At 65.2% G+C, this 57,671-nt stretch carries 47 protein-coding genes, 1 tRNA gene and 1 riboswitch (2 of these 49 only partly in view); of the genes, 32 read left to right on the plus strand and 16 right to left on the minus strand.

The annotated features are described in order from the left end of the window. The 7 genes from AC1MLZ_RS01990 to cobJ all read left to right on the plus strand — a co-directional run. Positions 1 to 958 carry the 3' portion of a HoxN/HupN/NixA family nickel/cobalt transporter gene (locus tag AC1MLZ_RS01990; RefSeq protein WP_480961445.1) on the plus strand. Its footprint begins 32 nt before the window's first position, so the window shows 958 of its 990 coding nt (coding positions 33–990); its start codon lies off the left edge, out of view; its stop codon occupies positions 956 to 958. Positions 959 to 1,013: 55 nt separating this feature from the next. After that, positions 1,014 to 1,227, plus strand: a riboswitch (cobalamin riboswitch). Positions 1,228 to 1,335: 108 nt separating this feature from the next. Further along, complete coding sequence (cobW, locus tag AC1MLZ_RS01995) at positions 1,336 to 2,373, plus strand: cobalamin biosynthesis protein CobW (RefSeq protein WP_480960210.1); 1,038 nt, start codon at positions 1,336 to 1,338, stop codon at positions 2,371 to 2,373. 6 nt (positions 2,374 to 2,379) lie between these two features. Then, entirely contained in the window at positions 2,380 to 5,625 is a 3,246-nt protein-coding gene (cobN, locus tag AC1MLZ_RS02000; protein WP_480960211.1) for a cobaltochelatase subunit CobN, read from the plus strand. After that, entirely contained in the window at positions 5,622 to 6,767 is a 1,146-nt protein-coding gene (locus tag AC1MLZ_RS02005; RefSeq protein ID WP_480960212.1) for a cobalamin biosynthesis protein CobG, read from the plus strand. Before cobN ends, AC1MLZ_RS02005 begins: the two co-directional genes overlap by 4 nt. After that, positions 6,768 to 7,397, plus strand: a complete 630-nt coding sequence (locus tag AC1MLZ_RS02010) for a precorrin-8X methylmutase (protein WP_480960213.1) — start codon at positions 6,768 to 6,770, stop codon at positions 7,395 to 7,397. After that, the gene (cobI, locus tag AC1MLZ_RS02015) at positions 7,394 to 8,119 is read left to right on the plus strand and encodes a precorrin-2 C(20)-methyltransferase (RefSeq protein ID WP_480960214.1); all 726 of its coding nucleotides are present in this window, start codon (positions 7,394 to 7,396) and stop codon (positions 8,117 to 8,119) included. The genes AC1MLZ_RS02010 and cobI overlap by 4 nt, the downstream gene beginning before the upstream one ends. Beyond that, entirely contained in the window at positions 8,116 to 8,865 is a 750-nt protein-coding gene (cobJ, locus tag AC1MLZ_RS02020) for a precorrin-3B C(17)-methyltransferase (RefSeq protein ID WP_480960215.1), read from the plus strand. The genes cobI and cobJ overlap by 4 nt, the downstream gene beginning before the upstream one ends. On the opposite strand, the gene AC1MLZ_RS02025 is transcribed toward cobJ, so the two are convergent. Beyond that, positions 8,841 to 9,590 (minus strand): cobalt-precorrin-6A reductase, encoded by a 750-nt coding sequence (locus AC1MLZ_RS02025; protein WP_480961446.1) that lies wholly within the window; start codon positions 9,588 to 9,590, stop codon positions 8,841 to 8,843. The genes cobJ and AC1MLZ_RS02025 overlap by 25 nt on opposite strands. Here AC1MLZ_RS02025 and cbiE point away from each other — a divergent pair. From cbiE to AC1MLZ_RS02060, 7 genes are all read left to right on the plus strand, one after another. Continuing rightward, positions 9,580 to 10,782, plus strand: a complete 1,203-nt coding sequence (gene cbiE, locus AC1MLZ_RS02030) for a precorrin-6y C5,15-methyltransferase (decarboxylating) subunit CbiE (RefSeq protein ID WP_480960216.1) — start codon at positions 9,580 to 9,582, stop codon at positions 10,780 to 10,782. The two genes, AC1MLZ_RS02025 and cbiE, sit on opposite strands and share 11 nt — an antisense overlap. Further along, on the plus strand, positions 10,779 to 11,156 hold the full coding sequence (locus AC1MLZ_RS02035) for a cobalamin biosynthesis protein (protein WP_480960217.1): 378 nt from the start codon (positions 10,779 to 10,781) through the stop codon (positions 11,154 to 11,156). The genes cbiE and AC1MLZ_RS02035 overlap by 4 nt, the downstream gene beginning before the upstream one ends. Then, a complete protein-coding gene (gene cobM, locus AC1MLZ_RS02040; protein WP_480960218.1) occupies positions 11,153 to 11,938 on the plus strand; it encodes a precorrin-4 C(11)-methyltransferase in 786 nt (261 codons plus the stop codon). The genes AC1MLZ_RS02035 and cobM overlap by 4 nt, the downstream gene beginning before the upstream one ends. Further along, positions 11,935 to 13,242 carry a cobyrinic acid a,c-diamide synthase CobB gene (locus tag AC1MLZ_RS02045; RefSeq protein WP_480960219.1) on the plus strand — a complete coding sequence of 436 codons (1,308 nt, stop codon included), beginning with the start codon at positions 11,935 to 11,937 and terminating at the stop codon, positions 13,240 to 13,242. Before cobM ends, AC1MLZ_RS02045 begins: the two co-directional genes overlap by 4 nt. Continuing rightward, positions 13,239 to 13,958, plus strand: coding sequence for a uroporphyrinogen-III C-methyltransferase (gene cobA / locus AC1MLZ_RS02050; RefSeq protein ID WP_480960220.1), 720 nt, complete (start codon positions 13,239 to 13,241; stop codon positions 13,956 to 13,958). Before AC1MLZ_RS02045 ends, cobA begins: the two co-directional genes overlap by 4 nt. Next, a complete protein-coding gene (gene cobF / locus AC1MLZ_RS02055) occupies positions 13,955 to 14,713 on the plus strand; it encodes a precorrin-6A synthase (deacetylating) (RefSeq protein WP_480960221.1) in 759 nt (252 codons plus the stop codon). Before cobA ends, cobF begins: the two co-directional genes overlap by 4 nt. Before the next feature lie 119 nt (positions 14,714 to 14,832). Next, complete coding sequence (locus AC1MLZ_RS02060) at positions 14,833 to 14,955, plus strand: hypothetical protein (RefSeq protein WP_480960222.1); 123 nt, start codon at positions 14,833 to 14,835, stop codon at positions 14,953 to 14,955. A gap of 77 nt (positions 14,956 to 15,032) precedes the next feature. On the opposite strand, the gene AC1MLZ_RS02065 is transcribed toward AC1MLZ_RS02060, so the two are convergent. Next, positions 15,033 to 15,302, minus strand: a complete 270-nt coding sequence (locus AC1MLZ_RS02065; RefSeq protein WP_107962382.1) for a DUF1488 family protein — start codon at positions 15,300 to 15,302, stop codon at positions 15,033 to 15,035. 175 nt (positions 15,303 to 15,477) lie between these two features. Here AC1MLZ_RS02065 and AC1MLZ_RS02070 point away from each other — a divergent pair, with 175 nt between their 5' ends. Beyond that, on the plus strand, positions 15,478 to 16,098 hold the full coding sequence (locus AC1MLZ_RS02070) for a DUF1826 domain-containing protein (protein ID WP_480960223.1): 621 nt from the start codon (positions 15,478 to 15,480) through the stop codon (positions 16,096 to 16,098). A 68-nt stretch (positions 16,099 to 16,166) separates the two neighbouring features. Next, the gene (locus tag AC1MLZ_RS02075) at positions 16,167 to 18,314 is read left to right on the plus strand and encodes a M3 family metallopeptidase (RefSeq protein WP_480960224.1); all 2,148 of its coding nucleotides are present in this window, start codon (positions 16,167 to 16,169) and stop codon (positions 18,312 to 18,314) included. A gap of 65 nt (positions 18,315 to 18,379) precedes the next feature. Here AC1MLZ_RS02075 and AC1MLZ_RS02080 read toward each other — a convergent pair whose 3' ends face one another. The 8 genes from AC1MLZ_RS02080 to AC1MLZ_RS02115 form a co-directional block, all read right to left on the minus strand. Next, a complete protein-coding gene (locus tag AC1MLZ_RS02080) occupies positions 18,380 to 20,044 on the minus strand; it encodes a glycoside hydrolase family 43 protein (RefSeq protein ID WP_480960225.1) in 1,665 nt (554 codons plus the stop codon). Positions 20,045 to 20,159: 115 nt separating this feature from the next. Continuing rightward, the gene (locus tag AC1MLZ_RS02085; protein ID WP_480960226.1) at positions 20,160 to 20,999 is read right to left on the minus strand and encodes a glutathione S-transferase N-terminal domain-containing protein; all 840 of its coding nucleotides are present in this window, start codon (positions 20,997 to 20,999) and stop codon (positions 20,160 to 20,162) included. A gap of 540 nt (positions 21,000 to 21,539) precedes the next feature. Further along, a complete protein-coding gene (locus tag AC1MLZ_RS02090; protein ID WP_480960227.1) occupies positions 21,540 to 23,192 on the minus strand; it encodes a Na+/H+ antiporter in 1,653 nt (550 codons plus the stop codon). A 75-nt stretch (positions 23,193 to 23,267) separates the two neighbouring features. Beyond that, positions 23,268 to 24,866 carry a family 43 glycosylhydrolase gene (locus tag AC1MLZ_RS02095; RefSeq protein WP_480960228.1) on the minus strand — a complete coding sequence of 533 codons (1,599 nt, stop codon included), beginning with the start codon at positions 24,864 to 24,866 and terminating at the stop codon, positions 23,268 to 23,270. After that, on the minus strand, positions 24,863 to 26,314 hold the full coding sequence (locus AC1MLZ_RS02100; RefSeq protein ID WP_480960229.1) for a DUF885 family protein: 1,452 nt from the start codon (positions 26,312 to 26,314) through the stop codon (positions 24,863 to 24,865). Before AC1MLZ_RS02100 ends, AC1MLZ_RS02095 begins: the two co-directional genes overlap by 4 nt. Positions 26,315 to 27,305: 991 nt before the next feature. After that, positions 27,306 to 30,473 carry a LamG-like jellyroll fold domain-containing protein gene (locus tag AC1MLZ_RS02105; RefSeq protein ID WP_480960230.1) on the minus strand — a complete coding sequence of 1,056 codons (3,168 nt, stop codon included), beginning with the start codon at positions 30,471 to 30,473 and terminating at the stop codon, positions 27,306 to 27,308. Between the two features lie 165 nt (positions 30,474 to 30,638). Beyond that, positions 30,639 to 31,982, minus strand: a complete 1,344-nt coding sequence (locus AC1MLZ_RS02110) for an MFS transporter (protein WP_480960231.1) — start codon at positions 31,980 to 31,982, stop codon at positions 30,639 to 30,641. A gap of 24 nt (positions 31,983 to 32,006) precedes the next feature. Beyond that, positions 32,007 to 32,804: a 2-keto-4-pentenoate hydratase gene (locus AC1MLZ_RS02115; protein ID WP_480960232.1), complete on the minus strand. Its 798-nt coding sequence runs from the start codon at positions 32,802 to 32,804 to the stop codon at positions 32,007 to 32,009. A 151-nt stretch (positions 32,805 to 32,955) separates the two neighbouring features. Between AC1MLZ_RS02115 and AC1MLZ_RS02120 the strand changes: the two genes are divergently transcribed. The 7 genes from AC1MLZ_RS02120 (at position 32,956) to AC1MLZ_RS02150 (ending at position 43,617) form a co-directional block, all read left to right on the plus strand. Further along, positions 32,956 to 33,996: a LacI family DNA-binding transcriptional regulator gene (locus tag AC1MLZ_RS02120; RefSeq protein ID WP_480960233.1), complete on the plus strand. Its 1,041-nt coding sequence runs from the start codon at positions 32,956 to 32,958 to the stop codon at positions 33,994 to 33,996. A 101-nt stretch (positions 33,997 to 34,097) separates the two neighbouring features. Then, complete coding sequence (uxaC, locus tag AC1MLZ_RS02125) at positions 34,098 to 35,540, plus strand: glucuronate isomerase (RefSeq protein ID WP_480960234.1); 1,443 nt, start codon at positions 34,098 to 34,100, stop codon at positions 35,538 to 35,540. 11 nt (positions 35,541 to 35,551) lie between these two features. Then, on the plus strand, positions 35,552 to 36,394 hold the full coding sequence (gene kduI, locus AC1MLZ_RS02130) for a 5-dehydro-4-deoxy-D-glucuronate isomerase (RefSeq protein ID WP_480960235.1): 843 nt from the start codon (positions 35,552 to 35,554) through the stop codon (positions 36,392 to 36,394). A gap of 130 nt (positions 36,395 to 36,524) precedes the next feature. Continuing rightward, positions 36,525 to 37,295 carry a 2-dehydro-3-deoxy-D-gluconate 5-dehydrogenase KduD gene (gene kduD, locus AC1MLZ_RS02135; RefSeq protein ID WP_480960236.1) on the plus strand — a complete coding sequence of 257 codons (771 nt, stop codon included), beginning with the start codon at positions 36,525 to 36,527 and terminating at the stop codon, positions 37,293 to 37,295. A gap of 37 nt (positions 37,296 to 37,332) precedes the next feature. Beyond that, positions 37,333 to 38,340 (plus strand): sugar kinase, encoded by a 1,008-nt coding sequence (locus AC1MLZ_RS02140; protein ID WP_480960237.1) that lies wholly within the window; start codon positions 37,333 to 37,335, stop codon positions 38,338 to 38,340. Beyond that, positions 38,327 to 39,886, plus strand: coding sequence for a carboxylesterase/lipase family protein (locus tag AC1MLZ_RS02145; RefSeq protein WP_480961447.1), 1,560 nt, complete (start codon positions 38,327 to 38,329; stop codon positions 39,884 to 39,886). Before AC1MLZ_RS02140 ends, AC1MLZ_RS02145 begins: the two co-directional genes overlap by 14 nt. Before the next feature lie 725 nt (positions 39,887 to 40,611). After that, complete coding sequence (locus tag AC1MLZ_RS02150) at positions 40,612 to 43,617, plus strand: TonB-dependent receptor (RefSeq protein ID WP_480960238.1); 3,006 nt, start codon at positions 40,612 to 40,614, stop codon at positions 43,615 to 43,617. Positions 43,618 to 43,702: 85 nt separating this feature from the next. Here AC1MLZ_RS02150 and AC1MLZ_RS02155 read toward each other — a convergent pair whose 3' ends face one another. Next, a complete protein-coding gene (locus tag AC1MLZ_RS02155) occupies positions 43,703 to 44,992 on the minus strand; it encodes an N-succinylarginine dihydrolase (protein ID WP_480960239.1) in 1,290 nt (429 codons plus the stop codon). A 184-nt stretch (positions 44,993 to 45,176) separates the two neighbouring features. After that, positions 45,177 to 45,253, minus strand: a tRNA-Pro gene (locus tag AC1MLZ_RS02160). Positions 45,254 to 45,468: 215 nt separating this feature from the next. Here AC1MLZ_RS02160 and AC1MLZ_RS02165 point away from each other — a divergent pair. The 9 genes from AC1MLZ_RS02165 to mazG all read left to right on the plus strand — a co-directional run bounded on the left by AC1MLZ_RS02165 (position 45,469) and on the right by mazG (position 53,909). Further along, entirely contained in the window at positions 45,469 to 46,458 is a 990-nt protein-coding gene (locus tag AC1MLZ_RS02165; RefSeq protein WP_480961448.1) for a lytic murein transglycosylase, read from the plus strand. A gap of 52 nt (positions 46,459 to 46,510) precedes the next feature. Next, positions 46,511 to 47,176, plus strand: a complete 666-nt coding sequence (locus AC1MLZ_RS02170; RefSeq protein WP_480960240.1) for a septal ring lytic transglycosylase RlpA family protein — start codon at positions 46,511 to 46,513, stop codon at positions 47,174 to 47,176. Between the two features lie 26 nt (positions 47,177 to 47,202). Beyond that, positions 47,203 to 48,366, plus strand: a complete 1,164-nt coding sequence (locus AC1MLZ_RS02175; protein ID WP_480960241.1) for a D-alanyl-D-alanine carboxypeptidase family protein — start codon at positions 47,203 to 47,205, stop codon at positions 48,364 to 48,366. A 28-nt stretch (positions 48,367 to 48,394) separates the two neighbouring features. Further along, positions 48,395 to 49,372 carry an AAA family ATPase gene (locus tag AC1MLZ_RS02180; protein ID WP_480960242.1) on the plus strand — a complete coding sequence of 326 codons (978 nt, stop codon included), beginning with the start codon at positions 48,395 to 48,397 and terminating at the stop codon, positions 49,370 to 49,372. Positions 49,373 to 49,422: 50 nt separating this feature from the next. Beyond that, a complete protein-coding gene (metG, locus tag AC1MLZ_RS02185; protein WP_480960243.1) occupies positions 49,423 to 50,970 on the plus strand; it encodes a methionine--tRNA ligase in 1,548 nt (515 codons plus the stop codon). Then, a complete protein-coding gene (locus tag AC1MLZ_RS02190; protein WP_480960244.1) occupies positions 50,970 to 51,761 on the plus strand; it encodes a TatD family hydrolase in 792 nt (263 codons plus the stop codon). Before metG ends, AC1MLZ_RS02190 begins: the two co-directional genes overlap by 1 nt. Further along, positions 51,758 to 52,522, plus strand: a complete 765-nt coding sequence (locus AC1MLZ_RS02195) for an MBL fold metallo-hydrolase (RefSeq protein WP_480960245.1) — start codon at positions 51,758 to 51,760, stop codon at positions 52,520 to 52,522. The genes AC1MLZ_RS02190 and AC1MLZ_RS02195 overlap by 4 nt, the downstream gene beginning before the upstream one ends. Then, entirely contained in the window at positions 52,519 to 53,106 is a 588-nt protein-coding gene (locus tag AC1MLZ_RS02200) for a retropepsin-like aspartic protease family protein (protein WP_480960246.1), read from the plus strand. The genes AC1MLZ_RS02195 and AC1MLZ_RS02200 overlap by 4 nt, the downstream gene beginning before the upstream one ends. A 68-nt stretch (positions 53,107 to 53,174) precedes the next feature. After that, complete coding sequence (mazG, locus tag AC1MLZ_RS02205; protein WP_480960247.1) at positions 53,175 to 53,909, plus strand: nucleoside triphosphate pyrophosphohydrolase; 735 nt, start codon at positions 53,175 to 53,177, stop codon at positions 53,907 to 53,909. Here the strand turns inward: mazG and hflX are convergent. From hflX to AC1MLZ_RS02225, 4 genes are all read right to left on the minus strand, one after another. After that, positions 53,890 to 55,182, minus strand: coding sequence for a GTPase HflX (gene hflX, locus AC1MLZ_RS02210; RefSeq protein WP_480960248.1), 1,293 nt, complete (start codon positions 55,180 to 55,182; stop codon positions 53,890 to 53,892). The genes mazG and hflX overlap by 20 nt on opposite strands. Beyond that, positions 55,179 to 55,682, minus strand: coding sequence for an RNA chaperone Hfq (gene hfq, locus AC1MLZ_RS02215; RefSeq protein WP_480960249.1), 504 nt, complete (start codon positions 55,680 to 55,682; stop codon positions 55,179 to 55,181). Before hfq ends, hflX begins: the two co-directional genes overlap by 4 nt. A gap of 140 nt (positions 55,683 to 55,822) precedes the next feature. Then, complete coding sequence (ntrX, locus tag AC1MLZ_RS02220; RefSeq protein WP_480960250.1) at positions 55,823 to 57,199, minus strand: nitrogen assimilation response regulator NtrX; 1,377 nt, start codon at positions 57,197 to 57,199, stop codon at positions 55,823 to 55,825. Between the two features lie 4 nt (positions 57,200 to 57,203). Beyond that, a protein-coding gene (locus tag AC1MLZ_RS02225; protein ID WP_480960251.1) for a sensor histidine kinase crosses the window boundary here: on the minus strand, positions 57,204 to 57,671 show its 3' end. Its footprint extends 1,776 nt past the window's final position; 468 of the gene's 2,244 nt are visible here — the last part of the coding sequence; the start codon falls outside the window, past its right edge; the stop codon is at positions 57,204 to 57,206.

Here is a 57,671-nt window from a genome sequence, read left to right on the forward strand (position 1 = left end):
CGCATGGGCCTGGGCCTTCTCGCTGTTCCACGCGCAACCGCTGATGCTGGGCACGGCGCTGCTCGCCTGGGGCCTCGGCCTGCGCCACGCGGTCGATGCGGACCACATCGCCGCGATCGACAATGTCACGCGCAAGCTCATGCAGGACGGCCAGCGCCCGATCGCGGTCGGTTTCTGGTTCGCGATCGGCCATTCGGGCATCGTACTGATCGCGGCCGTCGCGATCGCGCTCACCGCCAGCGCGCTGTCGCAGTTCGAGGCGTTCAAACAGGTCGGCGGCGTGGTCGCCACCGTCATCTCCGCCGTGTTCCTGTTCACGATCGCGGCGATGAACCTCATCATCCTGCGCTCGGTCTGGCGCACCTTCGGCCACGTTCGCGGCGGCGGGACCTATGTCGAGGAGGACCTCGACCTCCTGCTCGGCAACCGGGGACTGCTCGCGCGGCTGTTCCGGCCGATGTTCCGCCTCGTCACGCGAAGCTGGCACATGGCCCCGCTCGGCTTCCTGTTCGGTCTCGGGTTCGACACTGCCACGGAGGTCGCTATCCTCGGTCTTTCCGCAAGCCAGGCCGCCGACGGTCTCTCGATCGGCACGGTGTTGGTGCTCCCGGTTCTGTTCGCGACCGGCATGGCGCTGGTCGACACGGCGGACGGCGTCGTCATGCTCGGCGCGTACGAATGGGCGTTCGTGAAGCCGATCCGCAAACTCTATTACAACATCACCATCACGCTGATCTCCGCCATCGTCGCTATCGCGATCGGCGGGATCGAGACGCTCGCGCTGCTCGGCGCGAAGCTCGGTTTGTCAGGCGGGATCTGGGACGTCGCGACGGCACTCGGCGAGAATTTCAACGGTCTCGGCTTCGCGATCATCGGCCTGTTCGTGCTGTGCTGGGTGCTGAGCTTCGCGATCTACCGCTGGAAACGCTTCGACGAGATCGAGGTCGTGCACGGATAGCTGGCGGCGTAACGCAAAGTCCGTTAGTTCGCGTTCGTGAGGGTTGGTTCGACCGAACCTCGTTGATCGCGCTGGTGCCCTTCGGGGCTTGAATGGGAATGCGGTGCGGAAGGGGTTCGCTCCTCCAATGCCGCGGCTGTCCCTGCAACTGTAAGCGGTGAGCGACACGCACGCGCCCTTCGGGGCAGCCACTGGGCCTTAGGCCTGGGAAGGTGTGCGAGAAGCTTCGACCCGCGAGCCAGGAGACCTGCCAGCGCAACGGTCGCTCTTGCTTTGATCCAGGGGGTGGTCACGGCACGGTACTCCGTTTGAGCGACGAACATGTACGGCTGCAAGGCTGTGCGTGCGTGTGCTTTCAGACGTCGAGGAGTTTCATAATGTCCGATCTTTCAAAGGTCCCCGTCACCATCGTCACCGGCTTCCTTGGTGCCGGCAAGACCACGCTGATCAGCCACCTGATCCGCAACGCGAACGGCCGCCGCCTCGCCGTCGTCGTCAACGAATTCGGCACGCTCGGCATCGACGGCGATATCCTCAAAGGCTGCGCGATCCCCGATTGCCCGGCCGAGAACGTGATCGAACTGGCGAACGGCTGCATCTGCTGCACGGTGGCGGACGACTTCATCCCGACCGTCGAGGCGCTGCTCGCGCTCGACCCGCGGCCGGATCACATCCTGATCGAGACGTCCGGCCTCGCACTGCCAAAACCGCTGCTCAAGGCGTTCGACTGGCCCGCGATCCGATCGCGCGTCACCGTCGACGGCGTCATCGCGCTCGCCGATGCCGAGGCGGTCGCCGCCGGTCGCTTTGCCCCCGATGTGGCCGCGCTCGACGCCCAGCGCGCCGCCGACCCGAGCATCGATCACGAGACGCCGTTGTCGGAGGTGTTCGAGGACCAGCTAGCCTGCGCCGATCTCGTGCTGTTGACCAAGGTAGATCTCGCCGGTCCCGAAGGCGTAGCCAAAGCGCGCGCGGTGATCGCCGCCGAATCCGCCCGCCCGCTCGCCGTGATCGAGCTAACCGATGGCGTGATTGATCCCCGCATAATCCTGGGTCTCAACGCCTCCGCCGAAGACGACATCGCCGCCCGCCCGTCGCACCACGACGGCGAGGACGATCACGAGCATGACGATTTCGACAGCGTCGTCGTCGAACTAGGCGAGATCGCCGACCCCGCCGACCTCACCGCAAAGATCGAAGCACTCGCCCGCAACGCCGACATCCTCCGCGTGAAGGGATACGCCGCGGTCACCGGCAAGCCGATGCGCCTGCTCGTCCAGGCGGTCGGCGCCCGCGTCCGCACGCAATACGACCGTCCGTGGCGCGCAGGCGAACCCCGCCGCACGCAACTCGTGGTCATCGCCGAACACGACCGCATCGACGAGGCCCGCATCAAGGCCGCGCTGGACGCCTGAGCCACGATGCACGTCGTCTTCCGCGAGACCCACGGGCTGGAGGAAAGCGCGGTCCCTCAGGACCTCGCCCAAACCCCCGCGGATCTCGTCGTCCTGTCCTTCTCCGACGGCGACCTCGGCGCATTCGCCGCGGGCTGGAGACGTGCGGACGCCGCCGGAAGCCGTTTGCCCTCGCTACGCCTCGCGAACCTGACCGCGCTCCAGCATCCGCTCTCGGTCGACACCTATGTCGAGCAGACGCTGGCCGGCGCGAAGGGCATCCTGATCCGGCTGATCGGCGGGCGCTCCTATTGGAGCTACGGCCTGCAACAGGTCGAAAACCTCGCGCGGGAGAAAGGCATCGCGCTAGCGGTTCTCGCCGCAGACGGGCGCATCGATACGCGCCTCGACGCCGCATCGACGATCCCGCTCTCGACGCTGCGCCGCCTGGCCCATCTCTGCGACACCGGCGGCGCGGTCGCAGCCCAAGCGGCGCTGGCCCAGTTCGCGCTGGCCGCCGGCTGCTACGCCGGCCCCGTCACCGGCGTCCGCGCGATCGCCGATGTCGGTGGCTGGCAACCGCATGATGGCGTGACCTGCCCGGCGGCGTTCGCGCTCAATGCGAACCGCCCCCGCATCCTGATCGTCTTCTACCGCTCCTACCTGACCGCCGCCGACCTCCACCCGATCGAAGCCCTCCACGCCGAACTGACCGCGCGCGGCTTCGACGTAATCGGCCTGTTCGCCCCCTCGCTTAAAGCGCCCGACGCAGGCGGCTGGCTGAGCCGGTGGGTCGAGGCCCTGAAGCCCGCCGCGATCGTCAACGCCACCGCCTTCTCCGCACGCGGCGCGATCGACACCACCCCGCTCGACGCCGCCAACGTGCCGGTCTTCCAGATCGCGCTGGCCACCTCCGACCGCGCAGCATGGCTCGGCGCAACGCGAGGCCTGTCCCCAGCCGATCTCGCCATGCATGTCGTCCTCCCCGAAGTGGACGGCCGCCTCTTCGCCGGCGTGGCCAGCTTCAAGGAAGCGGCCGCGCGGGACGGCTACCTGGAATACACCCGCCGCGAACACCGCGCCGACTTGGCGCGCATCACGGCCATCGCCGCGCGGATCGAAGCCTGGACGAAACTCGCCAGCAAACCCGTCGCCGACCACCACATCGCGATCGTCCTCTCGACCTACCCCGGCAAGGCGTACCAGATGGCTCACGCCGTCGGCCTCGACGCGCTTGCCTCCACGCAAGCCATCCTCGCCGACCTCACTCAGGCCGGTTACGCAATCGCCCCCGACGCAAGTGACCTCGCCACGTCACGCATTCACTGGCCGCTATCCGAGTATCGCAAGGCACTCGCGAAACTCCCCGAAGCCCTCCGCAAGGACCTCCAGGATACCTGGGGGGCGCCCACCGAAGACTTCACCTTCACAGCGAACGATCAAGGCGGCGCGCTCGTCGCGCTCCAACCCGAACGCGGCCGAACCGAGCAACGTGCGGAAGAGTATCACGACCTCTCCCGCTGCCCCTGTCACGCCTACGTCGCCTTCTACCTCTGGCTCAGCGCCCGCGGCACCGACGCGCTCGTCCATGTCGGCGCGCACGGCACGCTCGAATGGCTCCCCGGCAAGTCGGTCGCGCTGTCCGACGACTGCTGGCCCGAAGCCCTCACCGGCGCCATGCCCGTCATCTACCCGTTCATCGTCAACGACCCCGGTGAAGCGGCCCAAGCCAAACGCCGCATCGGTGCGGTCACGCTCGGCCACGTCCCGCCACCGCTGGAACGCACGCGCACCGGCGCAGGTCTCGGCCGCCTCGAAGCCCTGCTCGACGAATTCTCCAACGCCGATGGCCTCGATCCAGCCCGCCGAGACCGCCTGCAACGCAACATCCGCGACGAAGCCACCGCGACCGGCCTCGCCGCGACACTAGGCCTCGACGACACGCAGTCCCAAGCCGACGCGATCACCCGCATCGACACGTTCGTGTGCGACGTGAAGGAAAGCCAATACGGCGACGGCCTCCACATCTACGGTCGCGGCGAACAAGGCGAAGCCGAACGCGCCGGACTCTTGTCGGCACTCCAAGGCAAACGCGTTGCACCCGGCCCATCAGGCTCCCCCTGGCGAGGCCGCGCCGACGTCCTTCCGACCGGCCGCAACCTCTACACGACGGACCCCCGCGCAGTCCCATCCCGCGCCGCGCATACCCAAGGCATCAAACTCGCCGACGAGTTAGTCCGCCGTCACCTACAGGACCACGGCGACTACCCCCGCAATCTCGTCGTCGATCTCTGGGCGTCTGCGACGATGCGAACCGCAGGCGAGGAGTTTGCGATGGCACTCCACCTGCTCGGCGCGGAGCCGGTGTGGGACATGCAGTCCGATTGCGTAACGGGCGTCGAGATCCTCCCGCTCGCCAACTTCGACCGCCCCCGCATAGACGTCACCCTGCGCGTATCCGGCCTGTTCCGCGACGCCTTCCCGACGCTCTGCACGATGTTCGGCCAGACCGTCCGGGCCCTGGCCGCACGCGACGAACCCGCCGATTGGAACCCCTTCGTCGGCCAGACCCCGACGCCCCGCGTCTACGGCCCGGAACCCGGCCGCTACGGCCTGAGCATGGGCGACGCCGCCGAAACCTACACGCCGGAAGCGCGCCTCGCTGCGGGCCAAGCGTGGCTATCCGCCTCGAGCCACGCGCTCGACACCGATGGGGGAGGGGGCCAAGGCAACTTCGATCCCACCGGCATCCGCGACCGTGTCGCTGCCGCCGATGCCTTCGTCCACGTCCAAGATCTCCCCGAAACCGACCTCCTTCTCGCCGCCGACTATGCCGCGCACGAGGCCGGCTTCGCAGCCGCGCAATCGGTCGCCGGAGGTAACGCCACCCTCTATCATCTCGACGCGAGACACCCGACCCAAGCCAAGGCCCGCCCGCTCAAGGAGGAAATAGCCCGCGTAGTCCACGCCCGCGCAGCCCACCCCGACTGGGTCGACGGCATGATGCGCCACGGCTTCCGCGGCGGTGCGGAGATCGCCGCCACGCTCGATCACCTCGGCGCCTTCGCGCACCTCGCCAGCGCGGTCCGCCCAGAACTGATCGACCTCTATTACGACGCCACGCTCGGCCGCGACGACGTCCACGCCTTCCTCGCCGAAGCCAACCCCGGCGCGCTCGCGGCGATGCAGGCGCGCTTCGCCGCGCTCCACGCCGCAGACCTATGGCCGACCCGCCGCAACTCGATCCTCGCAGCGCTGGACCTGCCGGCATGACCGGGTTCGTCGTCAAGGGCTGGTGCCCCGACGCGTGGCGCCCGATGATGGCCGGCGACGGCCTGCTCGTTCGCTTCCGCCCGCCGCTAGGTCGCCTGACCCGCGCGCAAGTTCTGGGCCTTGCCGAAGCCACGACGCAGCACGGCAACGGCCAGATTGACGCCACCACCCGCGCCAACCTCCAGATCCGCGGTGTCCGTGAGGAAAGCTGGCGCCCGCTGATCGATGCACTTCTCGATCTCGGCCTGATCGACCGGGACCAGACCCGAGAGGCGCGCGCCAACATCCTCGTCGTACCCGACTGGCGTGCAGGCGACGACACCCACCGTATAGCGGAAGAGTTGCACGCTCGACTGTCGGAGCTGCCGGATCTTCCCGGCAAGGTCGGCTTCGCGATCGACGCCGGCGCCACGCCCACGCTGCAAGACGCCCCCGCCGACTTCCGCATCGAACGCAGCCCATCCGGTCAATTGATCCTCCGCGCAGACGGCCGCGACCTCGGGACGCCGCTGTCGTCCGGCACCGAAATCGACCACCTGATCGCGCTAGCCCGCTGGTTCGTGGAGACCGGCGGCGCCGCGAGCGGTCGCATGGCCCGACATGATGCGCCGCTTCCGGATTGGGCTGCCGGCAGCACGTCCCCCGCGCTATCGGCGTACAGGCTCCAACCCGGCAGGCACCCACTCGGCGTCGCGCTCGGCCTGCCATTAGGTCGGGTCTTGGCGACGGCACTAACCCGCTTCGTTGGAGCCGAGCCCGCCATTGGAGCGATCCGCCTGACACCCTGGCACATCGCGATCTGCGAAACGGATGCCAAGCCCGCGGTGCCGCCGGACCCCGCCGACTTCATCACCGATCCATCCTCGCCGTTACTCCGCACGGCTGCCTGCGTAGGCGCACCGGCCTGTCCGCAAGCTACCCTCGAAACCCGCAGTCTCGCACACCGCCTAGCACCCCACATCGCCGGCCGGCTCCACGTCTCCGGATGCGCCAAGGGATGCGCGCGCGCTGCCCCTGCCGACGTCACGCTGACCGGGCGCGAAGGTCGCTACGACCTCGCCTTCGACGCCCGAGCGGGCGCGCCACCTTCCCGCGCAGGCCTCGATGCCACACAGATCCTCGCCCATTTCGGAGCCGCCTGAATGCCGTACGCCTATGAAACCGACGGCGCGGCGATCTACCGCCAGTCCTTCGCGATGATCCGCGCGGAGGCCGATCTCGCCCGCTTCTCGCCCGAGGAAGAGCCGGTCGCCGTGCGCATGATCCACGCCGCGGGCTTGGTCGGGCTCGCCCAGCACCTCCGCTTCTCGCCGACGTTCGCCACCGAGGCCCGCCGCGCGCTGCAGGCCGGCGCGCCGATCCTGTGCGACGCCCGAATGGTCACCGAAGGCATTACCCGCGCCAGATTACCGGCCGATAACCGCATCATCTGCACGCTCCACGCCTCCGAAACACCTGAGCTCGCCCGGACGATGGGCAACACCCGATCTGCGGCGGCACTCGAACTCTGGCGCCCGCATCTCGCCGGCGCCGTCGTCGCGATCGGCAACGCGCCCACCGCCTTGTTCCACCTGCTCAACATGCTCGAAGACCCAGATTGTCCACGTCCAGCGGCGATCATCGGTTGCCCCGTAGGCTTCGTCGGCGCGGTCGAATCGAAGGCTGCACTCTGGACCGACCAACCCGTCCCCTGCGTCGTCGTCGAGGGCCGGATGGGCGGCAGCGCGATCACCGTCGCGGCGATCAACGCGCTCGCGAGCGGCACTGAATGACTATTGGAACGATCCACGGCGTAGGCTTGGGCCCAGGCGCGCAAGACCTGATGAGCGTCCGCTCCGACCGCTTGGTCAGAGCCGCGCGCCACGTCGCGTACTTCCGTAAGGCCGGACGCCCCGGCCAGGCGCGCAAGGTTGTCGAAGGCATGCTCCGCGCCGACGTGATCGAGTTCCCGATGGAATATCCGGTCACCACCGAAATTCCCGTTTCGGACCCGCGCTACAACGACTGCCTCTCGGCCTTCTATACCCGCTGCATCGATCACCTCGCGGGGCTAGCCAACGCTGGCGAAGACGTCGTCGTGCTCTGCGAAGGAGACCCGTTCTTCTACGGCTCGTTCATGCACCTCTACACCCGACTGCAGACGGTCGCCCCGGTGCAGGTCGTCCCCGGCATCACCGGCATGTCCGGCGCCTGGACCGCCAGCGGCGCACCGATCACCTGGGGCGACGACGTGCTGACGGTGCTGATGGGCACGCTCCCCGAGGAGGATCTGGTCCGCCGCATCCGCGACACCGACGCGCTGGTCGTGATGAAGATCGGCCGTCACCTCGCCAAGCTCCGCCGCGCCGTCGCCGCCGCCGGGCGCGAGAGCGAGGCATGGCTGGTGGAATACGCCGCGATGGCCGATCAGCGCGTGACGCGGCTGTGCGAGGCGGACGCCATCACGCCGTATTTCTCGATCCTGTTGATCCACGGACAAGGACGCCGTCCATGACTGGCTGGCTCGCCATCGCAGGTCTCGGCCCCGGCGATCCAAACCTCGTGACGCCCGAAGTCACCGCCGCGCTTGCCGAAGCGACCGACGTCATCGGCTACATTCCCTACGTCGCGCGCGTCGCCCCCCGCGACGGCCTCACGCTCCACCCGACCGACAACCGCGTCGAACTCGACCGCGCCACGCACGCCCTCAAGCTCGCAGCCAAAGGCCACCGCGTGGTCGTCGTATCCTCGGGCGATCCCGGCGTGTTCGCGATGGCCGCCGCGGTATTCGAAGCGCTCGAAGCCGGCCCGCAGGAACGGCGCGATCTCGACATCCGCGTACTCCCCGGCATCACCGCGATGCTCGCCGCAAGCGCCCGCGCCGGAGCCCCGCTCGGCCATGATTTCTGCGCGATCAATCTGTCGGACAATCTCAAACCCTGGTCGTTGATCGAACGCCGCGTGCGCCTCGCCGCCGAGGCCGACTTCGCAATCGCCTTCTACAACCCCCGATCGAAGGCGCGTCCCGACGCCTTGATCCGCGTCTTCGAGATCCTACGCGAAACCTGCCGCGACGACCGCCCGGTGCTGTTCGCCCGCGCCGTCTCGACGCCTGAGGAAACCCTCCGCATCGTCCCGCTCACCGAAGCTCGCGCGGACATGGCCGACATGCGGACGATGATCATCATCGGCTCCAGCCTCACCCGGATCATCGAGCGCCCGGCAGGCCCGATCCTCTACACGCCCCGGTCGGCACCATGATCAAGCCAGTACAGCACGTCCGCCGCCGCATGCACCTCCAGGCGAGCCTGCAGGATCGGCCGGTCGATCATGATCACCGGCAGCCCGAGCGCACGCGCCGCGCCCAGCTTGGCCTGCGCGCCCGTACCGCCCGCATTCTTGCAGACCACGACCTCGATCCCGTGTGCCTCCATCAACTGCCGATCGCCAACGACATCGAACGGCCCGCGATCGACCACCAGATGATGCCGCGGCAACCCCGGCGAATGATCGGGCGCATCGACGAAGCGCAACAGATAATCGTGCTGAGGCTGCGCGCCGAACGCATCGACATGCATCCGACCCAGCGCCAGCATCACGCGGCGCGCGGGGCCAGCCAGAGCTGCGACCGCAGCTTCGATGTCAACGACGCGTGTCCACCGATCGCCAGCAACGGGCGTCCACGCGGGTCGCGTCAAGGCGATATGCGCAACGCCCGCCCGTGTTGCGGCCGCGACGGCATTCGCGCTCATCCGTGCTGCGAACGGATGCGTCGCGTCGACCAGATGCGTTACGCGGTGCTCCCGCAAATACGACGCCAGCCCGTCGATACCGCCAAAACCACCGACGCGCACCGGGATCGGTTGCGCCTTTGGGCTCGCCACGCGCCCGGCGTAACTCAACACGGCCGCATCGCCTCGCTCAGCCAACATCGCAGCCAGCGCGCTGGCCTCGGTCGTGCCGCCAAGAACGAGGATGGTCGGAATGGCTGAAGCTCCGTGGCTGACGATTGTCGGGATTGGCGAAGACGGCATCGCCGGCCTCTCCGCGCCGGCACGCTTGGCACTCGCCGAAGCAGAGATCGTGACGGGCGCGACCCGCCATCTCGCGCTCGTCGGCGATCTTACGGCTGAGGTCGAACCTTGGCCAGTACCGTTCGATCACGGTATCTCGCGGTTGCTCGCGCATCGTGGCCGGTGTGTTGTCATGCTCGTCTCGGGCGATCCGTTCTGGTTCGGCGCGGGCACGTCGATAACCCGCCATCTGCCTGCCGACGAATGGATAGCGTATCCCGTATCGTCGACGTTCAGCCTCGCCGCAGCCCGGCTTGGTTGGTCGCTGGAAGACACGTCGTGCCTCGGTCTTCATGCAGCCCCGGTGACCCGGCTACGCCCGCACATCGCGATCGGCCGCTACGCATTCGCGCTGGTCCGCGACGGCGATGCGGTCAGCGAACTCGCGCGCTATCTGACCGAACTCGGTTTTGGCGCATCCGATCTGCACATCCTGGAGTCATTAGGGGGGCCCCGCGAACGGATCCGCCACACGACCGCCGCGGCGTTCGCGTTCGACGATGTCGCGCATCCCGTCGCAGTCGGCATCGCCTTCGCTGGAGACGGTGCGACAATGCCGCGCAGCCTGTCCGATGAATGGTTCGATAATGACGGCCAGATCACCAAACGCCCGATTCGCGCCCTGACGCTGTCCGCACTCGCGCCGAGGCCGGGCGAACTGCTTTGGGATATCGGCGCCGGCTCGGGTTCGATCTCGATCGAATGGCTGTTGTCGCATCCATCGACGCAAGCCATCGCATTCGAAGCCGACCCTATCCGCGCCGACCGGGCTCGCGCCAATGCCGCTGCCTTGGGAGCAGATCGTTTGAAGGTCGTGGAGGGTAGGGCGCCTGCGATCCTCGAAGGCCACGCGCGGCCCGACGCCGTCTTTATCGGCGGCGGTCTGTCGGAAACGCTTCTGGAATCCCTCTTCTCGACGCTTGCCGCCGGAACGCGGTTGGTCGCCAACGCGGTGACGCTGGAATCCGAAGTGTTGCTCACGCGCTGGCACGGACTGAAAGGCGGCACGCTATTGCGCATCGAACTATCCGACGCGGTTCCGATCGGCTCGCGTCGCGGTTGGCGCGCGCGCTATCCCGTCGTCCAGTGGAGCGTCTGCCTGTGATCGTCGCCGGCTTCGGTTTTCGGGAGGGCGCTACGCTCGATGCTTTGCGGAACGTGTTCGCCAGTGCGCAACATGGCCACCCTCCGGTGACCGCGCTTGCCGCGCCGCACGACAAGCAGGCGCTGGTGTCACCGCTCGCCGAGGCTATGGGTGTGCCGATGATCGCGGTATCGCCCAGCGCGTTGCAGTCGGCGCCAACGTCGACGCAGTCTGCCGCCAGCCTGAAAGCGCGCGCTACAGGAAGCGTCGCCGAAGCCTCTGCGCTCGCCGCGGCGGGTGCGGGCGCCCGGTTGCTGGCCTCCCGCCATATCTCACCTGATCGGATGGCCACCTGTGCCATAGCGCGATCGGGCGCCGAAGGATTCGAAGCATGACCGTCCACTTCATCGGCGCAGGCCCCGGCGCGCCCGATCTTCTCACGTTGCGCGGTCGCGATCGGATCGCCGGATCACCCGTCTGCCTTTATGCCGGCTCACTGATCCCGACGGCGATGCTCGATCACTGTCCCCCCGGCGCGCGCATCGTCAACACCGCGCCGCTGTCGCTGGACCAGATCGTCGCCGAAATCCGGGCTGCACACGACGCCGGGCAGGACATCGCCCGTCTCCATTCGGGTGACCTGTCGATCTGGTCGGCGATGGGCGAGCAACTCCGCCGCCTTCGCGCGCTCGACATCCCGTTCACGATCACGCCCGGCGTGCCCGCCTTCGCCGCCGCCGCCGCTGCGCTGGAGATCGAGCTGACGCTGCCCGAACTCGCCCAATCGGTCGTGCTCACCCGTACGCCGGGCCGCGCCAGTACGATGCCGCCTGCCGAAAACCTGACTGCGTTCGCCGCGACCGGGGCTACGCTCGCGATCCATCTTTCGGTGCACAACCTTGCGCAGGTCGTCGCCGATCTGACGCCAGCCTATGGCGCCGACTGTCCGGCAGCGATCGTCTGGCGCGCGAGTTGGCCCGACCAGCAAGTCGAACGCGCCACGCTCGCGACGATCGCGGACACGATCGAAGGCAAACCCGATCGCACCGCGCTGATTCTCGTCGGACAGGCGATTTCCCCCAAGGACTTCGCCGAGAGCAGCCTTTACGCGCAAGGCTATGATCGACGCTTTCGCCCGCAATCGGCGGAGTCGAAGTTCGCTGGAGGCGAGGCATGACCCCAGGCCTGCTTGTTGCCGCCCCAGCGTCGGGCACCGGCAAGACCACCGTGATGCTCGGCCTCCTCCGCGCGCTTCGCGACGACGGGCTTGCAGTCCAACCGTTCAAGAGCGGCCCCGACTATATCGACCCGGCCTTCCACCGCGCCGCGAGCGGCCGGGCGTCGTTCAATCTCGACAGCTGGTCGATGCCCGCCGCTATGCTCGATACGCTTGTGGCCAAGGCCGACGATGCCGACTTCGCGCTGGCCGAAGGATCGATGGGGCTGTTCGACGGCGTTGCCACCCTTGGCGCGACCGGCAACGGGGCCAGCGCCGACATCGCTCGCCGGATGGGCTGGCCGGTCGTACTGGTGATCGACGTTTCGGGCCAGGCACAGTCCGCCGCCGCCACCGCACTAGGCTTCAGCCGTTACGATCCGAGCGTACCGATCGCCGGCGTCATCCTCAACCGCGTCGCCAGTCCGCGGCACGAACGTCTCGCGCGCGCCGGCATGGACGCAGTCGGCATTCGCGTGTTTGGCGCGTTGCCGAGACGCGGCGACCTCAAGCTGCCGGAACGTCACCTAGGGCTTGTCCAGGCGGTCGAGCACGCCGACCTCGACGCGCGGATCGATGAGTATGCCATGTTCCTGCGCGCACACGTCAATATCCCGGCGCTCCGGGCGGCGGCGACCGCGACCGCGAAATCCGTCCTCCACGAAGCGTGGGTCAGCCCCCCGGCGCAGCGGATTGCCCTCGCGCAGGATGCCGCGTTCTCGTTCACCTATGCGCACGTCCTGGAGGGCTGGCGCAGGGCAGGAGCGGAAATACGACCGTTCTCGCCGCTCGCCGACGAGGCGCCGTCGCCCGACGCCGACATCGTCTGGCTACCCGGCGGCTATCCCGAGCTCCATGCCGGACGCCTCGGCGAAGCCCGTAATTTCCACGCAGCACTCGCCGAGCACGCCCAGACGCGCCCCGTCCACGGCGAGTGCGGCGGCTATATGGCGCTCGGCGAGGGGCTGATCGACGCCGACGGGACACGCCACCGGATGGCCGGGCTGCTCGGCCTCGTCACCAGTTACGCGCAGCGGAAGATGCATCTCGGCTATCGACGAGCATCGCTGCTCGCGCCGATGGCCGGCTACGCGCAGGGCGCCACGCTCGCAGGGCATGAGTTTCACTTTTCAACGATCCTCGAACAGCCTGACGCGCCGCTAGCCGATGTCGTCGATGCACAGGGAGAGGCGGTGCCGGAGACGGGCTCGCGTCGCGGACGGGTCACGGGTACGTTTTTCCACATGATCGCGCCTGTTTCATGACGGGGTTCGTGTCCTTCGTCGGCTCGGGCCCTGGCGATCCCGAGTTGCTCACGTTGAAAGCCGTATCCAGATTGCAGGCGGCGGATGCAGTGCTGTTCGACGACCTGTCCTCGGCGGTACTCGGCCATGCCCGCCCCGGTGCCGATCTGGTCGCGGTCGGCAAACGCGCCGGTCGGCCTTCGCCGAGCCAGGCGCACGTCTCGCAACTCCTCATCGAGTACGCCCGAACCGGCATCCGCGTCGTCCGGCTGAAATCGGGCGACGCCGGCATGTTCGGCCGACTCGAAGAGGAGATCGTCGCGCTGCGAGCGGCAGGCATCCCGTTCGAGATCGTCCCGGGCATCAGCGCCGCGAGCGCCGCCGCGGCCGCCGCGCAGATCCCCCTCACACGCAGGCTCAGCGCGCGTCGGGTCCAGTTCGTGACCGGCCACGACGTCACCGGCGATCTGCCCGAACAGCGCAACATGGCCGCACTCGCGGATCCCGAGGCGACGACGGTCGTCTTCATGCCGAAGCGTACCTTCCCGGCGCTGGCCGCATCCCTGATCGCGCATGGCCTGTCGCCCGATACGCCCGCCATGATCGCCGAGAATGTCGGGCACCCCGACCAGAGCCTGGCGCGCTCGACGATCGCAGAGCTTGCCATGCAATTGCAGGAGGGCTTTTCCGGCAAACCAGCGCTCATCCTCTACGGCCCGCTGATGGACTCCGAATGATCGACCTTCACCTCGTCGGCATCGGCACGGGCAATCCGCAGCATCTCACGCTGGCCGCGATCGCCGCGATCAACGCCGCCGACCTCATCCTCCTGCCGCGCAAGGGTGACGCGAAGTCCGATCTGATCGATCTGCGCCGGACGATCTGCGCCGAGGTCGTGACCGGCACCACGCGCATCGTCGAGTTCGATCTTCCGCAACGCGATCCGGACGTGCCGTACTTTGCGGCGGTCGATCACTGGCACGGTGCGATCGCCGATGCGTGGACCGACCAGATCGCCGCGCATCTGCCTGACGGCGGACGGCTGGCGTTGCTCGTCTGGGGCGATCCGTCGCTATACGACAGCAGCCTGCGGATCGCCGATCGCTTGCGAGAGCGCGGCATGGCGATCCGTGTCCATGTCGAACCCGGCATCACCAGTCTTCAGGTGCTGACTGCGGCACACGCCATTCCGCTCAATACGCTTGCTGCGCCGGTGCTGATCACGACGGGGCGCCGGTTGCGGGCAGGGGGATGGCCGGAGGGGGCGGATACGCTGGCAGTGATGCTCGACGGCGGATGGGCGTTCGAGACACTCGCAGCGGAGGGCGTTGCGATCTGGTGGGGTGCCTATCTCGGCATGCCGAACCAATCGTTGATCGCAGGTCCGCTCGGTGAGGTCGGCGCGGAGATCGTTCGCACCCGGGCTTCGCTTCGCGCAGAGCATGGCTGGATCATGGATATCTACCTGCTCCGCCGGGAACGACACGTCTGACGGCGATAACGATCGGCCCGCTACCGACCGAAATGAACGCACGATTGACGCGACGTTCAGGTGCCGTGCCGGTTCTGGATAATAGGCCCCGCCAATCGAAGGAATGACGGAGTTCGACCATGCTCAGGATCGTCATCATCGTCTTTGCGACGATATGGGGAGCGTCCATGCTGTTCGGGGTGACGCTGCTCGTCGGTAGTCGCTATTCGGCGCGCATCCGACGGTTCGTCACCGGAGACTAGGTCATCCCGCTTTTGCGAAGTGTCAGCCGACGACCGGCGCGTCCTGAAGACGATCGCCGGTCGCCAGCCTGCAGCCGTTATTCGAGGTCGTTCTCGTCGACGACGATCGTCGATGCCCCGGGCTTGCGCTCGAGCGCTGCCAGGCACGCGTCGACGATATCGTCGTTGAACCGGTTGAACAGCTCGATGCCGTCATCCTCGGGCTCGTCGCCGCTCAACTCCTTGAGAACCGCGTATTTCACCGCGAACTCATATTCGTCGCCGTCGAACTCGCCGAGGAACTCGATCTGCTTCTGGATGTCGTTGTCGACGATGCTCGACTGATCGATTTCTAATGCGCTGGCCATGTCGGAACTCCTGAGGTTTGCCCGCCTACTGCCTGCGCTCGGGCAACAGCGCAAGCGTCGGTGCAGCAAGCAAAACTATGCGAGGGCTCGAGCGGGTTGACGGTCTGCGGAGACGATGGCACGAAAGCAGTATGATACACTATATCATTAAACAGAATCCGCGAAACGAATGCCGATGAATACGCGTGAGAAAGGGGCTGCGCTATGCGCCGCGGTGGCGATCGGACGCGATCCAACGATCCTGGATCGCATCATGGACGAAACCGTGCATCTGGCGATCTGGCAACGGCCTACGCCGGAATATGGCATCGCGGTCAGCGAACTGGACTGGGATACGATCGACGACATCGATGCCGACATGGATGTCGTCGATGTACCGGGGGCGTTAGCCAGATCGCTTGCGGACGCGGGATACCCGCACGATCCCGAGTTTGCGGACGGGCTTGTCACGCTCGCCGTGCGCTTTGCGAAGATCGTAGCGTGTGACCGTCTCCGCGTTCGGTTGGATGTGATCCAGACCGATGCATGCCGGAAGTTTCACGCCGACACCGTGACGGTACGGTTGCTGATGCCGCTCGTCGGCCCTGGAACGCAGTGGCTCGCTGCCTGTGGCACACATGCCGATCCACCCGTAGCGGATGGCCAACTGGAAATCGGCGAGGTGGGCCTGTTCAAAGGGCGAGTGTGGGCCGAGCGTCCGGAAATTCTCCACCGTTCGCCGCCCGTTGCGGCGACGGGGATCACACGGCTGCTATTGGCGATCGATCCATTGGGCGGTGCCCATGATCCGCGATGACGGACGTTGTAACCTCTCGCCGCTCCATGCAAGAAGAGCGTCATCACTCCTGTCATTGTGAGCCCTCGATGTCGCGTCCAATCCTGCTTCGTTCCGCCGCCCTGCTCTGTTGCATCGCGAGCGCCGCCTCCGCGCAAACCCCCTCCAGACCGGTTGCCAAACCGTCGCGCGTCAATCCTCTGACCATCCCCAGCACGCTGCCGTTCCAGGCGCCGCGCTTCGACCAGATCACCGATGCCGATTACCAGCCCGCCCTCGAACAGGGCATGGCGGAACAGATCGCCGAGATGAAGGCGATCGCGAACAATCCCGCAGCACCGACCTTCGCCAATACGATCGAGGCGATGGAGCGCTCCGGCCGGACGCTCGATCGCGCGAGCCAGGCGTTCTTCGGCGTGTCGCAGGCGAACACCAACGATGCGCTCGACGCGGTACGGTCTGCGGAGGCGCCCAAGCTCGCGCAGCACAGCGACGCGATCTACCTCGATCCCAAGCTCTTCGCGCGCGTCCAGGCGCTGTACGCGAAGAAGGATTCGCTCGGTCTCGATGCCGAGCAGAAGCAGGTACTGGAGATCTATCACAGCGATTTCCTGCACGCCGGTGCGCAGTTGAACGACGCCGACAAGGCCAAGCTGCGGTTGCTCAACACGCAGATCTCGACTGCGACGACCGACTTCCAGCAGAAGCTGCTCGCCGGGACCAAGGCAGGCGCGCTGGTGGTCGACGATAAGGCCAAGCTTGCCGGGTTGAGCGATGCCGAGATCGCCGCCGCAGCGGAAGGCGCGAAGGAGCGGGGCATGCCCGGCAAATACGTCCTGTCGCTCCAGAACACGACGCAACAACCGGCGCTCGCCTCGCTGACCGATCGCGCGACCCGGGCAGCGCTGTTCGAGAAGAGCTGGAACCGGTCGCAGCGCGGCGATGCGAACGATACGCGCGCGCTGATCCAGAAGATCGCGCAGTTGCGCGCACAGAAGGCGCAGTTGCTCGGCTATCCGAACTACGCCGCCTATTCGCTGTACGACCAGATGGCGAAGACCCCGGCCGCGGCGAAGGGGTTCATGACGCAACTCGTCCCCGCGACTGCCGCCGAACAGCGTCGCGAGGCGGCCGAACTGCAGAAGACGATCGACGCGACCGGCACCTCGTTCCCCCTCGCACCATCGGATTGGGATTTCTATTCGGACAAGGTTCGCAAGGCGAAGTACGACCTCGACCAGAACGAGCTGAAGCCGTATTTTGAGATCGGCCGCGTGCTGACCGATGGCGTGTTCTTCGCTGCGAACCAGCTCTACGGCGTCACCTTCAAGGAACGCCGCGACATCCCGACCTATCAGCCGGACATCCGCGTCTTCACCGTGTTCGACAAGGATGGCTCCGAACTAGGCCTCATGTATTTCGACTACTGGAAGCGTGACAACAAGTCCGGCGGCGCGTGGATGTCGAACTTCGTCGGCCAGTCGAAGCTGCTCAAGACCAAGCCGGTCGTCTATAACGTCGCAAACTTCACCAAGCCCGCGCCGGGCCAGCCAGCGCTGATCACGTTCGACGACGTGACGACGATGTTCCACGAGTTCGGCCACGCGCTGCATGGGCTGTTCGCGAACCAGACCTATCCGCTGGTCTCGGGCACCAACACCGCGCGCGACTGGGTCGAGTTCCCGTCGCAGTTCAACGAACATTGGGCGCTCGATCCCAAGGTGCTCGCGAACTATGCGAAGGACTATCGCACCGGCGCGCTGATGCCGGCGACGCTGACTGCTAAGATCAAGAACGCGGCGAAGTTCAACCAGGGCTACGAGCTTGGCGAACTGGTAGCGGCGGCGACGCTCGACCAGGACTGGCATTCGCTGCCGGCATCGGCGGGGCCGCAGGATGTCGACGCGTTCGAGACGAAGGCACTGACGACGATGGGCCTCGACACGAAGGACGTGCCGCCACGCTATCGCACCAGCTACTTCGCACACATCTGGGCGGGCGGTTATGCAGCGGGATACTATGCGTATCTGTGGACGCAGATGCTCGATAACGACGCCTATGCGTGGTTCGTCGCGCATGGCGGCCTGACCCGCGCGAACGGCCAGCGCTTCCGCGACATGATCCTGTCGAAGGGTCATACGGAAGACTACGCGCCGATGTTCAAGGCGTTCTACGGCAAGGACCCGGATATCGGCCCAATGCTGGAAGACCGTGGCCTGACGGCTACCAAGAAGTAGGCGCAGCGGGATATTAGCGGCGAGCGGGGCCGTCCGCCGCTAATATCCTTGGGCCAGGTCTGGCATCACCGCGCCTGCCATGCGTAGGGGCCGATGACCGTACCGACGAAGCCGCCCGCGCGCTTGGTGCTGAGGAATGTCACATCGACACCCGCCTTCAGCGTCTTGCGGACTCCATCGATGGCATAGTCGAACGCCATCGTTCCACCATCGGCGCGGATCGTCAGCGCGATCGGCCGGTTCGTCACGATCGGTGCGGTGGCAACCAGCGTATCCGATGTCTCGGCATCACGGGTGTAGAGGGCCACCACGGGCTTGCCGTTTATCCGGGTGACCGCGAAGACCAGGAACGAGCGATCGTTCTGGATGGCTGCCAGTCCGGCACGGTCGCCGTCTGCATCGGGCGTGTACCGCAGCGTCGTAGAGACTGTTGCAACATGGTGCTGCTGGCGGCGGCCCACAAAGGCGGGAACGCCGGTCACCATGCCAAGCGGCGCCCTGCCGTCGAGCACCATCGAGCCATTTTCCAAGCGATAGATCGGTTGCTTCGAATTGCGGATACCGATCCACGCCAACCCCAGTCGCGCGCCGTCGAACGTATCGGTATACTCGACATCACCCGCCGATACCGTCCTGCCTGTGGCCTGCCGCGGCAAGTCCGGACGAGCAGCAGCGTACGGGATCGGTGTGCCGGGAGAGAGGATATGCGGCCAACCGTCGCGCCAATCGACCGGCAACAGGAAGGTCTCGCGCCCCGTGTTGTAGAAATCGTCGCGATACGGCCGGGTCGCAAGGAACGTGCTCCACCATTTGCCGTCCCGGGTCTCGACGAACTTGGCGTGGCCGGCCGATGTAACCGGGTTCGGCCGGTCAGGATCGAGATCACGTTGGGTCAGGATGGGGTTCCCCGCAAAGGGGACATAAGGACCGCGCAGCGCCTTGGCACGAAACACGACCTCCGAATGCTGCTCGGACGTGCCGCCCTCGGCCGCTATCAGATAAGTGAAGCCGCCGTGCTTCAGCAGGTGCGGGCCCTCGATCCAGACCGGCTGCTTCGTGATATCGACGCCGCCATTGACGATCTGCGTACGCTTGCCAACCATCTTGCGGGTCCGCCAATCGAACGCCTGCATCCAGATGGCGCGATGGCCTTCGTAGCGCGGCGCTTCGTCTGGTGCGCCGTTGTTGACGATATACGCGCTGTCACCGTCCCAGAAGATCGAAGGGTCGATCCCTTCGAAACCGAGCCAGGTCGGTTCAGACCACGGCCCCGCCGGGTTCCTGGCGGTAATCACGAAGTTACCACCACATTCGACGCAGGTATTGACGATGAAGAACGTGCCCGCATGATAGGATATGTCGGGCGCAAAGAGCCCCTGCGACACCGTACGGCCGGTGAAGTCGACCTGCCCCGGGCGGTCGATCGCGTTGCCGATCTGGGTCCAGTTCACCAGGTCCGCCGAACGGAACACAGGCAGTCCGGGGAAATGCGCAAATGACGAATTGACCAGGTAATAGTCATCGCCGACACGTGTGATCGATGGATCGGGATAATAGCCCGGCAGGATCGGATTGCGATATTGATCAACGCCAACCGCGACGACATTTCCGGCCTTCCCCCGATAGGTGAACTGCTCGAAATATGCCGGCCTCGCACTGGCAGCCGCGGCTGTCAAAGAGAGCGCCGTCCCGATCCACAGGCCAAGGTGGAATTTGCCATTGAACTGCACGAACGCTCTCCATTGTACGGACACTGGCGAGCCGCTTCGGTGCCGGCATACAGTAATGCCTCACGGCAACAAGTTCCGGTCAGCGGGCAGTGGAGTCATCGATCCCTGCCGCACTCTAGGGAAACAGGAAGGGATCGTCGTTTGTAGACCATGCCGACCGCCTTACCATCGCGCGCATGAAAAGGTCCGACGTCATATGCCGGGCAAGCCAGCCTTGCAGGGAGGCAAACGGCAAACCGTTGAAATAAGACCAGTCGGTCGCTGCGAACTGGCGGACGAAAGGCATCACTGCGAGGTCGGTGAACGGTGCTCGGTCGCCACCAAGATGATCGCCGTCGTTTAGCTTGGTATTGAGCCGTTCGAGGATTTCCGTAGCCGCGCTGCGGTGGTCGATGCCATCCGGGGAGTAGCGATCGGCGTACTTGTAGCGATCAAGATGGTGCTTGAAGCGTCCGTCGTTGAGCGCGATGATTGCGGGATCGCCTGGTAGTATGATGTCGGCGGACGCTGCAAAGGCCCAGCGCATGATATCGAGACTTTGGTCGATGACGGACCCGTCGGGCAGCACCATTACGGGTACCGTCCCCTTGGATGAGACGTCGAGCATTGCAGCGGGTTTGTCGCGCAACGATACTTCGCGCAGTTCGACGCGCTTTCCGCCCCATATGATCGCAAGGCGCGCTCGCATCGCATATGGGCATCGACGGAAGCTATAGAGGACTGGCAGGATCATGGTGACCTCATACCCACCCGATGTCGAAAGGTCGCGTGGTCGGATGCTCGTGCGGACGGTCAGACGCACGGCCTGATCTTCAGCTGCGCGGTGGGGCGATTGCCGTACCAGCATCGGCCGTGATCGAAATAGCAGGTGCTGATACTCTTCGTCGAACAGGTTCGCGATGTTGTCCGAGATGTAGCGGACGAGCGCATCAGGGAAGCGAAGGGCCTGGTTCACATACCAAAAACCAAGTATCCGGAGGTCGGCGGCGGACGATCCTGTTGCAAGCTTAACCGGGACCATGGACCCGTTAGGCAATTGCTCCGCCGCTCACGCCAATAAACACGCCGACGGACATCGATTTGTTCGATCTCGTCGTTCAGGTGGTGACGCGTGGCGCGCCTGATACGATTGCCTCGCTTCCAAAAATTAAATTGCCGGGGAGCGCGATACGACTGCAGCCACGAGCACGGCTGACGTGAAACCCGCGGCGCGAGACTTTCCGATCAGACGAGACACAAGCGTGACGGGCTGTTCTGTTCCTGCCGCGATGACCTGCTACCTTGTGGGTAGCGACGCGGGGTTCCAACGCCGTAGCGTCCTCGGTGCCCCGCCCGGATACGAGAGTGTCGCACGGACGGGCGGGGCACCCCGTTCACACAAGATTCATGTATAAGCGGCATAGCGCGCCCTCAGAGGCGTCGCCTAGTATCGCGTAACCTTCAGCGCCCCGCCGGTTTCAGTCACACGGACAAGCGGGGCGCTCAACACCCGCTTTCATTGCAGTACTTGCCGTGACAGTCGGGCATCGACCAGGTCGAGTTCACGCCCCAATTGCTCGGCTAATTCCGCCCCTATCTCGCGACGTCTCGCCAGGTCGAAGATCGCGTTGCGCTCGGCGCGGACAGCGGCCAAGCGCATGTCGCGCTCGATCACGACATCGCCCTGACGCGAACGCTCCTCCGGCTGCGTCGACAGGCTGTCGATACGCTCGCGATACTGATCCATCAGTCGCGCGGCGATATCGGTGAAGCGATCCGGATCCTCACGACCTTCGGCCATCCGGTGCTGGACGCGATCGAGCTCTGCGATCGCCGCGTTCGCAGCAACCAGTTTGGCCTGGTCCCGCGCTGCGCCGACGCCGGTTTCGGCCGGCAGGCTCAGTCCGCGCAAGAGCAGCGGCAACCCTACCGCAGCGATCACCAGCGACGACAGGATGACGCCCGACGCCAGGAAGATGACCAGATCGCGGGCCGGGAACGGCGTGCCGTCAGCCATGCTCAACGGCAGCGTCAGCGCGCCGGCCAGCGTGATCGCGCCGCGCGCTCCGGCACATGACATTGCGGCGATGATCCGGCGTGGAGGGCTCGCACCCGCAGCCGGATCGTTGCGCCGCCGCGCGCGGAGGAGCGTGAACTGGAGCGATACCCACACCCAGCCATAGCGCAGGATCGCCAGCCCGACGACGACCGCGACGACATAGACCGCGAGCCACCACGGACTGACGTGTCCCGTCGACGTCACCGTATCGCGCGCACGGACGAACACTTCGGGCAGCTGTTCGCCGAGCAGCACGAAGATCACGCCGTTCAACGTGAACTGCAGCATATCCCAGACCGCGCGGCGGCGGATACGTGTTCCTGCCGCAACCGCGGTGGTCGCGTCGGTAAAGCTCATGGCGATGCCCGCGGCGGCGGCGGCAAGGACACCCGACGCGTGGACGTGCTCGGCCAGCAGATAGGCGGCGAACGGGATCAGCAGGCTGACCAGGATGTTGGAGCCCGCTTCGTCACCGAACCGGCGTGCAAACGCACTCTTGGTCGCGACGATGCCGAGAGCGACACCGACGCCGATCGCCACGCCGGCGATCGCCATCCACGCGAAAGTCGCGGCGGCATCGGCGAACGAAAAGGTGCCGGTCAACACGGCAGCGATGGCAAAGCGTACGCAGACCAAGCCGGACGCGTCGTTCAGCAACGCTTCGCCTTCCAGTATATGCATCATCCGTTTCGGGATCGGCGCATTCTGCGCGACCGCCGAGACCGCGATCGGATCGGTCGGCGATACGACGGCTGCGAGCGCGAACGCGACGCCGAGCGGCATCGTCGGGATCAGCCAGTGGATGAAAAGGCCCATGCCAAGGACCGTGAGGAAGACAAGACCTAAAGCTAGGCCGAGGACGGCGCCGCGATCGCGGAAGAGTTCGTCTTTCGGGATGCGCCAGCCGTCGAGGAACAGCAGCGGCGGCACGAGCAGCAGGAAGAACAGTTCGGGATCGAGTTCGACGCGGACATGCGCGACCATGCCGATCAAAGCGCCCAGCGCAATCTGCACGAGCGGCCGAGGCAGCGCCGAGGGCAGCATGCGCGAGGCGATGCCGCTTACCACGACGGCGAACAATAGGAACAGGCACAAGGTCACAATCTGCAAACCGGACTCCCCGAGGATGTGGACGCGCGGCAAGCACGCAGGCGCGCGATCGAGAAGACCGGCAAGTATCCCGGATCAGATAGCAGAGAAGCGGAAATTTCGGAAGCGCGCCGCGCCGTTTCCCGCCGCGTACAGTCCCGGCCGCAACATCAGGAAGCCGCCACGGACATTGTGATGATAGCCCGACACCTCCATCCCGCGATCGAAGCGGTGCCAGGTCCGACCGCCGTCTTTGCTCGTGTCGTACGTCACGATATGGCGATCGTTGGTCACGCGGATCCGCATCGAGCGGCCATGCGGGTTTGCGGGGCGACCGCGCTCGGCGCCATATTGGTGCGTGACGAACCGATCGCCGTCGAAGCCGAGACCACAATAGAGTTTGTCGTCGTAGAACAGGACCAAGCCAGCAGTGGTGCCGGGATCGATCGCGACGTCGCATTCGAAGCGATAGCGCGTATCGCCTGCAATCAGCAGGAGCGGGGAGGAGTCGACGGGCGCAGTACCGCTCGCGGTCAGCGTCAAGGTGTTGCCGGAAACGGACACGCGTTTCGCTTCGTCGGGGCGGGGACGGAAGAAGCTCCATTTCGTGCCGAGTGCGAGCGTATCGAACTGGTCGGATAGCGCCTGGCCGTGCGGAAGTGCCACGCCTCCCTTCGGCTTCGCAAGCGGCTTCGACAGGTCGCCGCCCTTCATGCGGAACCAGCCGTCAAGAGTCCATTCGACCGGATCGAGCAACGTCTGGCGGCCAAGCGTCCAATAGCCGTTCTCGAACCCGTGATAGAGCGCCCACCAGTCGCCCGCTGGCCCCTCGACCAGCGAGGCATGGCCGCGCGACCACCAGCGTTCGGCGGTGTCGGTGGTGCGGACGATCGGGTTGGCAGGGCAGTCCTGCCACGGCCCGTGGATCGATCGGGAGCGCGCGGCGATCACCATGTGGCCGGTCGGGGGACCGGCGGTGCCGCCGACCGCGGTGATGAGATAGAACCAACCGCCATGGCGGACGATCTTGGGGCCCTCGGGCGAGAAGCCTTCGACGATCCAGTCCTCGGGATAGCGCCACGGGTCATAGACGTGCTCGACCGCACCGACCGTCGACAGGCCGTCGGCGGCGAGGCGGATCCGGTCGCCGCCAGACAGGAAGAGCCAGCGGCTGCCATCCTCGCCGACGATGTGACACGGATCGATATGCTCGTGCAGGCCGAGATCGACGGGGTCGCTCCACGGTCCTTCGATACGGTCTGCGTGGATCACCCAGATCGAGTTCGGCTCGGCCTTGACGGGAATGTACAGGAAATAGCGGCCGTCGTGCTTCTCCAGGCTGACGGCCCAGACCGAGCCGATGTTGCGGGTCAGCGCCGGGCCGATCGGCTGCCAGTTCACCAGATCGCGCGAGTGCCAGATGACGAGCCCGGGATAGGAATCGAAGCTGGAGAAGGTCATGTAATAGTCCGACCCGTCCTTCAGGATCGCGGGGTCGGACCGGTCGCCGGCCATCACCGGGTTCAGGAAACGGCCGTCGCCGAGATCGGCGATGCGCTGGTTTTCGACGCCCCGGCGCCAGTCGGGCGCGGTGGGTTTGCTCTTTGCTTCGGTCTTGGCGAGTGCTTGTCCAGGGACGAGCAGCGCACCGGCTGCGCCGAGCGTGGTGAAGGCGTCGCGTCGGGTGAAGGTCATATGGTGATCTTTCGGATGTCGTCGATGCGTTTGCGGCCGTCCGCGAGCAAGGCGGTGTGATACGCGATCGGGCGTTTGCCTTGCGCGGTATCGGCTATCGTGAGCCACGCCATCGCTTCGGCGACGCGCGCGGCGGGTTCGAGGGGGATGCGGGCGAGTTCGACGTCGAAGGGCGCGAAATAGGCGGGTTCGCCCTGCCATTCGACAAGGCGCTCGCGGGCTTGGTCTATGGACCAGCCTTGGAGGTGAATGCCCAGATCGACCAGCGCGCGGGCGACGCGGAACAGGAGCCAGTGAATGTGGCCGAGTGCGTCGTACGGGTCGGTATAGGCGCCCGCTTTCTCCGCGAGTTGCTCGGCGTAGATGCTCCAGCCTTCGACGAACGCGGAGGCGTAGTCGATGCGGAGCGGGTGGGGCGGGGTGGCGCCTTCGAGCCCGAGCTGGATCATGTGGCCGGGGAGGAGTTCGTGCGCGACGACGCTGGGCAGGGTCCAGCGTGGGCGGCGGCGGATGTCCTTGAGGTCGACCACATAGGCGCCGGGCCGGGCCGGAGTCGGGACCTCGCGGTAGCCGCCACGGCCGGCGGCGATCTCCTGTGCGGATAGCGGGCGGGCGCTGGCGTTCAGGCACCAAGCTGGGAGTTCGCCGAACGCCGCCGGGATATGGGCGCTGGCGGCGGCTAGCATGCGGTTCATGTCCGCGACGGCGTCGGTTCGGCCGGAATCGTTGTCCAGATAGAGGAAGCGGTCGTCGCGCCAGAGCTTGGCGTAGCGGTCTGCGATTGTGCCCTTTGGTACGCCGATCTTGTCGAACAGGCGTGTGGCGCGCGCGTGAAGGCGGTTCAGTTCGGCGAACAGTCGGCGTTCGGCATAGGCCGGCGTCATGCCGCCGAGCGAGCGTTGAAGTTGCAGCCCGTACCAGTCTGCGCCGCCAGGGAACCGGCCGACGCCGGGGGCGGAGGGGGCGGTGTCTCGCAGGCTCTCCAGCGCCACGATCTGGCGGTCGATCGCGGGGTTTGCGGGGGCGGTGCGGAGCGCTTCGATGGTGCGGTCGAGGGATAGGCGGGGGAGGATGATGCCGGCTTCTGCGTCCGCCAAGATGGCAGCGGTGTCTGCGTCGATCTTTGCGGGATCGAGGCGGGCGCCCTTCCACGCGCCGGCGGTCGGGGTGACGCGGTAGGGGTTGCGTCCGGTGCGGCCGAATGCGGACCGGGCGATGGCGGCGTCTATCGTGAGGCCGGCGCGGGCGGTGATAAGGTCGAGGCGGGCGCTCGGTTGCAGGGAGCTTGCGTCGAACGGCGCTAGCAGGCGGAGCGCTTCATCCGGGTCGGTTGCGGCGGCTGCGTCGAGGGCTTGGCGCAGGGGCGTGGTGGATTGGGCGCGGGCGTTTGTGGGGACGAAGGCTGACGAAACCAGTCCGGCGAGTACGTTTCTGCGGGTTGGCGTCATTCCGCACCTCTCCGTGCGTCTTGAGCGTACGGTGCGCCCTTGGATAGGTGTGCTTCGACTGCGCTCAGCACGAATGGGGTGGGGTAGCCCTGGACGGGGTGGGGGTTACAAGATTGGGGAAGCGTCATTGGGCGCGCGTCATCGGACCGTGGATGTGGTTGGTGGCTTGGACATTCGCCTTTGCAGGGAGGACGGCGGATGAAACCAGTCCGGCGAGTACGCTTCTACGGCTCGAGGGCACACCACGCCCCTCCGTTCGCCCTGAGCGAAGTCGAAGGGGGTGTTCCGCGGGGCGGTGCTTCGACTGCGCTCAGCATGAACGGTTTGGAGAGGGAGTGTGGGAACGGCGGAGGGCGCGTGTGTCATCGGGGTAGCGGGACGCGGTTGTTGGCTTGGGTGATCTCGGGCTCGTCTCCGGTGAGCGCGACGTGGACGGCCAGGGTGGCGGGATTGACGCGGACCGGAATCGCCAGCTTCACGGTCGTGGTTCTCGGCAGCAGGTCGAGCGGGGCGGCTAGCGGCGGGATGCTTGTGGTTACTAGCACTTTGCCCGTCGGGTCGACCAGATCAGCATGGCCGCCCTTCGCGTCCTTTGCACCAAGGCTGTGAACGGTGACCGCGATTTTGCGGCCCTTCACGATCACGTCGTCGGTGCCGATACCAAGGTCGGCGCGCGCGTCCACCGGAGTGCCCGCCTCGACCAAGTTGAAGTCGAACACCGTCGTGCCTGGTGCGAACGTCACGTCCGTATTCGCGCTGCGTTCGAGCGTCATCGGCTGCGCGCCGCCAATCGGTGCGAGCGTCTTGCCGCCGTCGGTGCTGCTCGACGCCTGCATCGACCAGCGGCCCGCGGCGACGGTCCAGGTCGACATCGTCGCGCGCTGGGCGTGATTGGTGGTGTTGTAGGCGATCACGCGGAACTTGGTCGGCGTGGCGCCAGGAAGCAGGATCGCGACACGTTCGGCAGCGCCCGGCTCGGCGAAGCGCCAACTCACCGTGTTGCCGGGCCAGCTCTGGTTGCGGCGGAGTGCGATGCCGCCGAGGCGTTCGCGTTGCAGGATCTCGCTCGGCTGGTCGACGCGGTCGCTCCACCAATGGCCCTCGGTGTACATGTCCATGTGCTGCGACTTGTCGGCAATCGCGTCGGCGTGGAGCGCTTCCAACGGCGCGGTGTCGCCGGTCGCGACCCAGGCGGTGTAGCGTGCGAACGGGTCGTCGGACTTCTTCTCCGCCAGTTTCGTGCGCGCCGTGCCGCCACCGGGGAGTGCATCGAAGGCGTTCTCGTTGAACTCGGCCAGCGCGCCGGGACCTGCCTTCGCGAGCCGTGCCTCGGGCGAAGGTATTTCATATCGCCGGTGTAGCGCCACGCCGCCCAGGTCGCCTGCAACGACGTGGTGATGCCGCCGCCGTCGCCGACGCGCTCGGCATCCGTGCGCCAGTTGATCTCGTTGGGATAGCTCCAGCTGCCGTCGGGGGCCTGCTTGCCGTGTGCCATCCAGCCGTCGATCACGCCGGTGACGAGACCGCGGGCGAGCGGGTTGGCGTTGTAGAGGCCGACCAGCATCGGGCCGTGCATGACGGTGAAAGCATACGGCTTCTGCCATTCCCATGCGCCTTCGCGGTACATTGTCCGCCCGCCATACCAGTTGCTGGCGAAGTGCATATGACCGGCGGGGTTCTTGAGGATGACCGTCTGAAGAGCCCGCGTATTCTCCATCAGGCGCTCGACCGCCTTGGGTTCGCCCCAGTTGAGATAGAGGCGCTCGGCGTTGCTGTTCAGGCCCTCTTCGTACGCGTGGAGCTCGTCGGCGGTGATATAGCCGAGGCCGTTCACGATCATGCCGTTCTTGTAGACCGCATCCGACAGCGCGCGGAGCGAGGCGTTGATCTTGTCGGGCTCGACCCCCATCAGCGCTAGACCCGGCCATTGCTGGGTAAGGTCGGTGTCATCGGATAGGCCGCCGCCGAAATCGCCGTAAGGGACTTGGCGCTCGTCGATCCACCACATGACGAATTGGCGAACGCGCTTCAGGTCTTCGAGTTGGCGGAAGGCCCATAGAGGGACGCCTCGGGGGGCGACGGGCTGGACAAAGGCGGGCATGTTTTCGGGGCGATAATTGATGTCGGCCCAGTACGCACGCGCGCGCGTGTTGTCAGGGTCGACGCGGAGCAGGTCCGAAATGTCGGCGAACAGGCGCTGGTAGAGGCCGGCGCGTTTCGACGCGGTGTGTTCCTCGACGAGGAAGCCCCAATTGTCCTTCACCTGCGCCATGCGGTCGGCGACGTGTTCGGTGAGGGCGGCGGCGCGGGGTTTGAAAACGAGGCGGATCTTGGCCCCGTTCAGCGCAGTGGCGTCGAAGTCGGGGGCGGCGCTGGCGATCGTCAGGTACAGGCTGTCGTTGGGAAGGACGCGATCGCGCAGGTCCAGCCAGAGCGTGCGCGCTTCGCCTGGGCGGACCGAGACGGAGAGGTCGATCATGTCGCGGCCAGACCAGATCGGGTCCTTCACGCGGATGTTGAGGGGGATCAGGCCGGCGGCATTGGGCTTGGCTTTCAGCGCGGGGATGTTGATCGCGATGCCATCGAGGCCATCGTTGAGGTTCTGCCAGCCGTAATCGAACGCGCGGGCGAGCGGTCGGTCGGGGAGCGCATCGCCGAAGCTTGCCGGGATCAGGATGTGGACGATCGGGGCGGCACCCGCGCGGCGGACGGGCGCGCCGGATGCGCCGCCAGTGCCTGCACCGACCGCGGCTTTGAGGCCGGCGGAGGGCATCGCTACGACGGTGCTGCGCTCGTCCGGCGCGAACCGGCCGGTGATGTAGGCGTTGAGCGGGGCGAGTGCGGCGAGATTGGGGGAGGCGGTTGCGTCTACGGTGTAGGAGAGCTTGAAGCTGCCGGTGGGTTCTGTGCCCGCGCCGATGTCATAGGCCCAGAGCTCCTGGATCGGCTGCTCCTGCATAGTGTTCGTGAAGCTCAGCGTGCCGCCGGTACGCGGCGCGAACTGGTCGACGCTGCGGACTATGCCTTGCGGACGGCTGGCGATCGGCGTGGACTTGCCTCCGTCGCTCCAGTCGAGCCGGCCGTACGCCGCGCCGCGGATCTCGACGCGGTTGACGCGTTCGCCGGGGGGGATCGTCAGATCATAGCGCTTGCCGCCTTCGACATAGGTATTCCAGTCGGGCAGCTGGAAATAATCGTCGCGGCCGGGCAGGCGAGAGCGATTGTAGACCCCCGGCCAGGTTGTCTCGGTGATGCCATCGACGCCTTTCCACATCCATTGCTTGAGGTCCTTCGCGTCGGCGAACTCGACTTTCCGCACGCGGGTGACTGGGGCGTCGAGCACGGGCGATGCGGTCTTGTCCCAGCCATAGCGGTGGAGCCAGGCGGCGCGCTTTGCGGTGGGGTCGGTCGCGGCGGCGGGGGACGGTTCGCGCTTGTCGGCGAGCGCCGCGACGTCGGTGGCTGGGAGTATGCGGTCGTAGACGCGGATCTCGTCGAGGTCCGATCCGCGCATGAAATTATAGCGACTCTGGACCTGGTGCGGGGACATCACGCGGCCGGCTAGCCCGAACTGGTCGAGGCCGCTGTCGAGGTCGGCCTTCTGGTCCTTTCGCGCGACCAGCTTGCCGTTCACGTAGAGCCGCACGCCGACCGTCTCGTCCCAGGCGAAGGCAATGTGCGACCAGGCATCGGCGGCGGGCGCTTGCGGGATAGTCCACGAGACGCGGATACGCGAGAGGTTCGCGTCGGTCACGAAGGCGTCGAAGCCCTGACCGTTCCAGTCGATCCGCAGGAACGCCATGTCCCAGCTAGAATGATCCGCGAACCCAGTGCGGAAGATCACGAACGGCGCTTCGCCAACCGGTGTCCGCGATCGCCAGAAGAACGCGAGCGTGCCACGGTCCGCGCGAATATTGCCGGGGGCTTTCCACGCGACATAGCCGTCGTCCGCCCAGCGCACCGCGCCGCCGATCGCGCCATCCGGGGTAATGTCGACGCCGCTGCGGAAATTGGGAACAGGGTCGCCGGTTGCGTAATCGGCGGTGAGGCTCTTGTCGGCGGACGCACGGAAGAGGAGGCCGGTTGCATCCTGTGCCTGTGCCGGCGCGATGCTAGCGACGGCTAATGCGAGGACGGATGCCGTGGTGAAACGCTTCACTGCTCTCTCCTTGGGCCGATCGGCATTGAGCGATTTGGCCAAACCTCTGTCACGATATTCCCGTCATGCCGGGCTTGTTCCGGCATCCACCGTTCCGCGAACTCAGGGGCTGACGAGCTTGCGGCACGGTGGACCCCGGAACGAGTCCGGGGTGACGGAGGAGCGTCAGCCCGCGTCCACTCGCGCCAACCTGGGCGAAAGCAGGTGCACGACGATGATCGCGATCAAATACGTGCTCCCGGCGACCGCGAAGATCAGCGAGTAGCTCCCCGTAGTCTGCAGGATATAGCCGGTGAACTTGGCCATCATCATGCCCCCGATCGCGCCGACCGTCCCGCCGATCCCGACGACCGAGCCAACTGCGCCGCGCGGAAACATGTCCGACGGGATCGTATAGAGGTTCGCGGAAAACGCCTGGTGCGCCGCCGTCGCCAGCCCGACGATCCCAACCGCAAGCCAGAGATTGTCGACATATTGCGCGAAGAAGATCGGCATCACCAGGAACGCGCAGGCCAGCATCGTGATCTTCCGCGCGAAATTGGCGGAGTGGCCGCGCTTCATCAGTTTCGAGGAGGACCAGCCACCCGCGACGCTGCCCAGATCGGACAGCAGGTAGATCGCGACCAGCGGCGGCCCGAAGCTCTTGAGATCGAGATGATAGGTCTTTGCGAGGAAATCGGGCGTCCAGAACAGGAAGAGCCACCAGATCGGATCGATCAGGAACTTGCCCAGCGCATAGGCCCAGGTCTCGCGGTAGCCGAGCAGCTTGAGCCAGCCGATCTTCTTGGCAGGATCCGCCGGATCGCTCTCGATATGCGCAAGCTCGGCAGGGGACAGTTTCGCCACTTCGCGCGGTCGGCGATAGATGGCTATCCAGGCGACGAGCCAGATCAGGCTGATCGCGCCGGTGATGATGAACGCCATCCGCCAGCCGAACGCGATCGTGATGATCGGGACGATCAGCGGCGTGATGATCGCGCCGATGTTGGCGCCCGCGTTGAACACACCGGTTGCAAACGCGCGTTCCTTGGCGGGAAACCACTCGGAGACAGCCTTGATGCCGGCAGGAAAATTACCTGCCTCGCCAAGGCCGAGCACGACGCGTGCAGCCGAGAACTGGAAGGCGTTGCCGGCGAACCCGCACAGCGTATGGCCGAGCGTCCAGATCACGAACGCGACCGAATAGCCGATCCGCGCGCCCAGCACGTCGACGATCCGGCCGAAGCTCAGATAGCCGATCGCATAAGCCGCCTGGAACCAGAAGATGACGTCTGCATAGGTCGTCTCGTTCCAGCCGAGTTCGGCGGAGATGGTAGGCTTCAGCACGCCGATCATCTGCCGGTCGACATAGTTGATCGCGGTCGCGGCGAACAACAGGCTGCAGATCAGCCAGCGATAGCGGCCGATGTTACCGCCAACACCATTCACGCTGGCCGCGTTTGCTCCGGGCTCACTTGCTCCGGGCCCACTTGCTCCGGATGAGCTTTCCGGCATGTCCATCGTTGCCATTGGCCTCTCCTGTTGAAACAGCCTCTAGCGGGCCTTGATGATGCACTGGACGGCGAATCGTCCGTCAAAATGCGCCTCGACCCGGTCGCCGACCGCGACCGGATGAACACCGGTAACCGCCCCGGTCGAAACCCATTGCCCAGGGGACAACGCGATCCCGCGCGCGGCCATATGCTCCAGCAGATAACGGACCGCACCGAATGGTCCGTCGAGCATCGTCGCACTCGTTGCGGCGCCGATCAAGGCGTCGTTGATCCGGAGTTCGACCGGCCAGCCGTTGATATCGCCGTCGCGCCACCCATCGGCATCCGCGCCGACCACCAAGCCGTTGTTATTGCCGAAATCGGACACGGTGACGGTGGGGCCGAGCGCATTGATACCGGCGAAGGGCGAACTCGCGATTTCTATGCCGACATTCACCGCGTCGACCATCGCGCGCGCCTCGACCATCGTATAATGCGTTTTGGCGGGATCAGGCGCAGTGCCGATCCGCAACAGGAATTCGGCCTCGGCCGCGGCGAACCCGTCTGCGAACACCGGCATCGCCACCGGATCATCCGTAGCCGTCACCACTTGATCCGCGAAGATCGGACCGGTGAGGCGGTCGACGCCGTCGAGTGGCGGGTTGATCCGACCGACCTTCCACCCCGCGACAATGCCGTCCGCCAGGAGAAGCGCGGCGTCCTGCACCGCATAGCCTTCGTTCAACGTAGCGGGCACGGCACCCGGAAAATCGGGAACGGCCTCGCCGTTGCGCCGTGCATCGACGAATGTTCGGGCAATACGCCCGGTATTGTCGGTCGTGTCCGGCTGTGCCGCCAAGAACCCCTCCTGTTTGTAGCGTTGATCTGCTTTATCCCGAGCGTATGGGAAACCGGTGTCATTGACAAGCAGCCCGCCTTTTTATTGCAGTATCGTTGTTTGCAGAGGCGTGAGACTGGTCGATTCATTGTCTCGCGGCTATGCCGAGCCAATGCAGAAAACCGGTCAGCCTACGATAAACGACGTGGCGCGGATCGCCGGCGTCTCGAAGAAGACGGTGAGCCGGGTTATCAACCGGTCGCCATTGCTCAACGATGATACGCGCAAGCGAGTCGAGGATGTGATCGGCGAACTCGGCTACATCCCCAACCCGCAGGCGCGCGCGCTGGCACTCAGGCGGAATTTCCTGATCGGACTGGTCCACGACAATCCCAATGCGCAGACCGTGCTGAACGTGCAGCAAGGTATGTTGGAGGCGCTTCACGGGACCGAATTCGAGATGGTCGTCCGCCCGCTCGATCGCGGCTCTGCGACGATGCTGGAGGACCTGCGGCATTTTCTCGAGCGGCAGCGGCTGTTCGGTGTGCTGCTGATGCCGCCGGTGAGCGAGAACGACTCGGTGGCCGCGCTCTGCGATGCGATCGGCTGTCGGTATGTGCGGATGGGCTCGGCGGTGATCGACGATAACGACCACATGGTTGCGTCCAACGACCGCGAGGCGGTGCGGATCGCGACGGATTATCTGATCGCACAAGGACATAGACGGATCGGGCTGGTCGCTGGGCCGCACGGTTTCCGATCGGCGCGCGAACGGCGGCTAGGGTTCGAGGACGCGCTGGCCGCGGCCAAGATCGCGCTGCCCCGGAGCATGATCGCCGATGGCAACTACACGTTCGAGTCGGGGCTGGCCGCGGCCGAACGCCTGCTCGACCTGATGCCGCGACCGACCGCGATCTTCTCGTCCAACGACGAGATGGCAGCGGGCATCATTCACGCCGCCCGCCAGCGGGGCCTCGATATCCCGCACGACCTGTCGATCATCGGTTTCGACGACACGCCGATCGCCGCGCATGTCTGGCCGCCGCTGACGACGGTGCGCTGGCCGATCGCCTCCATGGCACGCTCCGCCGCGTTGAAGCTGATCGCCGGCGTCGACGATGGTAGCGATCTGGTCGAGGAGCCGTCGTTGTTCCTGTCGACGTTGATCCGGCGCGCGTCGGTGGCGCCGCCGGCAGAGCCCGACGGAGCGTGATCGCGCCGACGCTTTGCGGTTGCGTCCAAAACTGACACCGGTTACCAGATTGTCGACAGGCCGCGAAAAGCGGTTCGAACCTTGGGAAGTGGGAGAGTGGAATGGCCCGTGCGTTGGAACTGCATCCCGATCGCCTGTTTCCCGCCGACCCGGTAACGCGCGACATTGCGCGCTCGCTCTACGCCGAAGTCGCGGGGCTGCCGATCGTCAGTCCGCACGGCCATACCGATCCGACTTGGTTCGCCGACAATGCGAACTGGACCGACGCGACGACTCTGCTGCTCGCGCCCGACCATTATCTGTACCGGATGCTCTACAGCCAGGGCGTCGATCTGGATGCGTTGGCGATCCCCCGGATCGACGGCGTTCCTGCGACCGATCCGCGCGCTGCGTGGCGCGCATTCGCGGATCACTACACGCTGTTTCGCGGTACGCCGTCGCGGCTGTGGCTGGATCATGTCTTCTCGGACGTATTCGGGATCGACGTTGCGCTGGAGCCATCGACAGCTGACCGGTATTTCGACCTTATCGGCGAGAAGCTGGCGTCCGAAGCCTTCCGCCCCCGCGCGCTGTTCGATCGGTTCGGGATCGAGTTCATGGCGACCACCGAGGGCGCGCATGACGACCTTGCCGCGCACAAGCGGATCCGTCAGTCGGGCTGGGGCGGGCGTGTCGTCACCACCTATCGCCCGGACGGGGTGATCGACGTCGAGCATGAGGCGTTCAAGCCGGCAATGACGCGCTTTGCCGAGTTGACCGGTGAAGACGTGTATGACTGGAACGGCTATCTCTCCGCGCACCGCAAGCGGCGGGCCGATTTCCGTGCGGCAGGCGCCACCGCGACCGATCACGGTCATCCGACCGCAGCGACGGCGAACCTCTCCGCGGCCGAGGCGGAGGCGCTGTTCGCCAAGGTGACGCGGGGGGACTGGACGCCGGCCGACGCCGAACTCTTCCGTGCGCAGATGCTGACCGAGATGGCGGCGATGTCTGTCGAGGACGGCATGGTGATGCAGATCCATCCTGGCTCCTCGCGCAACCACAATGCGGGCCTGTTCGCGAGCCACGGCCGCGACAAGGGTGCCGATATCCCGACGCGGACCGATTACGTCCATGCGCTGAAGCCGCTGCTCGATCGGTTCGGGACCAGCACGCGGCTGTCGATCATCCTCTTCACGCTCGACGAGAGTTCGTATGCGCGGGAACTCGCGCCGCTGGCGGGCCACTATCCCTGCCTGAAGCTCGGGCCGTCCTGGTGGTTCCACGACAGTCCCGAGGGGATGCGCCGCTTCCGCGAGATGACGACCGAGACCGCCGGTTTTTATAACACCGTAGGCTTCAACGACGATACGCGGGCGTTTCTTTCGATCCCGGCGCGGCACGATGTCGCGCGGCGGATCGATTGCGGTTTCCTCGCGCGGCTGGTGGCGGAACACCGTCTCGCCGACTGGGAAGCCGCCGATTTGGCGCAGGAGTTGACGAGCGGCCTCGTGCGCCGTGCCTACCGTATCGACGAACCCTTTTCCGTCGCAAAAGCGGCCTGACCGGAGCCTTTATGTACGATCGCACCTATTACGCCACGCACCCCGACATGATGGAGTGCGTCTCCAACGACGAACTGCGCGACCGGTATCTGATCCAGGACCTGTTCCGCGACGGCAAGTGCACGTTGAACTACACCCATGCCGAACGCTTCGTAATCGGTGGCGTTGCCGTCGCGAGCGGGTCGGTGAAGCTGCCCGATCAGGCCGAGCCGGCATCGGCGGCGGGTCATCCGTTCCTGGAGCGTCGCGAGCTTGCGGTGGTCAACGTAGGCAAGGTCACCGGCACCGTTACCGTCGACGGCGAGACCTTCACGCTCGGCAACAAGGATTGTCTGTACGTGACGATGGGCGCGAAGGACGTGCAGTTCTCCGGCGATGGCGCGCGCTTCTATCTGGCGTCGTGCCCCGCCCACAAGGCGTTCACGACCCGCGTGATTTCGGTCGGCGATGCGACCACGCTGGAGCGCGGTTCGCTCGAGGATTCGAACGAGCGGACGATCTACCAGATGGTCATCCCCGGCATCTGCGACAGTGCCCAGCTGGTCATGGGCCTCACCGTCCTGAAGCCCGGCTCGGTGTGGAACACGATGCCGCCGCATATCCATGAGCGTCGCAGCGAAATCTATTTCTACTTCGAGCTCGACGATCTCGAGAAGGATCGCGTGTTCCATTACATGGGCGAGGGTGAGGCGACCCGGCACATCGTCATGGCCAACGAGGAGGCGGTGATCAGCCCGCCCTGGTCGATCCACATGGGTTCGGGGACCAAGGCGTACGCGTTCATCTGGGCAATGGCCGGCGAGAACCAGGATTATACCGACATGAACGTGCTGGATATCTGCCAGCTGGCGTAACCGACTTTCTCCCCTTCCCGCTTGCGGGAGGGGGTAGGGGGTGGGCACGCGCTCACCACCGCCGATCCGCGTGAGGAAAGCGCGAGCCCACCCCCGGCCCCTCCCGCATGCGGGAGGGGAGGAGAAAAGCATGACAAACCCCTTCGACCTGACCGGCAAGGTCGCCATCGTCACCGGTGCGAACACCGGCATCGGCCAAGCGATCGCGCTAGCGCTCGCCGCCGCCGGCGCAGATGTCGCCTGCGTCGGCCGCACACCGGCCGAGGATACTGTGACGCAAATCCGCTCACTAGGTCGCAAGGCGGAGATCGTCTCGGCCGATCTCTCGACCATCGAACCCGTCCAGCGCGTCGTCGACGAGACCGTGGCCAAGCTCGGCGGGCTCGACATCCTCATCAACAACGCCGGCATCATCCGCCGCGCGGATGCGGTCGACTTCACCGAAGCGGAGTGGGACGCCGTGATCGACACCAACCTGAAATCGGTGTTCTTCCTCTGCCAGGCGGCGGGGCGGTACATGATCGCGCGCATCGAGAAAGAGGGGGGCTCGGGCAAGATCGTCAACATCGCCTCGATGCTGACCTTCCAGGGCGGCATTCGCGTGCCGAGCTATACGGCGTCAAAGTCGGGGATCGGCGGGCTCACCAAGCTGCTCGCCAACGAGTGGGCGGCCAAGGGCATCAACGTCAACGCGATTGCGCCGGGCTATATCGCAACGAACAACACCGCAGCGTTGCAGGCCGACGAGGTGCGCAACAAATCGATCATAGACCGCATCCCGGCGGGCAAATGGGGCGACGCATCCGACCTCGGTGGCGCGGCGGTGTTCCTGTCATCGGCGGCGGCAAAGTACGTCCAGGGGCATATCCTGGCGGTCGACGGCGGATGGCTGGCACGGTAACCCTGCCGTCGGGACCGCGATTTGAAATAGGGACGACATGGCTAAATTCCTGGCATTCGGCGAGATCATGCTGCGGCTTTCCCCTCCGGGGCGCGAGTTGCTGTTGCAGACGCCCAAGCTCGACGTTTGGGTCGCGGGCGCGGAGGCCAACGTCGTCACGCAGCTCGCGCGGCTCGGCCACGATGTCGGCATGGCGACGATGGTGCCCGACAACGACCTTGGTCGGGCGGCGATCACGACGTTGCGCGGGCACGGTGTCGACACGTCGACGATCGCACTCGGCGGTGACCGGATGGGGCTGTATTTCGTCACGTCGGGTGCTGGCTTACGCGCCACCGAAGTCATCTACGATCGCACCTGGTCGTCGTTCGCGGAGGCGGCATCGAGCGTCTGGGACTGGGACGCGTTGCTTCACGGTGTCGATCGACTCCATCTGTCGGGCATCACCCCGGCACTCGGTCCCGTTCCCGCCGAAACAGCACTTGCCGCCGTTCGCGCGGCGACGGAGCGTGGGATCGCCGTCTCGTTCGACGGCAATTGGCGTGGAAAGTTGTGGGAGCGGTGGGATTCGAACCCACGTGAGATACTCAAGCAACTCGTCGAGCATGCCGACTTGATGTTCGGCAACCACCGCGACATCGCACTGCTGCTCGATCGGGACTTTTCCGGCGAGGCCGAAGATCGTCGGCGCGAGGCCGCGGAGGCGGCATTCGAGGCGTTCCCTCGGCTACAGACGATCGCCTCGACCGCACGGCATGTCGAGCACGTCGATCTCCACCGTCTTTCGGCGCGGATCGATACGCGCGACGCGTATGTAAAGACGGACGAGGTCGTGCTGGCCGGTATCGTCGACCGGATCGGCGGCGGCGATGCCTTCGCAGCCGGGGTTCTGCACGGACTACGCTCGGGCAAGGATATCGGGGACACGGCACGCATCGGACTCGCGCTCGCCGCCTTGAAGCATTCGCTGCCGGGCGATGCGAGCCTGTTTCGCCAAACGGACATCGATGCCTATCTGGCGGGCGGGCTGGATGTCCGGCGCTGAAGGCTGGACGCGCCGCGACAGCATTGGCGGTGCGGCGGCACTGATCCTGGCTAGCGGCGCGCGGGCCTCGAACGCGCCAGTGGTGCGTTCGCCTGCGGGCAATTTCGTCGGGACCTCCGAAGGCGGTGTCACGACGTTCAAGGGCATACGCTATGGCCGTGCGGACCGGTTTCGCGCCCCCTTACCGGTAGCGATGCCGGGTCAGAGGCGACCGGCGTCAAGCTTCGGTCCGGTGTGCCCGCAATCGGGACCTTACGGCCCGCAATCCGAAGACTGCCTGTTCCTCAACGTCTGGACCGCCGAGGCCGACGCGCGCGCGAAAAAGCCGGTGATGGTCTATATCCACGGCGGCGCGTATTCGAACGGGAGCGTCACCGACCCGCTGAACGATGGGCAGGCACTCGCCGCGCGCGGCGATTGCGTCGTGGTCACCGTCAACCACCGCCTGAACGCACTCGGCTACCTCTATCTAGCACGGCTCGATCCGCGGTTTGCCGACAGCGGCAATGCCGGACAGCTAGACCTGATCCTCGCGCTGCAATGGGTCCGCGACAACATCGCGGCGTTCGGCGGGGATCCGTCGTGCGTGATGGTGTTCGGCCAGTCTGGCGGCGGTGCGAAGATCGCAACGATGATGGGGATGCCGGCCGCTGCCGGGCTATTCCACCGGGCCGCGACGATGAGCGGGCAGCAAGTGACCGCTTCGGGGCCGATGAATGCAACTGCGCGTGCACGGGCGTATCTGGCCAAGCTGGGGGTGACCGACCGCGATCTGTCGCCGTTGCTGACGATGCCTGTGGAGAAGCTGATCGACGCGCTGGATGCGACCGATCCGATCATGGGTGGCGGCGTGTATTTCGGGCCGGTGCTCGACATGAAATGGCTCGTGCGGCACCCGTTCTGGCCCGATGCGAACCCTCTCGGAAACCGCATTCCGATGATGCTCGGCAACACGCATGACGAAACGCGCGCCTTCATCGGGCCGGACTCGCCGAAGGTAAGGGGGCTCGACTGGGGCAATCTCGCGGTCCGCATGGCGCCCGAACTCAAGATCGACATCCTGCCCGAATGGGTGGTCGCGCAGTACCGCGAACGCTATCCGAAATGGGCGCCGATCGACATCTTCTACGACGCCACCACCGCGGGGCGAAGCTGGCGCGGACAGGTGGTCGAAGCAGAGGCTAGGGCGCAGGCGGGCGCGCCGGGGTGGGTCTATCAGGTCGATTTCGCCTCTCGCACGGACCCGCGTCGTGGAGCGTTCCACACGATGGATATCCCGCTCGTGTTCGGTACCCTGGGTGCCACGGGATCGCAGACCGGGACGGCAGCGGACGCGCGTGCGGCGTCCAAGGCGATGCAGGACGGTTTCGTTGCCTTCGCCAAGACGGGCGATCCCAATCACCAAGGTGTGCCTCGTTGGCCACGCTATGACCTGGCGACCCGCGCGACGATGATTTTCGACGCACGCTCGCGGATCGAGAACGATCCGCGAGCGTGGCAACGCGAGCTTTTTGCGCGCGTGCCCTATATCCAGCCCGGAACCTGACCCGCTACTTTGCGATCGGATAGGCGATGATCAACACCAGCGGCACCTTCCCGGTCTGTTCGATGCCGACGGTCTCTCCGTCGAACAGATAGGCGGCGAGGCGGCGCGCACCGGCTGTTTCGCGCTTCCGGACGAGACGATCCCGGTGCCTGAGAGGACATAATATACCTCGTCATGCGTGATCTTGTGCGGTCCGATCGCGCTGCGCGGATGCAGTATCCGCTTGCGGAATTCCATCGTCCGCCCCGGCACTGCGTCGCTGATCCGATATGCTGTGCTCGAGCCTATCGCTCCATGCGGCGGGGGCTCGCGTCGCATCGTCGCCGCTTCGTCGACGATCACCATCGGCCTCGACGTGGCAACCTGAGCATCAGCGCTGGCAGCCGCGCAGAGCATCCCGAAGAGCGCCACTTTCATCGATCGCAACATCCTCGCTTCTCCTGCATCGCACGATGCATTCCGCGGCATGTTGACATGCGACCGATCGTGCGACATTGTTCTGACACCGGTTACCTAAGCATGCAAGGAACCGGGGGACAGACCAGCAACAACTGGCGGTCCGGGAGAGGATAAGGTGCACCCGTTCCAAGCAACGGGTCTTATTCCCCAAGATTTTCAGGGCGGTAGCCGAGCGGTGTCCAGCCGATCGCGCAACCGGTGTCATCGGCGTTGACCGAACGGGGAGTGAAGCAATGGACGTTCAAACAACGGCAGCGAATCGGCGGATGAATTGGCGCTCTGGCATTTCGGTCGGCAGCCTCGTCCTGACGCTTGCCATGCCCGCGGCCGCCTTCGCGCAGGCTGCGCAGGTTCCGAACAGCACAACGCCGGGAACGCCGGCACAGGTCGATCCGTCGCCCGCGCAGACCGCGGTCGTGCCGCTGGGGCAACCCAATGACCCCGCCGCAACGACCGCGCCGCAATCCGCGCCGGAAACCGTATCGCCCGACAGCGAGACCGCCGAGATCATCGTCACCGGCTTCCGCCGTTCGCTCGACGCCGCGCTGAACGTAAAGCGCCAGTCGGTGTCGTCGGTCGACGCGATTGTCGCGGAGGATATCGCCAAGTTTCCGGATCAGAACCTCGCGGAATCGCTGCAGCGCATCCCCGGCATTTCGATCCAGCGCGACGCAGGGGAAGGACGCGCGATCACCGTGCGCGGTCTCGGCGCGCAATATACGCGAGTTCGCGTCAACGGTTTGGAAACGGTGGCGACGTCGACGGACGGCGCCAGTTCGAATCGCGATCGGGCGTTCGATTTCAACGTGTTCGCGTCTGAACTCTTCAACTCCATCGTCGTCCACAAGACTGCAGAGGCATCGCTCGACGAAGGTTCGCTCGGGGCGGTAGTCGATCTGAACACGGGCAACCCACTTGGTGGCAAGACCGGCTTCACGCTCGTCGGCTCCGCGCAGGCGAGCTACAACGACCTCAGCAAGAACTTCGGCCCGCGTCTCGCCGGCCTCCTCTCGTGGAAGTCGGCGGACGGCACGTTTGGCGTCGCACTGTCGGGCGCGTACACCAAGACAAACAATTTCGAGCTCGGTAACAACAGCGTACGCTGGGCGCAGGGCGTGTTCGATTCGGTGAACGGCAACCGCTGTTTCACCCAACCGAACCGTGGCGGCACCTACACGAACGCGGCAGGCTGCGATCAGGCCGCGCTCGCATTCCACCCCCGCATCCCGCGCTATGGCTCTGTGCGACACGATCGCGAACGGCTCGGCCTGACGGGCAGCGTTCAATGGTCACCGACGGATGCGACGAAAATCTCGATCGACGGCCTCTATTCGCGGTTCAAGGAAACCCGCGAGGAGAAATGGGGCGAAGTGCTGCTCCGCTCGAACGAACGCTCGATCGACATCAGCAACTACACGATCGACGGCAACAACAATCTGGTGAAGGCGACCCTCAACGACGCCTGGGTTCGTACCGAGCATTACCTGCGCAAATCGCAGACCGAATTCTACCAACTGGGCGGTAGCTGGGATCAGGACGTGACGGACAAGTTCCGCTTCACGCTGCTCGGCGGCTTCTCGAAATCGGATGCGACGATTCCGGTCGAGACGACCTTCGTGTTCGACGATCGCGACGCGCAGGGGTATAGCTACGACTATACCGACATGAAGCGTCCGACTTTGACCTTCGGGACGAGCGTGACCGATCCGGCGAACTTCCAGCTCGCCGAAATCCGCGATCGGCCATCGGAAACGGTCAACACCTTCCGCACCGGACAGCTCCGCACCGAGTGGGACGTCGCCGAAGGGTTCCAGATCAAGACGGGCGCGATGTATCGTCGCTTCTCATTCGATACCAAGGGCTTCTCGCGCGATGCGGTCGTCTGCCCGAACGCAGGGGGCCGGGACGTCGTCCTGGGTACGCTCACCTGCTCGCCGAACACGCTGTTCGGCCCGACCGCGATCTATGGCTTTCCCGCCGGCAACCTCGGCGAGATCTTCAACCTCGGCAAGGCCGGACAACCGTCGGGAACTACCACGAGTTTCCTGGTGCCGAACATCGATGCATCCGCCGCCTACACAGGGCTGTACGGCCGCACGCCGACGGTGCTGGTCGGCGATACCCGCAGCGTGATCGAAGAAGTAACCGGCGGTTACGCGCAGTTCGACGTGAAGGGCGACATCCTGGGCCTGAACTATGCGGCTAACGCCGGCATGCGCTATGCCCATACCAGCCAGAAATCGACGGGGATTTCGTCGGCGGTGGTAGGCGGCGTCACCGTCAACACGCCCGCGACGGTGGGGCGCAGCTATGACGATTGGCTCCCGGCGATCAACGTCGCGCTCTTCCCCACCGAACAGATCATCCTGCGCGGCGCGATCTCGAAGGTGTTGACGCGGCCGAGCCTGGGCAGCCTGACGCCGGGCGGATCGGTCGACGGCTTCAACTACCGCGTCACGTTCGGCAATCCGCAGCTCCGGCCGTTCCGTGCGACGGCGCTCGATCTTGCTGCCGAATGGTATTTCGCGCCGCAGTCGATCTTCTCGGTCGCGGTGTTCAAGAAACTGATCGAGAGCTTCCCCGTCACGCAACCACGCAGCGGCACGTTCGCCTCGACCGGCCTGCCGCTCTCGGTGATCCCGGCAAGCTCACCCGCCGCGCTTAATCCCGAAGGCCAGGAATGGCAGATAAACGCGCCGATCAACGGCGTCGGCGCGTCGCTCAAGGGTATGGAAATATCGCTGCAGTCGAGCTTCCGCTTCCTGCCTGGGTTCCTGAAGAATTTCGGCTTCCTGGCCAATGCGACGTTTATCAGTTCGGACGCGGACTATACGCAGGCCGGCCCGGCGACGTCGGTTTCGCGGCCGACCTTCAACCCGACCACCGGGGCGGTACTTACACCGGGCGGCGTACTGGGCGCGCTGCCCCCCACGACGCGCACGGCGACACTCTACGGCCTCTCGAAGCGCGCCTATAACGGCACGCTATATTATGAGGACAAGAAGTTCAGCGCGCGGGGATCGATCAGCTATCGCAGCCCGTATATCGACGGCAGTTCGGCCACCGGCAATTTGTTCGAAGGGTATAATTCGACGATCAACGTGGATGCGTCGCTCCGCTACAAGCTGACGCCGATGGTGGAAGTGTCGCTGGAGGGCACCAACCTCACGGACAATTATCGCAGCCGCTACAATGATCTCGATGCAAACCGAAACTACGAGAACAATCATTTCGGGCGCACGTTCCTGATGGGCGCACGCTTCAAGATGTAAGCGCGCAAGCCTGTCCAACTCCTCCTTCTCGGGTGCATTCCATACTGGAGTGCACCCGTTTTGTTTTGCGCGGGCCCGACGCGTTTCAGATCTCGTCCGGTGCGAAGCCCAGCGCTGCCGTCAACGCAGCACGCGCTTTCGTGCACTGGTCCCACAAGTGCGGATCGCCGAGATCGTCAGGGGCGATCGCCTCGGGCCATTCACGCGCGACGACGTCCTCGATCCGAGCGCAGGCGGCGTCGTCGAGCAGGAAGCGGGGATCGATCGCGGCAATGGCTTCGGCGTCGACCTGAACGCGTAGCCTGAGGCACGCCGGGCCACCACCGTTGCGCATGGACTCGCGGACGTCGACGATCTCCAAACGCTGAATCGGTCCGTGATTCGCGACCAGTTCGGTGAGCCATCCCCAGACGTCGGTATTCTCGCGGGCTTCGGCGGGAAGTACGAGCGCCATCACGCCGTCCGGCGTCGTGACGAGCTGCGAATTGAACAGATAGGTTCGGATCGCGGTGTCGAGGCTGACGCGACTGGCAGGGACTTCGACGATCGCGACGTCGGGTATCAGCGCTTTTAAAGACGTATGCAGAGCGCGCGGGTCGGCGAACGCCTGCTCGTGCGCGAACAGGACATGGCCGTTCGCTACCGCGACGACGTCGTTATGAAATGCTCCCGCGGCGATTGCCGCATCGCTCTGGCGGACCATCAGTGCGCGCGCCGGATCCAGCGCGTGCCGACGTGCTACCGCTTCGCTGGCAGTGCGGTGCTGGCGCGCGGGGAAATCGCCGGCGTGGCCTTCGCCGTAGACGAACATCTCGACCGCCGCGCCGCCTGACGGAGGCACGAGCCGCATGAAGTTCGCAGCGCCCTCGTCGCCGAACGCCGACGATACGGGGCCATGGACGCGAAAGTGGCGCTGGTCGGCGAAGGCTAGGCGGAGTTGTCGCTCGGTCTGGGCGGCTTCGCTCGCGCGGTGCGGCATCGTCGACAGGCTCGCGACCGAGATGTGGCAAAGGCCGTCGCGCGTATCGGGGGAGGGGGAAACCGTTCCGGCGTTTGCAGTCCACATTGCCGAGGCGGACATCGCGTTGGCGACCAGCGCCCGGTCGGCAGTCCAGGCCGAAGCCAGAACCTCGGCATCGTCGCCAGCAAAGCCCAGTGCCCGAAGCCAACCGACATTCGGCCGGGCGTGGGGGAGGAAGATACCTTGGTTCAACCCCATCGCCATCAGTCGCCTCATCTTCGCAATGCCCTGCAACGCGGCGAGGCGAGGTGCAGAGACGGCACCGGCGTTGGCAGACGACGCGCGATTGCCAAGCGAAAGGCCGGCGTAATTATGTGTAGGACCGACGATACCGTCGAAATTGACCTCGATCACGACATCTCTCCCTCGTCTGGCCGGCATATCATGAATCGATGTCGACGGCGGGAATCGGATAGCCGCAATTCGCGACGCCGCAAAAGGCCGGAGTGTCGACTGTTCGCGAGCTTCGCCGGCGATGGGGGAGTGTAGGCGACCGTGCCAAACGCATATTATCGCCGAAATATCGTCCGTAAGACGATGGTCGGGGAGACAGGATTCGAACCTGCGACCCCCTGGTCCCAAACCAGGTGCGCTACCAGCCTGCGCCACTCCCCGACGGCGTTGCGGTTAGGCGTACCCGCCGGGATGTGCAAGCGTCATAACGTCACGAGAATGAATTTGCTGGGGATCAAATGCCTGCGCGTCCGTGCGTGCCTGGCATACGACGGTGCGAGGTTCCGATACGGACGCGTCTGTGGCACATCCTCGGCATGGGTGGGGCATCGACAGCAGCGACTTGGCTGCGCAACGGCGTATTCGGCATACTCGCAATGCTGTCCGGTAACGGATCGGCGATGGCGCAGGATGATCCGGGTTTTCAGTCTTACATGACGGTGCTGCGTCAGCAGGCGCTGGCCGAAGGCGTCAGCGTCCGGACGGCGGACGCTGTCTTTCCCGGCTTGACGCTCAACCCCCGCGTGATCGAGCTCGATCGCGGACAACCCGGCGCGACGAACACCAGCAGCGCGATCCCCGCCTTCGCACCGTATCGCAGCCAGCATGTCGATGCCGCGCGGATCGCGCGCGGGCGGCAGACGTATCTGGCGCAGCGTTCGCGGTTGCAGCGGATCGAGCAGACCACGGGTGTTCCCGAATCGATCATGGTCGCCATCTGGGGGCATGAGACCAATTACGGGAGCTACACCGGTAATTTCGACTTGCTCCGCTCGCTTGCAAGCCTTGCCTATGAGGGGCGCCGCCGATCGCTGTTCGCAGGCGAGTTCATCGCCGGGCTGAAAATGCTCGATCGTGGCGTGACGCGCGGGCAGCTGAAGGGCAGTTGGGCAGGGGCCACGGGTAATCCGCAGTTCCTGCCGTCGATCTACCTCCGGCTTGCGCGAGATGGGGACGGCGATGGCCGTGCCGATATCTGGAACAGCCCGGCCGACACGCTGGCTTCGATCGGGAATTATTTCACCGACGCCGGCTGGCGTGGCGGCCAACCCTGGGGGTTCGCGGTGGGTGTTCCCGCAGGGTTCGATCGGTCGCAGGTCCGCAACCGCCTCGTCTCGCCGCGCTGCCCCCGCGTATTCGAGCGGCATAGCGGCTGGCGGACGATCGCCGAATGGCGGGCACTTGGCATTACACCGCAGGGACGTAGCTGGCCGTCCGATACGGTCATGGCGACCTTGCTCGAACCCGACGGCCCCGGTGCGACCGCCTATCTGCTCACCAGCAACTACCGCGTGATCCTCGATTACAATTGCTCGAACTTCTACGCGCTCTCGGTCGGGTTGCTGGCCGATGCGGTCGAACGCTAGGGCCATAGTCCTGGCGTTCGCGCTAGCGGCCTGCAGCACTTCGCGCGAGAGCGTGGGCGCGGCGTTTCCGGTTGGCGGCGGCCTTTACGGTAGCTACAAGGATGCCGGGCTAGCCAGTTGGTATGGTGAGGAATTGTTAGGAAACCGGACTGCGTCCGGCGAGGCGTTCGACCCCGACGCGATGACCGCTGCACATCGAACGTTGCCGCTCGGGTCGTTCGTCGAGGTGACGTCGGTAGAGACTGGCCGGTCGATCCTGGTCCGTATCAACGACCGTGGGCCGGGCCGGCGGGACCGGATGATCGACCTTTCGCGCGCCGCGGCGCACCTGCTCGGCACCGATCGCCAGCAGATTGCAACGGTCCGCATCCGCGCGATTGTGCCGAATGCCCGAGACGCATCCCTGCTGCGCGCCGGAAAGGCCGTCGGCGTCCGATCGCCCACGTTCACGCAAGCGTACAGCGTAGACCATATGCCGGCTCGCAAGCCCGTGCCCGCGTTCGCAGCCGGGCGGCGCTACGTCCTTCAAGTTGCAACCTTCTCGAACGAGGCCCGCGCGGAGGCGTTGGCGAAGCGCCTCGATGCCGATGTCATCGAGCACGGCGGGCTGTACCGAGTCCGCATCGGCCCGTTCAAAGATGCCGCCAGCCTGCAACGCGTACGTGACGTGGTCGCCGAGCGCGGCTATGGCGATGCACAAGTCCTGCCTACGGATTGAGTTCCCTTTTGCTCACGGAATACCCCATGAAGAAGCTGATCGTCGCACCGCTCGTCGCCATCGCGCTGGCGCATCCGTCCATTGCCGCCGCGCCGCAGTTCCAGACCGCCGCGCCGATCGCGTACATGGAAGACCTGTCGTCGGGCGCCGTGCTGTTCGCGCGCGATGCGGATCGTCGCATGCCGCCAGCCTCGCTCGCGAAGATGATGACGGTCTATGTCGCGTTCGACATGGTCAAGAAGGGCGAGCTAAAGCTCGACCAGATGATGTCGGTGCGGCCAGAGACCTGGGCGAAATGGCACGGTCCGTCAGCGGGTTCGACGATGTTCCTGTCATCGGGTGAGAATGTCAGCGTCGCTAACCTCCTGTACGGGATCGTCACGCTGTCGGGCAACGACGCATGCATCGTGCTCGCGGAAGGTATTTCGGGGTCGGAGCAGGCGTTCACCGAGCGGATGAACCGCAAGGCCGCCGAGTTGGGCCTCAAGGACAGCCATTTCGGCACCGCGAACGGCTGGCCTGACAATGGCGTCACCTATGTCACCGCGCATGATCTCGCCAAGCTCGCCGCGGCGACGATCACCAACTACCCTGATCTCTACAAGCAATTCTATTCGAAGCGTGACTTCACCTGGGGCAAGACGATGGGCGGCAGCGCCATCACCCAGGCGAACCGCGACCCGATCCTCGGCCGCGTCGCTGGTGCGGATGGCCTCAAGACCGGGCACACCGAGGAGGCCGGCTACGGCTTCACCGGGTCCGCCGTGCAGAATGGTCGCCGCTTGGTCATGGTCGTCGCCGGTCTGACGAGTTCGGGACAGCGTGCCGAAGAATCCGTCCGCTTCATGGAATGGGGCTTTCGCGCGTGGCAGTCGAAGCCGATCGTCGCGAAGGGCAAGAAGGTCGAGACCGCCGCGGTCCAGCTTGGGGACTCATCGTCGGTCGGGCTGGTAGCGCCCAAGGCTCTGACCGTGACGCTGCCCGCCGGCACCTCGCCCAATCTCACCGCAAAGGTCGTGTATGACGGCCCGATCAAGGCACCGATCAAGGCCGGCCAGCACGTCGCCGATCTCGTCGTCACGACGTCCGACGGTCTCCAGCAGACCATGCCGCTGGTTGCCGAGAAGGACGTTGCGGTCGCAGGCTTCTTCGGTCGCGCATGGGCAGGGCTGACCGGCTTCTTCGGCTGATGACCCCGGCACCGACGACGTTTCAGGCATGACGCCAATCATCGGCAACACTGCCGCACAGGCTGCTTTCGTGGCAGCGATGCGTGGCAGTTCGTTGCATCATGCTTGGCTGATCACCGGGCCGCAGGGCGTCGGCAAGGCAAGCTTCGCGCGCGCCGCGGCGATGCGGATGCTGGCGGATGGAGCAGAGCCCGAGGGTGGATCGACCGGGCTGGAAGTTCCCGCGGGCAACAGGACCCGGTCGCTTATGGAGGCAGGCTCGCATCCCGACTTCCGCGTGCTCGCGCGGTTGCCGAAGGACCCCGACAAGCCCGACCAGGACCTCGCGCGCAGCATCACGATCGCGCAGGTGCGGACGCTGCAACCCTTGTTCGCGACCACGCCGTCGATGAGCCCGCGGCGCGTGGTCGTAATCGATGCGATCGACGATCTGGAGCGGGGCGGGGCGAATGCACTGCTCAAGAATCTCGAGGAGCCGCCAGCCGGGACGATCTTCCTGCTCGTCAGCCATGCGCCAGGACGGTTGCTGCCGACGATCCGCTCGCGGTGCCGGTTGCTTCGGTTCGAGGCGCTCACCGACGGCGAGGTCGCGACCGCGATCCGGACGTTGCAGCCCGACGCGGACGAAGGCGAGGTCGTGGCGCTGGTCCGTGCGAGCGATGGCGCGCCAGGACGAGCGCTCCGCTATGCCGGGCTCGATATCGCTGCGATCGACGATGCCATCGCCGCGATCGCACATGACGGCGACCGGGATAACGGCCGCCGGCTGAAGCTTGCGAAGGCGCTGGGGCTCAAGGCGGCGCAACCGCGTTACGAAGCGTTCCTCGACCGTGCGCCCGCCTTTATCGCCGACGCTGCACGGACCCGGTCAGGGGCGGCGCTGCGATCTGCGCTCGACGCTCATGCAGCCGCGCGCGAGCTCGCCGGCGCTGCGATAGGCCTGTCGCTCGATGCGCAGGCGACCGTGTTCGAGATGGGCGGTATCGTCGCGACATTACGCCAGTGATCGGGCCGCGCAGGCTTCACCTGATCGGGACGATGCTCTAGGAGCGCGGCATGGCCGACCCTTTCTATATCACCACCGCAATCCATTACCCCAACGGCCGCCCGCATATCGGCCATGCGTACGAGATGGTCGCCGCCGATGCGATCGCGCGTTTCCAGCGCCAGGCGGGGCGGGACGTGCTGTTCCAGACCGGCACCGACGAACACGGCCTCAAGATGGTCCAGGCCGCGCGTGACCGCGACATGCCCGTGCGCGAACTCGCGAATGAAATGTCGTCGTATTTCCATGAGATGGCGGACCGTCTTGGCATTTCGTATGATCGCTTCATCCGGACCGTTGACGAGGATCATTACGCCGCGAGCGCCGCGATATGGCAGGCGATGGCAGACGCGGGGGATCTGTACCTCGATCGCTACGAGGGCTGGTATTCGGTCCGTGACGAGGCGTTCTACGACGAATCCGAGCTGACCGGGGAGGGCGACGATCGCCGCTCGCCGCAGGGCACGCCGGTCGAATGGACCGCCGAGGAGACGTGGTTCTTCCGCCTGTCGAAATATCAGCAGCCATTGCTCGATCTCTTCGCCGCCAACCCCGATTTCATCCGTCCTGAGAGCCGCCGCAACGAAGTGATGCGGTTCGTCGAGGGCGGCCTGAAGGATCTGTCGGTCTCGCGGACCAGCTTCGACTGGGGCGTTCCGGTGCCGGGCAGCCCGGGGCACGTCATGTATGTCTGGGTCGATGCGCTCACCAATTATCTGACCGGAATCGGCTATCCCGACATGACCGGCGACAAGGCGAAATACTGGCCGGCCGATATCCATCTGATCGGCAAGGACATCGTCCGCTTCCATGCGGTCTATTGGCCCGCGTTCCTGCTCTCGGCGGGCATTCCGCTACCGAAGAGCGTGTTCGGCCACGGCTTCCTGCTGACCCGCGGCGAGAAGATGTCGAAGTCGGTCGGTAACGTCGTCGATCCGATGGCACTGGCGGATGCGTTCGGCGTCGATGCACTGCGCTATTTCTTTCTTCGCGAAGTCAGCTTCGGTCAGGACGGCAGTTACTCGCCCGAGGCGATCGTGATGCGCGTCAATGCCGAGCTGGCGAACAGCTTCGGCAACCTCGCGCAGCGGACCTTGTCGTTCATCGCCAAGAACTTGGGTGGTGAGTTTCCTACGGCGGGTACGGTCCAGGACGCTGACGGAATGCTGATCGAGGAGGTCGTCGTCGCCTGCGCCGGGTTCAAGTCGGGCTTCACCGATCTCGCTTTGTCGCAAGGGATCGAGGCCTGGATGCGCGGCGTGTTCGCGTGCAACCAGTATATCGACGCGCAGGCGCCCTGGGCGCTGCGCAAGACCGATCCCGAGCGCATGAACGCGGTGTTGGGCACGCTGGTTCGCGCGATCCGCATGCTCGCGATCGCGATCCTGCCGGTCGTGCCGGACTCCGCCGGGAAGGTGCTCGACCAGATCGGCGCGACCGAGCGCGACCACGCCGCGATCGACGACGATAGCTGGTACGATCGCATCGCGGCCTCCGACTTCCGGATCGCGCCCCCATCGCCCGTGTTTCCCCGTCTCGAAATTCCCGCGGAGGCCTGATGCTCGCCGACAGCCATTGCCACCTGAACTACAAGGGCCTCGTCGAGGACCAGCAGGCGGTGCTCGAACGCGCCCGTGCACGCGGCGTGACGGCGATGCTCAACATCTCGACGCGCGAAAGCGAATGGGACGATATCGTCGCCACCGCGGAACGCGAGCCGGACGTGTGGGCGACGATCGGCATCCATCCGAACGAGGCGGACGCGTATCCCGACGTCGATGCCGCCAAGCTGATCGAGCGCGCCCGGCATCCTCGCGTCGTCGGCCTTGGCGAGAGCGGTCTCGACTATTTTCGCGACACCTCCGATCGCGCGCGCCAGCAGGCCAGCTTTCGCGCTCACATCGCCGCGTCGCGCGAGACCGGACTGCCGATTGTGGTCCACACCCGCGATGCCGAGGACGATACCGCGGCGATTATGGCCGAGGAAATGGGGAAGGGGGCCTATCCCGGCGTCATCCACTGCTTCACGGCGAGTGGAGCTTTCGCCGACAAGGCGTTGGATATGGGCCTTTATATTTCGATTTCGGGAATCGTGACGTTCAAGAACGCACGTGACTTGCAGGAGACCGCCGCTCGAGTACCGATCGAACGGCTGCTAATCGAGACCGATGCGCCGTTCCTCGCGCCGGTTCCGCATCGCGGCAAGACCGGCGAACCCGGCTTCGTCGCGGATACCGCAGCGTTCCTCGCCAACTTGCGCGGCGAAAATGTCGAGGAACTGTCGCGCCGTACTGCCGAGAACTTTCACACGCTGTTCGCCAAGACGCAGGTGTCCGGGGCGGTTTCGTGAAGATCACGATCCTCGGCTCCGGCACATCCTCCGGCGTGCCGCGGATCGGCAACGACTGGGGCGAATGCGACCCGAACGAGCCGCGCAACCGGCGCACGCGTGTGTCCGCGCTGGTCGAGCATAACGGCACGCGGATACTGATCGACACCGGTCCCGACATGCGCGAGCAGTTGCTGGCAGCCGATATCGACCGGGTCGATGCGGTGATCTGGACACACGACCACGCCGATCACTGCCACGGCATCGACGACCTACGGCAACTCTTCCACGCGGCGGGAACGCCGGTCCTCGGCTATGCGCGCCCGTTCACACTGGCGGCGCTGGATGCGCGCTTCACCTACGCCTTTCACGGTCGCCCCGGCTATCCGCCGACGATCGCCGCCGAGGTCCTGCCGGACCGGCTGACGATCGGTGGGATCGATATTTGCGTGACCGACCAGCCACATGGCAGCATCCACGCCGCAGGCCTTCGGTTCGAAGCGGACGGCGTATCCATCGGATATGCAACCGATTTCAACGTGATGACGGACGACATGGTCAGCCTGTATCAGGATCTGGACATCTGGGTCGTCGACGCCCTCCGCCGACGTCCGCATCCGACACACATGGAATTGCCGGCCGTTCTGAACTGGGTAGAACGCCTGGCGCCGAAGCGGACCGCGCTGATCCATATGGATAACACGATGGATTACGCGACGCTGCGCCATGAACTCCCGGCCGGGGTCGAGCCGGGCTATGACGGGCTCGTCCTGACCGCATGACCGGAGACCGCGCAGCCCAGTTCGCGCTGTACGCGGTCATGCTGATCCTGCCGTTGTCCGCGCTGGTAGCGCGCCGGCTGCCGCTGAAGCCGGTGCTGAAGATGGCTCTGGCCTGGGTCGCGATCTTCGCCGCGGCTTTGCTGATCGCCAGCCAGCGGGACCGGCTGTCGGGACTGAAGACTTTGTTCGCGGACCAGCAGGTCAGCGGCACCGAAACGCGGATCCGCATGGCCGAGGACGGGCATTTCTGGGCCGATGTCGATATCGACGGCGTACGGCGGCGCATGCTGATCGACAGCGGCGCGACGACGACCGCGCTGTCGTCGGCCACGGCGAAGGCCGCCGGAGTCGATAACGGCGAAAGTCCGTTCCCGGTGATCATCGCGACCGCCAATGGCGATGTGTCGGCACGCACCGCGACGGTTAAGCGCGTGACAATCGGTACGATCACCACCACCGATCTTGGGATCGTCACGTCGCCGTCGTTCGGCGATACCGACGTCATTGGAATGAACTTCCTGTCTAAGCTGGGATCGTGGCGGGTCGAGAACGCCACGCTCATCCTGACTCCGATCAAGGGATAGACTTTACATAATGTATATTATCGATCTTGAGTTATCTATGGGTTTGCTCGCCATTAATGGGTGCCATCATGATTGAACGGCTCACCTCCATCATGGCGCGGTTACGTGATCCGCTCGACGGATGCGAATGGGACCGCGTTCAGACCTGGTCGACGATCGCGCCCTACACGATCGAGGAAGCGTATGAGGTCGCAGACGCGATTGCGCGCGATGACCCGGCGGATCTCAAGGATGAACTCGGCGACCTCCTGCTGCAAGTCGTGTTCCACAGCCGCATCGCCGAAGAGTCCGGCGCGTTTACCTTGGCCGATGTCATCACCGCGATCAGCAACAAGATGGAACGCCGCCATCCGCACATCTTCGGCGATGCCGCGACCTCGCCGGGTTGGGAAACGATCAAAGCCACCGAGCGTGCAGAGAAGTCCGATCCGAGCGCTCTCGCGGGCGTTGCGATCGGCCTGCCCGCCTTGGCTCGCGCGGAGAAACTGCAGAAGCGGGCGGCACGTGTCGGGTTCGACTGGCCCGATGCGGCGGGCCCCCTCGATAAGGTAATTGAGGAAATCGAAGAGGTCCGCGAGGCGGGTTCGGATACCGTAGCAGAAGAGATCGGCGACCTGTTGTTCGCCGTAACCAATTGGGCGCGACATCTCGAAGTCGATCCCGAAGCCGCACTCAGGGCCGGTAACGCCAAATTCGAAGCGCGTTTCCGTGCGATCGAGGCCGATGGCGGCGACGCATTTGCCGCCATGACACTCGATCGAAAGGAAGCCCTATGGCAGGCGGTCAAACGTCGCGGCGGCTGAACCTGTCGTAATCGGTCTCGGACAGCCGGACATCATAGGTCGTATCAAGTTCGTCACTTTCGCTGCCGAGAACTTCGCCGTGAGCATGCAGCCACGCGGCACCGGCCCCGTCACTGGCCTCGATCGTGATCCTGTAGCGCCGGTGGGCGCCGGTTAGTTTCGCAGCAACCTGTTCGATGAGGTGCTGCACCCCTTCCCCACTCAGTGCGGAGATCGCGACGACGTCGTCGCGGTGTGCCGCCTGCGCTGCAATCTCCTCATGCGCATCGGCATCGAGCAGATCGAGCTTGTTCCAAACCTCGAACCGCGGCGTGTTCTCGTCCACGCCGATCTCGGCCAGCACGGTTTCGACGTCCGTCCGCTGCGCCTCGGTATCGGGATGCGCGATATCACGGATGTGGACGAGCAGATCGGCGGACACGACCTCCTCCAGCGTCGCCTTGAATGCGGCAACCAGTTGCGTCGGCAGATCCGAGACGAACCCGACCGTATCGGACAGGATCGCCTTGTCGATGCCGGGCAACTGGATCTGCCGCAACGTCGGATCGAGCGTCGCGAACAGCAGATCCTCGGCCATCACGTCGGCACCGGTCAGCCGGTTGAACAGCGTCGACTTGCCCGCGTTGGTGTAGCCCACCAAGGCAATCACCGGCCACGGTGCGCGCTGGCGCCGTTCACGATGCAGGCCACGGGTCCGACTGACCTGCTCAAGTTCACGTTTCAGACGCGCCATCCGATCGCGGATCAAGCGACGATCCGCCTCGATCTGGGTTTCACCAGGACCTCCAAGGAAGCCGAAGCCGCCACGCTGGCGTTCGAGATGGGTCCAACTCCGCACCAGCCGACCGGCCTGGTAATCCAGATGCGCCAATTCGACCTGAAGACGCCCCTCGGCGGTCGCGGCGCGTTCGCCGAAGATTTCGAGAATGAGACCGGTGCGATCGATGACCTTGGTTTCGAGCGCTTTTTCCAGATTGCGCTGCTGGATAGGTGTGAGGCTCGCGTCGAAAACAACGAGCCCCGCGTCTTCCATGCGCACCTGGGTCGCAAGCAGTTCGACCTGCCCGCTCCCGATCAGCGTCGCAGGCTTGGCCTGTCGCACACGGTAGGCGATCCGTTCGACCACCTCCACGCCAATCGCCGCGGCGAGACCGGCGGTCTCTTCCATACGCGCATCGACATCGCGCGTCGCATCGCCTTGATCGGGAAGCACGACGATCGCGCGCGCGCCGCGCGTGAATTCGTCCCGGTCGCGTTCGAAACCACTACTCAATCGTCATCCTCCGTTTCATCCGTGTCGGTAGGTTCTTCGGCAAGGTTCAGCGGGCGCGCCGGCTGGATCGTCGAGACTGCGTGCTTGTAGACGAGCTGTGCCATGCCTTCGCGCTGGAGCAGCATGCAGAACAGGTCGAAGCCCGCTATCTGGCCCTGCAGCATGACGCCGTTGATCAGGAACATCGTCACGCTGTCTTCAGATTTCCGCACCGCGTTGAGGAATATGTCCTGCAACAACGGATGCTTCTTCTGGTTTTCTCCCACTGCGTCGACGATTGCCGACACATCCATGGGCCCAGCAGGCATGATCGTCGAGATCGCATGCTTGTAGATCAGCTGCGACTGGCCATCGCGGCGAAGCAGGACGGAAAAATTATCGAACCATGTGACGATGCCTTGGAGCTTGACGCCCTTGACGAGGAACATGGTGACGGGCGTCTTGGAACGCCGGAGTGCGTTCAGGAAGAGATCCTGAAGCGAGCCTGGTTTTTCGGCCAATGGGATAACCCTTTGTTTTTGGCGGGACTTTGCCCGCAAGGCGCCGTTTCCCGGCGTCGGAGATGCACCCGATCGCCGGGCGCAGGTACTGATCTATGATCGCCATTCGGTTATATCCAGAGGGCGGCCAAATTGCGGCGCTATTCGTCGCGTGTTTCGGTGATACCAAGCAGCTTCAACTTCCGATGAAGCGCCGAACGCTCCATACCGATAAAGCTCGCGGTGCGTGAGATATTGCCGGAAAACCGTCGAATTTGGACACGGAGATATTCGCGCTCGAACGTCTCGCGTGCCTCGCGCAACGGCGAGCCCATGATCGCAGTCGATCCGGCAGAACCGATATCCCCCTGGTCGCCCAGCACTTCGGCCGGTAGCAGATCGAGATCGATCCGGCCGATCCGATCGCCGGGTGCGAGGATAATCGTACGCTCGACGACGTTGCGAAGCTGGCGGACATTTCCCGGCCAATCGTAGGATTGCAGCGCAACCATCGCATCCGCCGCGATTTCCGGTGTCGGCACGCGACGTTCGGAGGCGTAATGCGCGATGAAATGCTGGACCAGCGCAGGAATGTCCTCGCGTCGGTCGGATAGCGGCGGGATGGTCACCGGTACGACGTTGAGGCGGTAATACAGGTCCTCGCGGAACCTGCCTTCGGCAATTTCAAAGACAAGATCGCGCGCGGTGGCGGAGACGACGCGGACGTCGACCTTTACCACCCGTGTACCGCCGACACGCGTAAAGCTCTGGTCGGTCAGCGCACGCAGGATCCGGGCCTGCGTCGTGATCGGCATGTCGGCGATTTCGTCGAGAAACAACGTGCCGCCATGCGCCTGCTCGAACAGGCCTGGACGGACGAGATCGCCCGCCTCCTCGACACCGAACAGTTCCTCGTCCACCCGTTCCGGCGTCATCCGTGCCGCGCTGACGACGATGAACGGCGCATCGGTCCGCAGGCTCCAGCCGTGTAGCAGACGCGCCGCGACCTCCTTGCCGACCCCTGCCCCACCCATGATGAGCACGCGGCTGCCCGTCGCGGCGACCCGCTTGAGCGTCGCGCGCACGCCGTTGATGGAGCCCGAACTGCCAGTGAGATCAGTCTCGCGACCGACAGTAGCGCGTAACGTCGCCACTTCGCGACGAAGCCGCTCGGTCTCGGTCGCGCGGGCAACCATGAGCAGCAGGCGCTCGGCTTCGAACGGCTTTTCGATAAAGTCGGACGCCCCGCGTCGGATCGCGGCGACGGCCGTATCCAGATTGCCGTGCCCGGATATCACCAGCACCGGGATCGACGGATCGCGCCGCTTGATCTCATCAAGCAGTTCAAGCCCGTCCAGGCGTGAACCCTGGAGCCAGACATCGAGTAACACCAGCGACGGGCGACGCGCGGAAATCGCCTCCAGCGCGGAATCACTGTCGCCAGCGTCACGCGTATCATAGCCTTCGTCCTCCAGGACGCCGGCGACGAGTTCACGGATGTCACGTTCGTCGTCTACGACGAGAATATCGAGCGCCATTAATTCATGTCCGGTTGTGGGTCATCGTGTGGAGTTGGCCCGCCCCCGCCAACTCGGGTACCGATGCCCCTTGGTCGAGCGCAGCCAGCGCCTTGGCGTCGAAGATCATCGTGACGAGCGTGCCACCCCCGGGCCGATCGGAAAAGCCGATCGTTCCGCAATGCTCCTCAATGATCTTCTTGACGATGGCAAGCCCGAGGCCAGTGCCTCGTGCCCGCGTCGTCACGTACGGTTCGACGATCCGGTCGCGATCCGCGGGCAGGCCGATACCCGTATCTGCGACAGCGATCTCCACCGAATTTTCCCTTTCGGTCAATGTCATCGTCACACTGCCACCCGGTTCGCCCCGTGTCTCAATGGCTTCCACTGCGTTCTTGACGATGTTCGTGAGCGCCTGACCGATCTGGCGGCGATCACAGACGAGCGTCAGCCCCGGATCGTCCTGGACGAGATGAAAACCAATACCCGGATG

Source organism: Sphingomonas sp. PEI4 (assembly GCF_056679955.1).

Excerpts from the sequence above, each read along its gene's own strand:
- AC1MLZ_RS02095 (WP_480960228.1), bottom strand. The coding sequence starts at position 24,866 with ATGACCTTCACCCGACGCGACGCCTTCACCACGCTCGGCGCAGCCGGT.
- cobM (WP_480960218.1), top strand. The coding sequence starts at position 11,153 with ATGACCGTCCACTTCATCGGCGCAGGCCCCGGCGCGCCCGATCTTCTC.
- AC1MLZ_RS02100 (WP_480960229.1), bottom strand. The coding sequence starts at position 26,314 with ATGACGCCAACCCGCAGAAACGTACTCGCCGGACTGGTTTCGTCAGCC.
- cobW (WP_480960210.1), top strand. The coding sequence starts at position 1,336 with ATGTCCGATCTTTCAAAGGTCCCCGTCACCATCGTCACCGGCTTCCTT.
- AC1MLZ_RS02165 (WP_480961448.1), top strand. The coding sequence starts at position 45,469 with ATGCTGTCCGGTAACGGATCGGCGATGGCGCAGGATGATCCGGGTTTT.
- cbiE (WP_480960216.1), top strand. The coding sequence starts at position 9,580 with ATGGTCGGAATGGCTGAAGCTCCGTGGCTGACGATTGTCGGGATTGGC.
- cobF (WP_480960221.1), top strand. The coding sequence starts at position 13,955 with ATGATCGACCTTCACCTCGTCGGCATCGGCACGGGCAATCCGCAGCAT.
- AC1MLZ_RS02190 (WP_480960244.1), top strand. The coding sequence starts at position 50,970 with ATGCTCGCCGACAGCCATTGCCACCTGAACTACAAGGGCCTCGTCGAG.
- kduI (WP_480960235.1), top strand. The coding sequence starts at position 35,552 with ATGTACGATCGCACCTATTACGCCACGCACCCCGACATGATGGAGTGC.
- AC1MLZ_RS02180 (WP_480960242.1), top strand. The coding sequence starts at position 48,395 with ATGACGCCAATCATCGGCAACACTGCCGCACAGGCTGCTTTCGTGGCA.
- cobN (WP_480960211.1), top strand. The coding sequence starts at position 2,380 with ATGCACGTCGTCTTCCGCGAGACCCACGGGCTGGAGGAAAGCGCGGTC.
- cobA (WP_480960220.1), top strand. The coding sequence starts at position 13,239 with ATGACGGGGTTCGTGTCCTTCGTCGGCTCGGGCCCTGGCGATCCCGAG.
- AC1MLZ_RS02045 (WP_480960219.1), top strand. The coding sequence starts at position 11,935 with ATGACCCCAGGCCTGCTTGTTGCCGCCCCAGCGTCGGGCACCGGCAAG.
- AC1MLZ_RS02120 (WP_480960233.1), top strand. The coding sequence starts at position 32,956 with ATGCAGAAAACCGGTCAGCCTACGATAAACGACGTGGCGCGGATCGCC.
- AC1MLZ_RS02065 (WP_107962382.1), bottom strand. The coding sequence starts at position 15,302 with ATGGCCAGCGCATTAGAAATCGATCAGTCGAGCATCGTCGACAACGAC.
- AC1MLZ_RS02200 (WP_480960246.1), top strand. The coding sequence starts at position 52,519 with ATGACCGGAGACCGCGCAGCCCAGTTCGCGCTGTACGCGGTCATGCTG.
- AC1MLZ_RS02175 (WP_480960241.1), top strand. The coding sequence starts at position 47,203 with ATGAAGAAGCTGATCGTCGCACCGCTCGTCGCCATCGCGCTGGCGCAT.
- AC1MLZ_RS02140 (WP_480960237.1), top strand. The coding sequence starts at position 37,333 with ATGGCTAAATTCCTGGCATTCGGCGAGATCATGCTGCGGCTTTCCCCT.
- cobI (WP_480960214.1), top strand. The coding sequence starts at position 7,394 with ATGACTATTGGAACGATCCACGGCGTAGGCTTGGGCCCAGGCGCGCAA.
- AC1MLZ_RS02110 (WP_480960231.1), bottom strand. The coding sequence starts at position 31,982 with ATGGCAACGATGGACATGCCGGAAAGCTCATCCGGAGCAAGTGGGCCC.
- metG (WP_480960243.1), top strand. The coding sequence starts at position 49,423 with ATGGCCGACCCTTTCTATATCACCACCGCAATCCATTACCCCAACGGC.
- cobJ (WP_480960215.1), top strand. The coding sequence starts at position 8,116 with ATGACTGGCTGGCTCGCCATCGCAGGTCTCGGCCCCGGCGATCCAAAC.
- uxaC (WP_480960234.1), top strand. The coding sequence starts at position 34,098 with ATGGCCCGTGCGTTGGAACTGCATCCCGATCGCCTGTTTCCCGCCGAC.
- AC1MLZ_RS02010 (WP_480960213.1), top strand. The coding sequence starts at position 6,768 with ATGCCGTACGCCTATGAAACCGACGGCGCGGCGATCTACCGCCAGTCC.
- ntrX (WP_480960250.1), bottom strand. The coding sequence starts at position 57,199 with ATGGCGCTCGATATTCTCGTCGTAGACGACGAACGTGACATCCGTGAA.
- mazG (WP_480960247.1), top strand. The coding sequence starts at position 53,175 with ATGATTGAACGGCTCACCTCCATCATGGCGCGGTTACGTGATCCGCTC.
- AC1MLZ_RS02150 (WP_480960238.1), top strand. The coding sequence starts at position 40,612 with ATGAATTGGCGCTCTGGCATTTCGGTCGGCAGCCTCGTCCTGACGCTT.
- AC1MLZ_RS02005 (WP_480960212.1), top strand. The coding sequence starts at position 5,622 with ATGACCGGGTTCGTCGTCAAGGGCTGGTGCCCCGACGCGTGGCGCCCG.
- kduD (WP_480960236.1), top strand. The coding sequence starts at position 36,525 with ATGACAAACCCCTTCGACCTGACCGGCAAGGTCGCCATCGTCACCGGT.
- AC1MLZ_RS02145 (WP_480961447.1), top strand. The coding sequence starts at position 38,327 with ATGTCCGGCGCTGAAGGCTGGACGCGCCGCGACAGCATTGGCGGTGCG.
- AC1MLZ_RS02075 (WP_480960224.1), top strand. The coding sequence starts at position 16,167 with ATGTCGCGTCCAATCCTGCTTCGTTCCGCCGCCCTGCTCTGTTGCATC.
- AC1MLZ_RS02070 (WP_480960223.1), top strand. The coding sequence starts at position 15,478 with ATGAATACGCGTGAGAAAGGGGCTGCGCTATGCGCCGCGGTGGCGATC.
- AC1MLZ_RS02060 (WP_480960222.1), top strand. The coding sequence starts at position 14,833 with ATGCTCAGGATCGTCATCATCGTCTTTGCGACGATATGGGGAGCGTCC.